The 57,671-nt window shown below is 70.0% G+C and carries 45 protein-coding genes, 1 pseudogene and 1 riboswitch (2 of these 47 only partly in view); of the genes and pseudogenes, 19 read left to right on the forward strand and 27 right to left on the reverse strand.

The genetic code is table 11. The features are described 5' to 3' along the window. The 4 genes from ABZ552_RS11835 to ABZ552_RS11850 form a co-directional block, all read right to left on the reverse strand. Positions 1–196: the 5' portion of a copper chaperone PCu(A)C gene (locus tag ABZ552_RS11835; RefSeq protein WP_281880686.1), read on the reverse strand. The gene continues 377 nt to the left of window position 1, outside the view; 196 of the gene's 573 nt are visible here — the first part of the coding sequence; it begins with the start codon at positions 194–196; its stop codon lies beyond the left edge, outside the window. 289 nt (positions 197–485) lie between these two features. After that, on the reverse strand, positions 486–1,013 hold the full coding sequence (locus tag ABZ552_RS11840; protein ID WP_281880685.1) for a hypothetical protein: 528 nt from the start codon (positions 1,011–1,013) through the stop codon (positions 486–488). A 283-nt stretch (positions 1,014–1,296) separates the two neighbouring features. Beyond that, positions 1,297–2,001: an endonuclease/exonuclease/phosphatase family protein gene (locus ABZ552_RS11845; RefSeq protein ID WP_357436875.1), complete on the reverse strand. Its 705-nt coding sequence runs from the start codon at positions 1,999–2,001 to the stop codon at positions 1,297–1,299. A gap of 73 nt (positions 2,002–2,074) precedes the next feature. Continuing rightward, positions 2,075–2,704, reverse strand: coding sequence for a TetR family transcriptional regulator (locus tag ABZ552_RS11850; protein ID WP_357436878.1), 630 nt, complete (start codon positions 2,702–2,704; stop codon positions 2,075–2,077). A gap of 114 nt (positions 2,705–2,818) precedes the next feature. Here ABZ552_RS11850 and ABZ552_RS11855 point away from each other — a divergent pair, with 114 nt between their 5' ends. Beyond that, positions 2,819–3,949 carry a lipase family protein gene (locus ABZ552_RS11855; RefSeq protein ID WP_357436881.1) on the forward strand — a complete coding sequence of 377 codons (1,131 nt, stop codon included), beginning with the start codon at positions 2,819–2,821 and terminating at the stop codon, positions 3,947–3,949. A 41-nt stretch (positions 3,950–3,990) separates the two neighbouring features. On the opposite strand, the gene ABZ552_RS11860 is transcribed toward ABZ552_RS11855, so the two are convergent. Beyond that, positions 3,991–5,430: an MFS transporter gene (locus tag ABZ552_RS11860; RefSeq protein ID WP_357436884.1), complete on the reverse strand. Its 1,440-nt coding sequence runs from the start codon at positions 5,428–5,430 to the stop codon at positions 3,991–3,993. 155 nt (positions 5,431–5,585) lie between these two features. Here ABZ552_RS11860 and ABZ552_RS11865 point away from each other — a divergent pair, with 155 nt between their 5' ends. The 6 genes from ABZ552_RS11865 to ABZ552_RS11890 all read left to right on the forward strand — a co-directional run bounded on the left by ABZ552_RS11865 (position 5,586) and on the right by ABZ552_RS11890 (position 10,244). Then, positions 5,586–6,035, forward strand: a complete 450-nt coding sequence (locus tag ABZ552_RS11865) for a MarR family winged helix-turn-helix transcriptional regulator (RefSeq protein ID WP_281880678.1) — start codon at positions 5,586–5,588, stop codon at positions 6,033–6,035. Positions 6,036–6,119: 84 nt separating this feature from the next. Continuing rightward, positions 6,120–6,812: a response regulator transcription factor gene (locus ABZ552_RS11870; protein WP_281880676.1), complete on the forward strand. Its 693-nt coding sequence runs from the start codon at positions 6,120–6,122 to the stop codon at positions 6,810–6,812. Beyond that, entirely contained in the window at positions 6,809–7,864 is a 1,056-nt protein-coding gene (locus ABZ552_RS11875; RefSeq protein WP_357436887.1) for an ATP-binding protein, read from the forward strand. The genes ABZ552_RS11870 and ABZ552_RS11875 overlap by 4 nt, the downstream gene beginning before the upstream one ends. A gap of 71 nt (positions 7,865–7,935) precedes the next feature. Next, a complete protein-coding gene (locus tag ABZ552_RS11880; RefSeq protein WP_357436890.1) occupies positions 7,936–9,615 on the forward strand; it encodes a DUF4153 domain-containing protein in 1,680 nt (559 codons plus the stop codon). 34 nt (positions 9,616–9,649) lie between these two features. Next, positions 9,650–9,928, forward strand: coding sequence for a hypothetical protein (locus ABZ552_RS11885; RefSeq protein WP_159846910.1), 279 nt, complete (start codon positions 9,650–9,652; stop codon positions 9,926–9,928). After that, the gene (locus ABZ552_RS11890) at positions 9,921–10,244 is read left to right on the forward strand and encodes a CopG family transcriptional regulator (RefSeq protein ID WP_063022683.1); all 324 of its coding nucleotides are present in this window, start codon (positions 9,921–9,923) and stop codon (positions 10,242–10,244) included. The genes ABZ552_RS11885 and ABZ552_RS11890 overlap by 8 nt, the downstream gene beginning before the upstream one ends. Positions 10,245–10,251: 7 nt before the next feature. Here the strand turns inward: ABZ552_RS11890 and ABZ552_RS11895 are convergent, their stop codons facing one another. The 6 genes and pseudogenes from ABZ552_RS11895 to ABZ552_RS11920 form a co-directional block, all read right to left on the reverse strand. Further along, complete coding sequence (locus ABZ552_RS11895; protein ID WP_357436894.1) at positions 10,252–11,082, reverse strand: alpha/beta hydrolase; 831 nt, start codon at positions 11,080–11,082, stop codon at positions 10,252–10,254. Between the two features lie 36 nt (positions 11,083–11,118). Next, a pseudogene (locus ABZ552_RS11900) lies at positions 11,119–11,268 on the reverse strand (TetR family transcriptional regulator); the annotation flags it as partial. 15 nt (positions 11,269–11,283) lie between these two features. Beyond that, a complete protein-coding gene (locus tag ABZ552_RS11905) occupies positions 11,284–11,781 on the reverse strand; it encodes an LOG family protein (protein WP_281880671.1) in 498 nt (165 codons plus the stop codon). Between the two features lie 10 nt (positions 11,782–11,791). Then, positions 11,792–12,625 carry a DUF72 domain-containing protein gene (locus ABZ552_RS11910; RefSeq protein ID WP_281880669.1) on the reverse strand — a complete coding sequence of 278 codons (834 nt, stop codon included), beginning with the start codon at positions 12,623–12,625 and terminating at the stop codon, positions 11,792–11,794. Between the two features lie 21 nt (positions 12,626–12,646). After that, on the reverse strand, positions 12,647–14,011 hold the full coding sequence (locus tag ABZ552_RS11915) for a cytosine permease (RefSeq protein ID WP_357436899.1): 1,365 nt from the start codon (positions 14,009–14,011) through the stop codon (positions 12,647–12,649). Then, positions 14,005–14,121, reverse strand: a riboswitch (TPP riboswitch). (Overlaps the previous gene by 7 nt.) A 236-nt stretch (positions 14,122–14,357) precedes the next feature. Continuing rightward, on the reverse strand, positions 14,358–14,753 hold the full coding sequence (locus ABZ552_RS11920; RefSeq protein ID WP_357436901.1) for a hypothetical protein: 396 nt from the start codon (positions 14,751–14,753) through the stop codon (positions 14,358–14,360). A 339-nt stretch (positions 14,754–15,092) separates the two neighbouring features. Between ABZ552_RS11920 and ABZ552_RS11925 the strand changes: the two genes are divergently transcribed. After that, positions 15,093–16,343, forward strand: a complete 1,251-nt coding sequence (locus tag ABZ552_RS11925; RefSeq protein WP_281918657.1) for a cytochrome P450 — start codon at positions 15,093–15,095, stop codon at positions 16,341–16,343. An 18-nt stretch (positions 16,344–16,361) separates the two neighbouring features. Here ABZ552_RS11925 and ABZ552_RS11930 read toward each other — a convergent pair whose 3' ends face one another. After that, positions 16,362–17,564, reverse strand: coding sequence for a styrene monooxygenase/indole monooxygenase family protein (locus ABZ552_RS11930; protein ID WP_357436904.1), 1,203 nt, complete (start codon positions 17,562–17,564; stop codon positions 16,362–16,364). Between the two features lie 124 nt (positions 17,565–17,688). Between ABZ552_RS11930 and ABZ552_RS11935 the strand changes: the two genes are divergently transcribed. Beyond that, a complete protein-coding gene (locus ABZ552_RS11935) occupies positions 17,689–20,232 on the forward strand; it encodes an AAA family ATPase (RefSeq protein WP_281880664.1) in 2,544 nt (847 codons plus the stop codon). 117 nt (positions 20,233–20,349) lie between these two features. On the opposite strand, the gene ABZ552_RS11940 is transcribed toward ABZ552_RS11935, so the two are convergent. The 7 genes from ABZ552_RS11940 to ABZ552_RS11970 form a co-directional block, all read right to left on the reverse strand. Next, positions 20,350–21,027, reverse strand: a complete 678-nt coding sequence (locus ABZ552_RS11940) for a class I SAM-dependent methyltransferase (protein ID WP_281880663.1) — start codon at positions 21,025–21,027, stop codon at positions 20,350–20,352. Positions 21,028–21,036: 9 nt separating this feature from the next. Then, the gene (locus tag ABZ552_RS11945; RefSeq protein ID WP_281880662.1) at positions 21,037–21,813 is read right to left on the reverse strand and encodes an ATP-binding protein; all 777 of its coding nucleotides are present in this window, start codon (positions 21,811–21,813) and stop codon (positions 21,037–21,039) included. 35 nt (positions 21,814–21,848) lie between these two features. Then, on the reverse strand, positions 21,849–22,811 hold the full coding sequence (locus ABZ552_RS11950; RefSeq protein ID WP_281880661.1) for an AvrD family protein: 963 nt from the start codon (positions 22,809–22,811) through the stop codon (positions 21,849–21,851). A gap of 11 nt (positions 22,812–22,822) precedes the next feature. After that, a complete protein-coding gene (locus ABZ552_RS11955; protein ID WP_357436910.1) occupies positions 22,823–29,101 on the reverse strand; it encodes an SDR family NAD(P)-dependent oxidoreductase in 6,279 nt (2,092 codons plus the stop codon). A 129-nt stretch (positions 29,102–29,230) separates the two neighbouring features. Beyond that, positions 29,231–30,376, reverse strand: a complete 1,146-nt coding sequence (locus tag ABZ552_RS11960) for an LLM class flavin-dependent oxidoreductase (RefSeq protein WP_357436913.1) — start codon at positions 30,374–30,376, stop codon at positions 29,231–29,233. A gap of 15 nt (positions 30,377–30,391) precedes the next feature. Continuing rightward, on the reverse strand, positions 30,392–32,599 hold the full coding sequence (locus ABZ552_RS11965) for an MMPL family transporter (protein ID WP_357436916.1): 2,208 nt from the start codon (positions 32,597–32,599) through the stop codon (positions 30,392–30,394). 51 nt (positions 32,600–32,650) lie between these two features. Beyond that, the gene (locus ABZ552_RS11970; protein ID WP_281880657.1) at positions 32,651–33,577 is read right to left on the reverse strand and encodes a ParB N-terminal domain-containing protein; all 927 of its coding nucleotides are present in this window, start codon (positions 33,575–33,577) and stop codon (positions 32,651–32,653) included. A gap of 158 nt (positions 33,578–33,735) precedes the next feature. Between ABZ552_RS11970 and ABZ552_RS11975 the strand changes: the two genes are divergently transcribed. Next, positions 33,736–34,323 carry a TetR/AcrR family transcriptional regulator gene (locus ABZ552_RS11975; protein ID WP_281880656.1) on the forward strand — a complete coding sequence of 196 codons (588 nt, stop codon included), beginning with the start codon at positions 33,736–33,738 and terminating at the stop codon, positions 34,321–34,323. Positions 34,324–34,348: 25 nt separating this feature from the next. Here ABZ552_RS11975 and ABZ552_RS11980 read toward each other — a convergent pair whose 3' ends face one another. The 6 genes from ABZ552_RS11980 to ABZ552_RS12005 form a co-directional block, all read right to left on the reverse strand. Next, the gene (locus ABZ552_RS11980) at positions 34,349–34,816 is read right to left on the reverse strand and encodes a CBS domain-containing protein (RefSeq protein ID WP_281880655.1); all 468 of its coding nucleotides are present in this window, start codon (positions 34,814–34,816) and stop codon (positions 34,349–34,351) included. Between the two features lie 119 nt (positions 34,817–34,935). Next, positions 34,936–36,183, reverse strand: a complete 1,248-nt coding sequence (locus ABZ552_RS11985) for a cytochrome P450 (RefSeq protein WP_281880654.1) — start codon at positions 36,181–36,183, stop codon at positions 34,936–34,938. Positions 36,184–36,413: 230 nt separating this feature from the next. Next, positions 36,414–37,586 (reverse strand): aminoglycoside phosphotransferase family protein, encoded by a 1,173-nt coding sequence (locus ABZ552_RS11990; protein ID WP_281880653.1) that lies wholly within the window; start codon positions 37,584–37,586, stop codon positions 36,414–36,416. Positions 37,587–37,741: 155 nt separating this feature from the next. After that, entirely contained in the window at positions 37,742–38,413 is a 672-nt protein-coding gene (locus tag ABZ552_RS11995; RefSeq protein WP_281880652.1) for a response regulator transcription factor, read from the reverse strand. Next, complete coding sequence (locus tag ABZ552_RS12000) at positions 38,410–39,516, reverse strand: sensor histidine kinase (RefSeq protein WP_357436924.1); 1,107 nt, start codon at positions 39,514–39,516, stop codon at positions 38,410–38,412. The genes ABZ552_RS11995 and ABZ552_RS12000 overlap by 4 nt, the downstream gene beginning before the upstream one ends. 51 nt (positions 39,517–39,567) lie before the next feature. After that, a complete protein-coding gene (locus tag ABZ552_RS12005; protein ID WP_357436927.1) occupies positions 39,568–39,744 on the reverse strand; it encodes a hypothetical protein in 177 nt (58 codons plus the stop codon). On the opposite strand from ABZ552_RS12005, the gene ABZ552_RS12010 reads away from it, so the two are divergent. The 3 genes from ABZ552_RS12010 to ABZ552_RS12020 all read left to right on the forward strand — a co-directional run bounded on the left by ABZ552_RS12010 (position 39,733) and on the right by ABZ552_RS12020 (position 42,575). Beyond that, a complete protein-coding gene (locus ABZ552_RS12010; protein WP_357436930.1) occupies positions 39,733–40,140 on the forward strand; it encodes a DUF6223 family protein in 408 nt (135 codons plus the stop codon). The two genes, ABZ552_RS12005 and ABZ552_RS12010, sit on opposite strands and share 12 nt — an antisense overlap. A gap of 93 nt (positions 40,141–40,233) precedes the next feature. Continuing rightward, positions 40,234–41,721, forward strand: a complete 1,488-nt coding sequence (locus ABZ552_RS12015) for a glyceraldehyde-3-phosphate dehydrogenase (protein ID WP_281880648.1) — start codon at positions 40,234–40,236, stop codon at positions 41,719–41,721. A gap of 92 nt (positions 41,722–41,813) precedes the next feature. After that, positions 41,814–42,575: a dienelactone hydrolase family protein gene (locus ABZ552_RS12020; protein ID WP_281880647.1), complete on the forward strand. Its 762-nt coding sequence runs from the start codon at positions 41,814–41,816 to the stop codon at positions 42,573–42,575. Between the two features lie 111 nt (positions 42,576–42,686). Here ABZ552_RS12020 and ABZ552_RS12025 read toward each other — a convergent pair whose 3' ends face one another. Continuing rightward, on the reverse strand, positions 42,687–48,152 hold the full coding sequence (locus ABZ552_RS12025; protein WP_281880646.1) for a carboxyl transferase domain-containing protein: 5,466 nt from the start codon (positions 48,150–48,152) through the stop codon (positions 42,687–42,689). Positions 48,153–48,499: 347 nt separating this feature from the next. On the opposite strand from ABZ552_RS12025, the gene ABZ552_RS12030 reads away from it, so the two are divergent. Next, on the forward strand, positions 48,500–48,805 hold the full coding sequence (locus ABZ552_RS12030; RefSeq protein ID WP_281880645.1) for a hypothetical protein: 306 nt from the start codon (positions 48,500–48,502) through the stop codon (positions 48,803–48,805). Positions 48,806–48,915: 110 nt separating this feature from the next. Here ABZ552_RS12030 and ABZ552_RS12035 read toward each other — a convergent pair whose 3' ends face one another. Next, the gene (locus ABZ552_RS12035) at positions 48,916–49,998 is read right to left on the reverse strand and encodes an acyl-CoA desaturase (RefSeq protein ID WP_281880644.1); all 1,083 of its coding nucleotides are present in this window, start codon (positions 49,996–49,998) and stop codon (positions 48,916–48,918) included. A 230-nt stretch (positions 49,999–50,228) separates the two neighbouring features. Between ABZ552_RS12035 and ABZ552_RS12040 the strand changes: the two genes are divergently transcribed. The 5 genes from ABZ552_RS12040 to ABZ552_RS12060 form a co-directional block, all read left to right on the forward strand. After that, positions 50,229–50,684 (forward strand): hypothetical protein, encoded by a 456-nt coding sequence (locus ABZ552_RS12040; RefSeq protein ID WP_281880643.1) that lies wholly within the window; start codon positions 50,229–50,231, stop codon positions 50,682–50,684. Further along, positions 50,684–53,134 carry a M48 family metalloprotease gene (locus ABZ552_RS12045; protein WP_281880641.1) on the forward strand — a complete coding sequence of 817 codons (2,451 nt, stop codon included), beginning with the start codon at positions 50,684–50,686 and terminating at the stop codon, positions 53,132–53,134. Before ABZ552_RS12040 ends, ABZ552_RS12045 begins: the two co-directional genes overlap by 1 nt. Positions 53,135–53,725: 591 nt before the next feature. Beyond that, positions 53,726–54,895, forward strand: coding sequence for a lytic murein transglycosylase (locus ABZ552_RS12050; protein WP_350356449.1), 1,170 nt, complete (start codon positions 53,726–53,728; stop codon positions 54,893–54,895). Positions 54,896–55,645: 750 nt separating this feature from the next. Beyond that, positions 55,646–56,917, forward strand: a complete 1,272-nt coding sequence (locus tag ABZ552_RS12055) for a hypothetical protein (protein WP_281880638.1) — start codon at positions 55,646–55,648, stop codon at positions 56,915–56,917. A 488-nt stretch (positions 56,918–57,405) separates the two neighbouring features. Further along, a protein-coding gene (locus tag ABZ552_RS12060; RefSeq protein ID WP_281880637.1) for a serine/threonine-protein kinase crosses the window boundary here: on the forward strand, positions 57,406–57,671 show its start. 1,210 nt of this gene lie beyond the right edge of the window; 266 of the gene's 1,476 nt are visible here — the first part of the coding sequence; it begins with the start codon at positions 57,406–57,408; the stop codon falls past the right edge of the window.

Here is a 57,671-nt window from a genome sequence, read left to right on the forward strand (position 1 = left end):
CGCCGAACGCGGCCGACATCCCGCCGTCGGCGGCCTTGACCCACTGGTCGGCGATGGTCACGGCAGCGGCCGAGGTGGCGGCTTCCTTCTTGTCGGCCGACGAGCACGCGGTGAGCAGCAGGGGCACCGCCGCGGCGGCGATCGCACCGCGCAGGATGCGAGCGGCGCGCGGCGGAGTGAAAGTAATGGCAGGCATGGAAACTCCAGACGTTCGTATGGTTCGGGGTGGTCCCCGGCGACGAGGGCGTGGGGCAGCTCTCGGCGTCGACCGATCCACGGGTGTACCGGTGTCGGTCTGGCATCGAGCGCTGTCGAGCGGCGCAGCGACAGGCCCGACGCGACGCAGCGGTGGATCGAAGCGGCGTCGCCGAATGAACCGCCGCTACGCCGACTCCGAGCCGCAGGGGTCTGTGGCGACCGGAGCACGAGCTGTGGCCGTCGGATCGTCGAGCGCGAAAGGCGATGCTCGTCGCGCGCGGAAAGCGTCAGTGTGGCAGCGGTGGGCCGCGCAGGCCGGAGCCGGAACCGAGCAGGAGGCGCCGAGGCTGGTGGAGGGCATGACCGAAAGCGGGGGTGCTGATCCGGACCGGCGCGCCAGGCCCGTCGGCGAGTACTCGCACCGTATGGCGGACGTCGGAAACCGCGCGCAGCACAGCTTGTTCGGCGGCGCGGATGAGCACCGCGCCGAGCGGAACGGCCGCCAGATGCGTGCCGAGCATCGCCGGGGTCGTGCCCGCATCGTGGTGATGCGCGGCCGACAGAGAGGAGGCGACGTGCGTCACGGCTTGCCCGACCGCCAGCGCGGCCATGATCCGGCCGAGCCCGTGCCGGTGCGGTCGCGTGCCGACCAGTACGCCCACCGCCGCGCACGAGGCGAGCAAGAGGGCGACCGGGGCGGCGCCGGGAGACAGCGCACCGCCGCCGAGCGCGTGCGCGGCGATGCTCACCGCACCGGCGGCGGATCCGACGAACGCGCCGCGCACCCGCGCCGCCATTACCGTCGGATTACGCACCGGCTCATACTACCGACTGTCGTAGCGGCGACGAGCACCGGTTCGAACGCATCGGTGGCCCTTGCGCCAACCGCGACTCGAACTGCTCGGCCACGGGTAGGCGGCCGAATCGGCGCGCTCTGAAGCAGTTTCGCCATCGACGGCGGCATTCCCGGGCCGCGGGTCCCGGAACCCGACGTCGACGATCCCGAACGCCGGATGGCTCTGAGGAAATCACTGCGGATGAGGGGTACGCGCACCGGTTGCGGTGGACGCGGGGTGGGGAACCTGTTCGGCGCGACGCTCACATCGTGACGCCCGCGTGCACGAGATTGTGGTCGGAGACGCCGCCGACGTCGTCGACCGATGCCGTCGTGACGGTCGCGCCGTGCACGACCACATGATCGATGTGCTGCGACTTCGTGCCCGAGACCCGGGGGCGGGTCGGCAGTGCGTCGGCGACGCATTCGGCGACCACGAAGTCGTCGCCCAGTCCGGTGGCGACGGAGGCGCGGTCGGTGTTGAAATCGCCCAGCAGGACGGTGGCGTTCGCCGGTGCGCCGGTGGCGAGTTCGGCCAGGCGGGCGAGTTGGTCGGCGCGCCGCCGATCGCCGGTCACGTGGGTGGCGATCACGGTCAGTCCGCCCGCGTCGACGACGAGCGCGCCTTTGCCGCGATCCTGGGTGAAGGATTCGGCGGTGACTTCCCGGCTCGGTTCGGCGGTGAGCACGACGAGGTACTCGCCGCCGTCGAGCAGGGAGCTGGGCATGCGCCGTGGGGTCGGCAGCCGCTGGTACCGCATCGCGTGGAATGTCCGGTCCGGCAGTGCCATCCGCAGGCTGGCCAATTGATCGCCGCTGACCTCCTGTAACGCGATGATCCGCTCGGTGCGTTCGGCCACCCGCGCGGTGACCGCGGCGATCCGCGCGCCCTCGTCCGGCCAGCGGGTGGCGACGTCCTCGTACCAGTTCTCGGCGTGGACGCGATGCAGAACGTTCCAAGTGGCCACCGTGATCACCTTCGCGATGGTATGCGACCGGGTGAAACAGGTTGCGGCGCGGGCTGTGCCGATCTCGGTGTGCTCAGCTCGCGCGCGGGATGTCGATGCCCTGCTGGAGCGAGGCCACCGCGCGATCGAGGATGCGGTGCAAGGCGGCGATCGAATGGTCCGCGCCCAGCATCCAGTGGTCGAGGCCGACGCCGAACGCCGCGAAACAGGCCGCGGCGGTGAGCTGCGGCCGCAGATCATCGGCGGGCAGTCCGGCGCGGGCGGCGAAGTTCAGCGCCATCGCGCGCTGGCGGCCCAGTGCCCCGATGAAGTTCTCCCGGCGCAATTCCGGGTTGCCGACCAGCAGTTGCCTGGCTCTGCGCGCCGTGTCCGCCTGGCGTTCGCGGGACGGGGCGTCCTGTTCGTCGAGCAAGAAGTCGCGCAGGGCCGCACGCAGCGCGGTCAGCACCGATTCGCTCGGCGGGCGCCGGTCGAGGGCGGCGAGCAGCTGGGCCATCAGATCTTCCTCGTGGCTGAAGACCACCGCGAGCTTCGACGGAAAGTGGCGGTGGAAGGTGCGCCGGGAGACCCGCACGGCGTCGGCGATCTGCTGCACGGTGGTCTGCTCGAACCCATGTGATTCGAACAGCCGCAGGGCCGCGTCGACCAATTCCCGCCGCACCCGCGCCTTTTCGCGTTCGCGCGGACCGTTCACGCCCGTCATGCCCACCGTTTCTCTGCGCGATATCCCTGATGATGTCTCAAAGTGACACTTCAACCGAAGTCCGGTTACAGTGTCTCATCGAGACACCGAGCCTGGAATCGAGAGGTGGCGCCCATGTCGGTGCGACGTGCAGCAATAACCGTGACCATGGCGGCACTGCTTTTCGCTGGGCCGTCGATGGGTTCGGTGGTGGCCGACCCCGGTGCGGGAGCGCCGGGCACGGTCGTCACCGACGAGGCGCTGCCCGAACACCTCTGGATCGAGGGCGCCGGCACGGCCCGCCGCCTCACGTATTGGTCCAGGACCTCCGACGACCGGCCTGCGCTGGCCGGCGGCGCGGTCTTCGTGCCCGCGGGCACGCCGCCGAGCGGTGGCTGGCCCGTGCTGTCGTGGGAGCACGGCACGGTCGGCCTCGCCGACGACTGCGCACCCTCGACCGCAGGCCGCAGCAAACGCGATCTGGACTACCTGGCGACCTGGCTGCGCCAGGGCTACGCGGTCGTCGCGACCGACTACATCGGTCTGGGCACGCCCGGCCTGCACGCCTATCTGGACGGGCGTGCCGAGGCGCACGCCGCGATCGACATGGTGCGCGCGGCCCGCGCGGTCGATGATTCGCTGTCGTCGGAATGGGTGGCGATCGGGCAGTCACAGGGCGGTGGCGCGGCGGTGTTCACCGCGTCACTGGCCACGCGGTACGCACCCGAGCTCGACTATCGCGGCGCGGTCGCCACCGGCCCGGCCTCCAATATCGTGGAGGCCGCCTCGTTGCTCGGGCCCGCAGTGCCGCCGATCGGCAACGCGCACCTCACCGCCTATATCGCGTATGTGATGAACGGGTTGAAGGCGGCTCGGCCCGCCTTCGATCTCGACGGCTACCTCAGCCCCGTCGGCAAGCAATTGGCGACCGCCGCGGAGTCGTTGTGCTTCCAAGCGCTGGCCGATCGCGCGCGAGGCATCTCGGTCGGCCAGTTGTTCTCCCGTCCGCTCGCCGACGGTGAGTTCGTCGCCACCGCCCGGCCGGTCATGGATGTCCCGCTCGCGGGGTACGACCGGCCGCTGTTCATCGGGCAGGGCACCAACGACACCGACGTCCCCGCCCCGCTGACCGCGAAGCTCGTCGCCGATCTCGAATCGCGCGGCGTCCGGCCGGACGTGCACGTGTATCCGGGCAAGGACCACAGCGCCACCATGGCCGCCTCACTGTCCGACAGCATGCCGTTCGTCGCCCGCCTGTTCTCCTGACCCGACGCCGGGCCGGGTTGCCGCCCGGCCCGGCAGGGTGCTCAAGCGCGCGCGACCGCGGGCTCCGGTTCGGCGGTGCCGACCGGCGGAACGGCGGGCTTGCGGACCGGAATGGCCAGCGCGACCAGCGCGGCGAGTACCGAGACGCCGCACCCGATCAGCAATCCGGTGCGGAAACCTGCCTCGGTGGGGATGGTGTGCCCGCCGAGGCTCGTGCTCATCTGCGCCAGGACGACGCCGACGACCGCGGCCGAGACCGTGGTCCCGATCGAGCGCATCAGGGTGTTGAAGCTGTTGGCCGACGCGGTCTCCGACAGCGGGACCGCGCTCATGATGAGGGCGGGCATCGAGCCGTAGGCGAGGCCGACGCCACCGCTGCATACGGAGGTCACGATGAGCAGACCCCAGGTCGACCCCATCAGCAGGATCGATGATCCGTAGCCGAGGGCGATCACCAAGCTGCCCACGATGAGCGTCACCTTCGGGCCGCGCGCGGCCGAAAGCCGGGCGCCGAGGGGGGAGACCGCCATCATCACCAGCCCGGCGGGCGCCATCCACAATCCCATCGCCAGCATGGACTGTCCGAGGCCGTATCCGGTGACCACCGGCAGTTGCAGCAATTGCGGCACGATCAACGACTGCGCGTACATGGCGAACCCGACCACGATCGAGGCGGCGTTGGTCAGCAGCACCTGCTTGCGCGCGGTCACCCGCAGGTCGACCAGCGGATCCGCGGTGCGCAGTTCCCACCAGCCCCAGGCCGGCAGCACCAGGACCGCGATCGCGAACAGGCCGAGGACGGTTCCGCTCGTCCAGCCCCAGTCGGCGCCCTTGGAGACCGCGAGCAACAGGCACACCAGCGCCGTACCGAGACCGAGGGCGCCGAGCACGTCGAAGCCACCCCCGCCGCGCGCCGGGATGGCGGGCACCAGCAGCCAGATCAGCGTGGCCACGCCCGCGCTCAGCACGGCCGAGCCCCAGAACAGCACCCGCCAGCTGGCGTTCTCGGCGACCGCCGCGGCCAACGGAAGCCCCAGCGCGCCACCGATTCCCATCGAGGCGCTCATCACCGCGATGGACGTGCCGAGCCGTTCGGTGGGCAGGACGTCCCGCAACGCGCTGATGCCGAGCGGGACGACGCCCATGCCGATGCCCTGCAGGCCGCGGCCCGCGATCATCGGCACGACCGAGCTCGCGAGCGCGCAGACCAGCGATCCGCCGATGAGCGGAACGGTGCAGGCGAGCAGCATCCGCCGCTTGCCGTAGAGATCGCCGAGGCGGCCGGTGATCGGCGTGGCCACCGCACCGGCGAGCAGTGTCGCCGTGATCACCCAGGAGGCGTTGGACGCGGTGGTGTCCAGGAGCCGGGGCAGGTCCCCGATCAGCGGCACCACCAGGGTTTGCATCAGGGCGGCGACGATGCCCGCCGCCGCGAGTACGCCGACGATGCCCTCGGACCGAGCTGCCGATGGTGCTGTCACGCGGATCTCCCTCTCTGTTCAATCGATGTGCACAGTACATATGAATTGCACTATGCACAAGAATTGCACTATGCAAATGAGCAGGTCGGGCCGTATGGGTGTGATATAGGTGCGGAGATGAGCCCGTAGCTGGCGAATATCGGCAGGAGCGTTGTGTGGACAAGCCCGTATCTTCGGTGGAGTTCGAGACCATGCTGCTGGGGCGGCACAGCCTCAGCGCCAAGGCCCGCCGGGGCAGCGGCCACCTCGACCGCAGCGCCTACACGGTGCTGAGCAGGCTGCGGGTGCAGGGGCCGATGTCCGTGGGCGAACTCAGCGACGCCTTCGGGCTGGATACCTCCACGCTGCACCGCCAGACGACCGCCATGCGGGCGGCCGGCCTGATCGAACGCATCCCGGACCCGGACGGGGGCATGGCGCGCAAGTTCCGCCTCACCGCGGAGGGCGGGCGTCAGCTCGACGCCGAACGCGCCTACAACGTCCGGGCCCTGGAAAGCGTGCTGGCGCAGTGGTCCTCCGAGGACGTCGCCGCGTTCGCCGGATTCCTGAAGCGGTTCAACACCGACATCGAGCGCATCGACAAGCGTCCGTGGCCCCGGCCGTGAACGTCCGCCCGCCCGCGCGGATGCACACGGAATCTCCACAATCGACGCCGGATTCCTCCACAACCGGTGGCTAGGGTTCGGTGCATGGAACACAGCGCACCGCAGGCGGCACGGCGGATCCTGGTGGTGGACGACGAGATGACCATCGCCGAGTCAGTCGCGGCGCGCCTGCGGGCGGAGGGATTCACCGTCGACCTGGCGCACGACGGCCCGTCGGCCGTCATCGCCGCCGAGGCCGTCGACCCCGACTTGGTGGTGCTCGACGTCATGCTGCCCGGGTTCGACGGGTTGGAGGTGTGCCGCCGGATTCAGGCCCGCAGGCCGGTGCCCGTGCTCATGCTCACCGCGCGCGCCGACGAAACCGACCAGCTCGTCGGCTTGGGCGTCGGCGCGGACGACTATCTCACCAAACCGTTTTCGCTGCGCGTGCTCACCGCCCGGGTGCACGCGCTGCTGCGCCGGATGGAGCGGGCGGCCGACCGCGACGGCGCGACGATCCTGGTCGGCGACCTGCGCATCGACGTCGACCAGCGCCGGGTCTGGCGTGCGGACGTCGAGGCGCTGCTCACACCACTGGAATTCGATCTGCTGGCCCGGCTGGCCCGTCGCCCGCGCACGGTACTGGCCCGCGAGCGGTTGCTCGAAGACGTCTGGGACTGGTCCGACGCGGCGGGCACCCGCGCGGTGGACAGTCACATCAAGGCGCTGCGCCGCAAACTCGGCGCCGACCTGATCCGCACCGTTCGCGGCGTCGGATACGCCCTGGAGGCGCGATGAGCGCCGGTCCCGACCCCGCCGGGTGGCCTCGGTTGCGGCGGGTGAGCGACCGGGTCGCCGAGCTGTTGCCGCGGCCACTGGACCCGGTGAAGTCGATCAAGCTGAAGCTCGCCGTCCTCATGTTGTGTTCCGGCGGTGTCGCGTTCGGATTCTTCCGATTCAAGATCGGCTGGCTGCCGCCGCGCACCACGATCACCGCGGTGGTGATCGCGTTGGTCACCTCGCAGTTCCTCGCCCACGGCATCACCAGGCCGCTGCGTGAGATGACCGCGGCGGCGAAGCGGATGGCCCACGGCGACTACACCCTGCGGGTGCGCGCGAGCTCGCGCGACGAAGTCGGGCAACTGGCCGAGGCGTTCAACCAGATGGCCGCCGACCTGGCGGCGGCCGATCAGCAACGCCGTGACCTCATCGCCAACGTCTCGCACGAATTGCGCACGCCCATCACCGCTTTGAACGCGGTGCTGGAGAACCTGGTCGACGGCGTCTCCGAACCGGACCCGGCCACCCTGCGCACCGCGCTGGCCCAGACCGAGCGGCTCGCCCTGCTGGTCTCCGAACTGCTCGACCTGTCCAGCATCGAAGCGGGCGCCTTGCGGCTCGATCGCGAGGAGTTGCCGATCGCGCCGTTGCTGGTCGACGTCGTCGCCGAAGCGGAAGTGATGACCGCCGCGCTCGGACGTGGTGTGCGCTTCCGCACCGACGTGCTGCCCGGCACCGCCCGCGTGTTCGCCGACCGCGCGCGCCTGCACCAAGTGCTGCTCAATCTGCTCGACAACGCCGCTCGCCACGGGCCCGCCGGCGGAGAAGTCCGCCTGGCGGTGCGGGCGTCGCAGGGCGAAGTCGTGATCGACGTCGAGGACGACGGCCCCGGCATTCCCCTCGCCGAACGCGCCCGGGTATTCGACCGGTTCACCAGAGGCGGTCGCACGGCGGGCGGTGGCACCGGGCTCGGCCTCGCCATCTCCCGCTGGGTGGTCGACCTGCACGGCGGCACCATCGCCGTCGCCGATCCGGGCTCCCGCATCCGGGTGGTTCTGCCCGGCCGCTGACCTGTCACACAACCCACCGGACCGTCAGAGCGGAGCCGGGTGATTCCGCACGCCTATCGAAGGAGTGAACCATGTCTCCAGAACCCGAATCCGCCTCGACGGCCGACCCGGTGTCAACCCGGGCGGCCGAGGGAAGGGGCCGTCCCCCGCGGGGTGAATCCGCCACCGATTCCAGCGAGGCGGCAGCTCGGGCATCGGTACGCGCGCTACTCGGACAGTTCGGGACGGCGGTGGCCGACGCGCAGACCGCCGTTGCGCCGGTGGCCGGGCCGGTGTTCGTGCCCCGTCCGCCGAAATGGCGCCGGGTGGCCCGCCCGCCGGGCGTGGCGCTCGCCGCGCTCGTCTCCGGCCTGGCCGCCGCCGTCCTGATCCACTGGGACCGGCCGGGCATCGGCTGGCTCCTGGCGGCCTGCGTCGCGGCGACGTCGGTCTTCCTCGTCGACCGCAATGCCCGCAAGCGTGTGGCGGCCACGACGAAAGATGTTGGGGGCCAGAAGAAATCGATGCCAGAGCAGCAGGCGGACACCAATTCCCCGCGCTGGAAGCGATACGGGGGACGGCCGTGGTGGGCAGCGCTGACACTGGCTTTGCTCGCGGTAGGGGCCGTTCGCGCGGCGGGGTGGCTGTTCGCCCTGTGCGTGGTCGCGGCCTGCGTAGCCGCTTCGCTGGCGGTCGTCGGACGCCGCACGGTCAACGGCATCCTCTACGACACCCTCGCGGTCTGGCTGGAGACGGCCGCGGCCGTGCCGTGGGCGTACGCGGGCATCGCCCGGCCGCGCGGCGGGAACGCGACACAGGCGTGGCGGCTCGGATTGTCGGTGGCGGTGACCGTCGCGCTGCTCGCGGTGTTCGTGCCGCTGCTCGGCAGTGCCGACGCGATGTTCGCCGCGTTGCTCGAGACCGTGACCCCGGCTGTGGACGTGCCGACGGTGCTGCGCTGGGCCGCACTGTTCGCGGTGGGCTGTCTCGGCGCGCTCGGCGCGCTGTTCGTGCTCGCGGGCCCGCCGCCGCCCGCCACCGCGGCGGCGGGCGGACGGACGTTGCGCCGGACGGAATGGGCGCTGCCGGTCGGTGCGCTCGCGATCCTGTTCGCGGCGTTCGTCGCGACCCAGTTCGTGGTGCTCTTCGGCGGTGACGACTACGTCCAGGAGACATCGGGCCTGACCTACGCCGAGTACGCGCGCAGCGGGTTCTGGCAGCTGTCGGCCGTCACCGTGCTGACCCTCGCGGTGCTGATGGTGGTGCTGCGCTGGGCGGCTCAGGACACCGTCGCCGACCGGTGGTGGTTGCGCGGTCTGCTCACGGCGGTGAGCGGGCTGGCGCTGGTCATCGTCGCCTCCGCGCTCGGCCGGATGTGGACCTACCAGCAGGCCTACGGCTTCACGGTGCTGCGCCTGCTCGTGGAAGCCTGCGAGCTGTGGCTCGGCTCGGTCTACCTGCTGGTCTTGGTGGCCGTCCTGCGGCTGCGCCGGGCGTGGCTGCCCCGCGCCGTGCTGGGCACCGCCATGGTGACGCTGCTGGCGCTGGCCGTTCTCGATCCGGAGCGGCTGATCGCGCAGCAGAACATCGATCGCTGGCAGCGCGGTAAGGCGCTGGACATCGACTACCTGGGCACCCTCTCGCCGGATGTTCTGCCCGCGACCGATCGGCTTCCCGAGCCGCTGCGGTCGGACCTGCGGAGCCGGCTGCGCGCCGACCTCGACGAGGACACCTGGCAGAGCTGGAATCTGTCCCGCGCCGCAGCACGGTGAGCGTCCACGCAATACACTTGTATTATCGCTGATCGTGGGTTATAACTGGCCTGAGTGGGCACTGTTGTCGCTGGCGGGGATCGACCCGCGGGAAGTGCTGCAGGTGCTCATGGGCGCCCGCCGATGGCCTCGGCAGGCGCGCGGCCGGAACGAGCTCGCGGTCCTGACGGTGTGGGGCCGGACCGAGGCGGGCCGGCCGCTCATCGTCGCTGTCCGCCGCGCCGAAGGCTGGCAGTGGGACATTCTGGGCGCGGTCGAGATGACCGAGGCCCAGGTGGCCGAACTCGAGCGTTGGGAGCACGCCGATGACTGACTATCCGACGAACCCGGAGGCCGTCCGGGACTTCCTGTCCGGTTTGGAGTACACCGACGCACCCGTCGCCCCGGCCGAGCTGCCCCCGCCGCTGCGGGCCGAGGACACGGTCACCGTCACCACGTCGCTGCGCATCCCGCTGGAGTTGCACCAGCGGGTCAAGAAGGCCGCCGAGCAGCGGGGCGTCACCATGTCGGCGCTCATTCGCGACTGGATCGAACTGGAGCTGGCCGCCTTGGAGAACGACCAGCCCATTTCGCGCGCCGACGCCCTGCGGGCGCTGGCCGCCCTGCATCCTTTGCGGCAGTCGGCTTAGCCTGCCGTCAGCTGTCGTCGCGGGTGAGTATGTCGTCGAGCCGGGCGACGAACTCGTCGGGTGCGCTGAGGTAGCCGACGTGGTCACCCGGGAACTCGACGAGGTCGAGGCCGAGTTCCTTCGCGAGCACGGTGTTCGGGAGGGCGGGGAAGGTGTCACGCGATTCGCGACCGATGCCGAGCACGAGCCGGTCCGACGACGCACGCAATGCGGCGAGGTCCGGCGCGTATCGCGGATACTGACGCAACTCGTGCTCCATCCAGAAGACCAGGTTCTGCTGGATCCTGCCCACCATGGCGACGGCTTCCGGCGGCAGCTGCTCGGCCGGCGGCGCCGCGACCCGCAGGCCGATGCCCGCGGCGAATTCCCCCATGGCCGCGGACGTGCCTTCGGTCTTGCTCCGTTCGTGGACGCCGTCCAGGAAGGCAAGCCACTTCTCACCCTCGGGCAACAGGGTGGCCAGCGGCGGTTCGTGCGCGACGAGCGTGCGCACCAGTTCGGGCCGGGTGCGAAGCAGTTCCAGGGCGACGATCGCGCCCGAACTGCTGCCCAGCACGTGGGCGGGCTGATCGGTGAGGTGCGTGAGCAGCGCCGCGGCGTCCAGTCCGTCGGTGACCACGCGATCGTGCGGTGGCTCGTCGAGGGGGCTGCGGGAGAAGCCGCGCCGGTCGTAGGAGACCACGGTGTAACGGTCGGCGAGACGTTCGGCGATGGCGTCGAAGGTTCCGGCGTCGCCGTTGCCGCCGGGAATCAGCAACAGCAGTGGACCGGCACCGCGCAACTCGTAGTAGAGGGTGGCGCCGGGGACGGCGAGGGTCTGCTGAGTGGGTACGTCCATCGGGAATGCTCCTGGGAGAAGGGACAATTGCCGCAGCGCCTCGCGGATGACCGGTAGCGCGGGAACGGGGGGATCGGCGTCGACCCATCCGTCGATGGCCACGGACAGTGCCGCTGCGACGGCCCCCGCCATGATCCGGGGGAACATGTCCGTGTCGAGGTCGTGGCCGGTGCGCTCGGCGACCAGAGCCGACCGGCGACGTCAGATCGGCTCCGCCTCAGCGACCCCGTCCAGCGCCCGCCGCACCGCGTCGGCCGGGTCGGCCGCGACGTCCGTCGCGGTCACCGATCGACCGTTCACGTCGCGAACTTCCCAGCCGCCCAAGGAGATCACCGGGATCCCGCCGCGCCGCCGCGCGAGCGCGACCTCCGACAGCGTGCCCCACGAGCCGCCGACGACGATCACCGCGTCCGCCGACTCGACGAGGATCGCGTTGCGCGCCTCACCCATATTCGTGAACAGCACCGCCGACAACCCGGGACACACCGCGCCGCGGTCGGTGTCCGGACGCACGCCGATCACGAGCCCACCGGCCTCGGCGGTCCCGGCGGCGACCGCGGCCATCACCCCGGAACCGCCGCCGCAGAGCACGGTCACTCCAGCTCGCGCCAAGAGTCCGCCGATCGCGCGCGCCCATTCCGCTTCCTGCCGCGTGCACTCCCTCGGCCCGCAGACCGCGACCTGCCGCACTGTCGCCACCTTTCTGTCCTCATTTCGCGGGCCGCGGTGTCACGACCGGCGCCAGGCGTTCCCGCAACGCCATCGCATCGCGCGGCGCCCGCACCTTCGCGTCGTTGTCGAAATAGGTGTAGACGTCGCAGGACCCGGCCCACGAGCGGATCTTCTCCGCCCACATGTCCAGGCCCTCGTCGGTGTATCCGCTGACGTAGAGCTCGTCGTGGCCGTGCAAACGGATATAGACGAAATCCGCGGTGACCTCTTCCAGCAGGGGATACTTGCCCGCGGCGTCGGCGACGACGAGTGCCACGCCGTGGCGGGCGAGCAGGTCGGTGAACGCCGGGGTCACGAAGCTGTCGTGCCGGATCTCCAGCGCATGCCGCATCGGCCGGTCGGCGTCGGTGCTCGTGTGCGCGGGGTCGACGCGGTGATCGTGCCGCCGCGCGATCTCGGCGGCCTGCTCGGTGCTGCGGGGCAGCCGGGACAAGAAGGCGTCCAGGACGTCGGCGTCGAAGCGGAAGGTCGGCGGCAGCTGCCAGAGAATCGGCCCGAGCTTGGGCCCGAGCGCCAGCGGGCCGGACGCCAAGAAGTTGGCCAGCAGGTCGTCACCGTCACGCAGCCGCTTCATGTGGGTGATGAAGCGGCTGCCTTTCACCGCGAACAGGAAATCGTCCGGCGTCTGCTCCGCCCACCGCTGGTAGCTGGACGGGCGCTGCAACGAATAGAAGGAGCCGTTGATCTCGACGCTGTCGAGTCGCTCCGACAGATAGGCCAGCTCGCGCTTGTGCGCCAAGCCCTGCGGGTAGAACGTCCCGCGCCAGGGCGGGTATACCCAACCCGATGTCCCGATCCTTATCCGGCCCATCCCTCCATGGTGGCAAACCCGCTACGCGGAGGGGGGCTTCGCCGCCACCTTCCCGATCAGCCACGCCACCGCCAGCGCCGCCGAGAACGACAGCAGCGACGCGCTCATCCACGCCTGCGGGGTGAAGCGCAGAGCCCGCCGCGCGTGCTCCCAGAACTCCGTCCACACCCCGGCGTCGCCCGGGTTGATCAGTTGATACACAGCGAATCCGGTCAGCCACGCAACCACCATTCCCCATCGCGCGGGTGCGTCGGGTGCGGTGTTCCACTCCCGGTGGGCACGCAGAAAGAAATCGGCGACCAGCACGCCGAGCAAGGGGACGAACACCGAACCGATCAGCCCGAGGAAGCCGAAGTAGTTCGCCATGTCCAACCGCAGCGCCAGAATCGTGATCAGGGCGCCGAGGCCGATCGAGAGCACCCGGCGGTCGACGCGCGGCGCGAGATTCTGGATCGACACGGCGGTGGAGTACACATTCGCGAACGATTGGTCCGCCTCCCGCAGCACGAAGACGAAGAAGAACAACGCCCCGAGGCTCACCTGCAAAAACGGTGCGTACGGTCCGCCGTCGCCTGCCGCGAGCGCCAGCGCGAACAGACCGAGGACGTAGGCGACGATCTGGGTGAGCGCGTAGGCGCCCGCCGCCGCGCCGAACGCCGAGCGGCCGGTGCGGGCATGCCGGGTGTAGTCTGCGGCGACCGGCACCCATGAGATGGAGACCGCCAAGGCGGCATCGGTGGCGATCCAGAAGAGGTTCCAGTCGACGCCGAAAGGCCCGTTTCCCTCAGGTCCCGGGTTCGTTCGCAGATCGGGCAGACCGGCGCGGAAGAACTGCGCATAGAACCAGACCAGCGCGAGCACTACGCCGGCGGTCACGAACCTGCGCAGCAACCGGACCGAACCGAGCGGCCAGATCGTGAGCACCGTCGTGAGCGCGCCCGCCACCACCACGTAGAGCCACTGCGGGCCGCCGCCGAACAGTTCCTCGGCCGCGTCGCCGATGACGATCAGCTCGAACGTTCCCCAACCGATCAACTGGGCGATGTTCAGCACGGTGGGCAGGTAACTGAGCTTCGCGCCGAACAACCCGCGCAGCAGGACCATCGCGGGTTGTCCGGTGCGCGCGCCGGTCAGCGCGGCGGCGCCCAGCATCAGTCCGCCCACCAGCGTGCCGAGGACGGTCGCTAGGATTCCGGCCGCGATCGAGATCTGCGCGGCGCCCTGGGCGTTCGGCGCGAGCACCGTGTACGCGCCGGAGAACGCGATGAGGCTGACGCCGAGATTGGCCCAGAACGCGCTCTGGTCCCAGAACGAGAGCACCTTCGGCGCCGGCTGGTCGAGGGTCAGCGGCGCTTCCTGCGGCGCGCTCGCGCGGGTCGACGACATGACGGAAACGCTCCCTACGCCGGCATTACCCGGACAGGTTCATGCGGTCGGCGACGCGTATGGTTTCGCCCTCTCAGCCCGGCCGTGCCCGAGCTCCCGCGGTGGTGTGATCCCGGCGAACAGTACACCCGCGCCAGTTTCCCGTGACAGGGACCGATCTGTTGCTCGGCACCGGAGATCTCGCGGTCGATCCGGCGCGCCGCCCCCGGACGCTTCGAGGACTGGACCGATGAACGGATGCGCGCCACCGCCCTGGCCCACTATCAGGGCATCTACGACGCGCACCGACCTCGCCGAGCGCGGTTCCGGAACCTGTTCGACCACAGTCGTTCCGGCACTGCCCGGCTCAACCCATGAGGAACGAGGCGGTGAACCAGGCCAGCAGAACCAGCACCGCACCGACGAGCGCTCCCGGGAACAACGCGCGCCCCTGCCGGGCCGCCATACCCGAAAGCAGCACGCCCACAGCGAATCCGGCGATCCCGCCACCGACCATGATCCAGACGCCCGCGCTGGTGTCCACCCGGCACTCCGGCTTGGACGCGCAGATGCCGCCCGCCATCAGGAACCACGGCGCGAGAACGGTCGACATCGCGGCCAGCGTCGCGGGCAGGAACCACAACAGCGCGCTGACGAGGAGATCCGCGGTGCGGGGCGGCTCGACCGCGCGGGTTTCGGGCTCGCGCGTGGGATAGCCGGAGGGGGTCGTGCCTTGGGACACCTGATTCAGGTAACCGTGCATCGTGTCTCGCTATCGCTTGTCGGTGGAGGTCGACCGGGCCGATGGAAGTTATACACCAGGCGTCTGCACCTGGAAGTGCTTGTGCCTCCAGGGATGCGAGCGCGCCGTCGGCTCCGTCGTCGTGCATCGGACCTGCCCGCCCGGCCTGATGCCGATAGCGAATGCCCAGCATCACAGCGGGGTTCGGGAGCGCGCACGTCGCCGCATCACCGCAGGCGGGTCGCTACTACCGATGTCCGCACTCTACCTACACGACCATCCTGTGTGTCGATCCGGTGCGCGGTCGAGCCGACGCGGCGCAGCGCTCGCTGAATACGCTTCTACTGTGGGAGTCACGCGTTGACCACGCCCCGAAACCTCGACCAGACCACGAACCAGCCCGGCGCTCACCATGGTTCGCCCATCGAACACCGGGGCGAGCGCGTATCGCTGTACTCCCCGCAATTCGCCGCCGATCCGCATCGCGCCTACCGGGACATGCGCGCGCGCTACGGCTCGATGGCGCCGGTCGAACTGGCCCCGGGCGTGTCCGCGACGTTGGTGCTGGACTATCACACCGCCGTGCGCATCATGCACGACCCGGAGCACTTTCCCGCAGACCCGCGCACCTGGCAGGCGAACGTCCCCGCCGACTGCCCCGTGCTGCCGGTGCTGGAGTGGCGTCCCAACGCCATGCGCGCCACGGGCGAGGCGCATGCCCGCTACCGCCAGGCCAACACCGCGAGCATCAATGCCGTCGACCTGCACGCCCTGCACGAGACGGTGGAGCGGACCGCGGCGGAGCTGATCAACACCTTCTGTGCGGCAGGCAGCGCGGATCTGGTGTCGCAGTACGCCCTTCCACTGGCGTTCGAGGTGGTCAACGCCCTGCTGGGCTGCCCGCCGGAGATCGGCCGGGAGGTCGCCGCCGCGACCGCCGCCGTGTTCGACGGGGTGAACGCCGAGGAGGGCAACCGCATGCTCGGCGCCGCGCTGCTGCGTCTGATCGAACTGAAGCGCGCCGAGCCCGGCCGGGACATCACCACACGACTGCTGCGGCATCCGGCGGGCCTGGACGACGCCGAGGTGATTCACCAGCTCGTCGTGCTCTACGGCGCGGGCATCGAACCGCTGCAGAACCTGATCGTCAACACCCTGCTGCTGATCCTCACCGACGACCGGTTCGGCGGCGACGTCCTCGGCGGAAGCCTGTCCACCCGCGACGCGCTGGACGAAGTGTTGTTCACCGACCCGCCGATGGCCAATTTCTCGGTCACCTATCCGCGCCAGCCGATTCTGATCGGCGACGTGTGGCTGCCCGCTCACCAACCGGTGGTCATCAGTTTCGCCGCCTGTAACAACGATCCGGCGATCAGCGGCGACAACCACAGCGGCAATCGGTCGCATCTGGCCTGGGGCGCCGGACCGCACGCCTGCCCTGCCCGCGACCCGGCCTACCTCATCGCGCAGGACGCGGTCGACCAGTTGCTGGACGCGCTGCCGGAACTGCGGCCCGCCGCGCCGGTGCACGAGTTGACATGGCGGCCAGGGCCTTTCCACCGCGCCCTGGCCGCGCTGCCGGTCGTATTCCCCGCGACTGCGCCCTGGTAGCCCTGAGCCGGGAACCGGTCAGGACGCCGCTTTCGCCGTGAGCCGGGCCAGGTTCGCCGGTCGCGCGAAGGTATCGGCGAAAGCGTCGGCCAGCGCCGGGTCGTGCTGGGCCGCCAGCATCATCTCCTGCATGGCGGGCGGCGGATCGAGCACCGTCGCCGTCCACCGCGCGGCCGGGTGGGCGACGGCCGTCAGCCACGGCGCGGCCGCCCACTCCATCCACGCGCGGTCATAGGTGCCGTCCGGGTCGTGCAGGATCGCCTCGCCGTAGCGGATCGCGCAGTGCACGGCGTTGTTGGCGCCCTGTGCGCCGCCCGGGTCCATCCGGCAGACGACGTCGCCTCCGCCCAGCACCGGCCTGCCCGACGGCAGCGCGCCGACCGGACGGCGCATGACCGGCGTCACCGCGCCCACCAGCGTCGCCCCGGCATCCGTCGGCTGGGCGCGCCGGTAGCGCTCGGCGAGTTCGGCGGGCAGGTGCGCCTCCAGCAGCCGCTCGGCCTGTGCCCAGCGCTGCGCGGGCGTGCTGTGCTGGTCGAACACGTCCAGTGCGCCGCCGGGCCGCGCCTCGAAAAGCAGCATCTCGCAGCGACGTTCTTGCCCGGGCCGCCCGGTCAGGCCCGGGTAGGAGATCACTTCACCATGCCCGGGCAGCGTGGTGTAGGAGCCGAGGCCCTCCGGGTCCGGCTCGACACCGTCCAGGTACAGCACGGCAAGCCGGCGCAGCGGCACGGCGGGCGTCGGCCACGCCGGGTCGGCCTCGAAGCAGCCGGCGAGGTCACGACCGGCGCGGGTCACGACGGTGAGGTCGTAGTCGGCGGCGCTGTGCTCGATATCCGCGACGGAGGGCTCGGCGATGCGCAGGTCGCCGCCTTCGGCCAGGTACTCGCCGAGCCAGCGCGCGAACACCGTCCGCTGATCCACGCTCTGCGCGGGGCGGCTGAGCCGTCCGGCCCAGGTGACCACGGTCGTGCGGTCGACGGCCATGGTGAACCGGATGCCTTCGATATTCGGCGCGATCGAGCGCCAGTAACCCAGGCCCAGATCCGCTTCGAGGTCCTGCGTCGGCGAGAATTTGACCTGAGTGCTGGTCACGGTGCCGGCGAGGACCGCCTCGGCGTCCCGGTCGGTCACCAGGGTGACCGACCGCCCGCCGCGCAGCAGTCGATGGGCGAGGGGTAATCCGCATTCGCCCGCCCCGAGTACGAGTATCTGTCCCACCGTCGTGTCCTTCCGGCCGTGCCATCGACTACCGCGCCAGCGCAATGCTCCGCGTATAGGTGGGTGCCGCACATCGGTAGAGACTTGCGAATCTTCGCGGGCGACCCGACTACGCTGCCCTGTTGTGTCGGTAGGACGTGCGTCGAGTCCGGGATTCCCACCCGCGACCGCCAATGATTTCGTGGGGCGCGAGCGTGAGCTGGAGAAGATCGGGATGGCGCTGCTGGGCGGAACCCGCCTGGTCACCCTGATCGGCGCGGGCGGCATCGGCAAGACCCGGCTGGCGACCGAAGCCGTGCACCGGTTCCACAAGGCCCGGCGCGTTCCGGTGCACTGGGTGCGCCTGGCAGTGCTGTCGCGCGGCGCCGACGCGGCGGCGGTCGAGGAGCAGGTGGCGCGGTCGCTGATCGACGTCGATTTCTCCGGACGCTCGGCGTGGGAGGCGGTGCTGGACACGCTGCGCCGCCGCGACGCCGTCGGGCGCACGCTGCAGACGATCCTGGTGATGGACAACTGCGAACACGTCCTGGACGGCGCGGGGCGGGTGATCGCCGATCTGCTGGAAGCGGCGCCGGGTCTGACCGTGCTGGCCACCAGCCGGGAGGCGATCGGCTGGGTCGACGAGCAATTGGTGCCGGTGCCCGCGCTGTCGCGGGACCAGGCGCTGGCCCTGTTTCGCGCCCGCGCCGATCTGACCGGGCACACCGTCGCCGACGACGAGGCCGAGCTGGCGGTGGCGGTCTGCCGCCACGTGCACAACCATCCGCTCTACATCCGGCTGGCCGCCGCGCGGCTGCTGCGTCAGCCGCTGCCGATGATCCTGCGGGATCTCAGCGGTGAGGCGAGCGACCGGCGGTTGCGCTGGTCGCACGGTCCCCGGGTCGGCGCGGACGCGCGGCACCAGGGCATCCGCGACGTCATCGCCTGGTCCTATGACCTGTGCCGGGACAAGGAGCGGCTGCTGTTCGACCGGCTGTCGGTGTTCGCGGCAGGCTACGACGTCGATCACGAGAACGCGGACCCGGCGGCGGCGGACGTCGGCGCGGAGCTGGAGGCGATCGAAGCGGTCTGCGCCGACGACGAGCCGGGCGGTGTGGCCCGCGCCGAGATCGAGGGCCTGCTCGAGCGCCTGGCGGATCAATCGCTGGTCTCGGTGCACCTGACCGCGACCACGGTGCGGTATTCGCTGCTGGAGAGCGTCCGCCTGTTCGCCCAGCAGCGGCTGGCCGAACACGACGGCGAATGGGACCGGTTGGTGCGCAGGCACCGCCGCTACTACCGCGACAAGGTCGTCGCGGCCCGAGCCGAATGGTTCGGCCCCGGCGAACAGGATCTGCTGGATTGGGCGCGCGCGGCCTGGGACAACCTGCTGTGCGCCATGGCGGGCAGCCTCGCCACGCCGGAGGAGGCCGCCGTCGGGCTGGAGATCGCCGCCGGGCTGATCGCGTTGCGCAGCCCGTTTCTCACCGGCTCGCTGCGCGAACCGCGCCGTTGGGCCGAGCGCACGCTGGCCGTCAGCCGCGCCCTCGATCCGCAGCCGGTGTCGCTGCAGGTCACGGCGATGTCGCTGATCGCATGGATCAGCCTGTGCCAGGGCCTGCACCACGACGCGGATCGCATGCTCGACGAGTGCGTCGCGCTGTGCGTGCCCGACCCCGCCGCCCGGACGGGCTGGCGGGAGCACGACCGCGATCTCGATCTGCCCGCCCCGGTCGAATTCGCCAGAGGCGCCGAGCTGATGCTGGTGCGCCGCGATGTGCGCGCGCTGGCGGTGCTGGCCCGCGCACGCGAGAAGTTCTCCGCCGCAGGGGATCGTGGCGGGGCCGCGATGAGCGAACTCTTCGAAGCGCTGACCGCCGCGTTGCTCGGCGAATCCGCGCAGGCCTTGGAGATCTCCCGGCGGCATCTGGAGCACGCCGAGCGCTCCGGCGCGCGATGGGCGGCATCCTGGGTCGGACTGGCTCGGGCGATGGCGCTGACCAAACACGGCGACCCGCGGCAAGCGCTCGCCGTGGCGCAGGCGGCGCTGACCACCCAGCTGGAGATCCGCGATCAATGGGGCGTGGTCTGGGCCGTTCATGTTCGCGCGTGGGCGGTAGCGCGCATGATCCGCGACACCGACGGCGAACGTTCCGGCGGGGTGACGGAGCAGGCGCGCGAAGTCGCGCGCCTGCTCGGTGGCGGCGCGACGCTGCGGGAGCGCATCGGTGTCGACATCGCCAATCTCGGCCCGTTCGCCGTCGAGACCGACATCGCCGCCGCCACCGCCCGCGCGGTCCTGGGCGAAACCGTCTTCGCGGAGGCGGAGCGGGAGGGCGCGCTGCTGCGTCCCGAACTCGGCGAGGTGGCGCAGCTGGCGCTGGGCAACCTGTCGCTGGACCGGCTGCCCGTCGAGCATCCGGTCCGGCGCCACCGGCCCTCGCACTGGGAGGACTTGTCGGCGGCCGAACAGGACGTGGCTGTGCTGGCGGCGGCGGGCTGGACCAACACCGCCATCGCCGCCCGGCGGGGCAGCTCCTACAAGACCGTCGACGCCCAGATGGCCTCGATCCTGCAGAAACTGATGATCGGCTCGCGCGAGGACATCCGCGCCCTCGTGCCCGCCGACCGGCAGGACCAGGTGCTCGAGGAGGCCGCGCGCAAACCGCTGCGCCCGCGGCGCTCGTGAGCGCCCACCCCGCCGGTGCTCATCCGTTCGTCCTGGCTGCCGAGCCGGGCCGGGCGGCGTCTCGGCCGTGCCACCGCCCGGCCGGCTACCGGCCGGATTCGCCGAGGCGGCCGGTGCTCACTCGTCTCGTTTGCGCGCGGTGATCTGAATCCCCGGCTCGCCGGGGATGCGGCGCACCGTCGCGTCGGTGACCGGGAGATCGGCCACCAGGTCGCGGCCGTCCTCCAGATCGAGGCCGTAGCCGGCGATGTAGGTGCGGAAGAACGGCAGGCAGGCCCGCGCCATCGGCTGCGGCAGCTTCCAGCGGTCGACGAAGGCGCGCGCGTCCTCGAAGGTGCAGCCGCGATCGGCTTCGATCACCAGCAACAGGCCGCCGGGCCGCAAGACGCGGAGCATCTCCGCGAGCCCCTTGCGCTGGTTCGGCCAGTGCTTGATCGAACCTGAGCTGATCACCGCGTCGTAGGCGCCGTCCGGGAACGGCAGGTCCATCGCGGATCCTTCCCGGAACTGGATGCGGCTGCCCAGCGCCGCGCCGCGCTTGCGCGCCCTGCGCACCTGTTGCGGGGAGAGGTCGATACCGGTCAGCCGAAGCGCGGTCCCCGTGGTGGCCAGGCCGACCGCGAGTTGCCCGCCGCCGCAACCGACGTCGAGCACCTGCGCACCGTCGTCGAGCTGGGCGACGATGTCGTCGAACAGGGTCGGGGTCATCTCCCGCACCGCCTCGGAGATGAAGTTGTCGTAGAACCACGAGTCGATCGGGTTGTAGCGCTTGGTCTTGTCCAGCAGGACGGTCATGGCGTGCTCCTAAACGCGAGTGGCGAATTTGATCTTGCGGCCGAGAGTGGGCGGTTGTTGCTGGGCGACGATCGTTTCCTGGACGCGCTCACGGCTGCTGCGCACGATCTCCATCGCCTCCTTCACCGCGACATCGATGTCCATGACGGTGGGGATGTCGAGCATCGAGACGATGGATTCCAGGCGCTGTTCCGGGGTGCCGCGCACCGTCACCACGGGCTGCCCGAGTTCGCTGATCGCGTGCAGCAGCTGCCGATCGGAGATGGCGCGATAGCGCTCGTCGACCGGCCGGTGGCCGTCGGGGTCCATCGGCACCTCCACCGGAAGATGGAAGAAGATGTCGTAGTTCTGCCGGGCCCGCTGCCGGGCCATGTCGCCGTAGGCGTTGAGATAGCGGCGGTAGAACGGCCGGCCGGGCAGCGTGAGGGTGTTCTTGACGGCTTTGTGCCAGCGGGCGGAGCCGGGGTTGGGGCCGGTGATGAGCCGCGTGGTGCCGTAGACCCACTCGTTGAGCACCGAGCCGTCGGCGATGAATCCGCCTTGGGCATCGAGGATCGCCTCGGCCTGGATGCGCAACTCCAGCCTGCGGAAGCCGAGCGCCATCAGTTCGGTGGTGCTCAGATCCTGGAACCGCATGCCCGGATAGAGCTCGGTGACCACCTCGCGAGCGGACGAGGCGTCCACCCGGGGAATGCCGGTGAGCAGGGACAGCGCCGTGGAGGTCGTTGTCTTCCCGGTCGAATAGGTGCCGGAGATGACGATGCGTCGATAGTTGTTTCCCGACATGGAAGTGCCTTTCTCGGTGTTCGGGGATGCGCGGGTCAGGCCGGCAGACGGTGCGCGAGGTCGTAGCGGATCTCGCAACCCGCGAAGTCCGAGGCCCAGCTGGAGATGCGCCAGTCGCCGCCGCCGAAGGCGAGGACCATCGAGCGGGCCATGCGCGTGGTCGCGGTGCCGGAGGTGGACGGCGGCGGGGGAGCGGACGCGCGCGCGGTCATCCGGCGCATCCACAAGGTCTCGCTGTCCTTGCGGGCGATGTTGTCCAGCTCGTACAGCACGACCTGGGACAGCTGCGCCAGGATCACCGTCGCGTCGACCAGCGTGACGGAAGGCTGGTAGGCGTCGGCGACACCATGCCAGGGGCCCGCCGGATCCGCCTCCACGAGAGCGAAATCGGCTTGTGCGCGGCTGCCGCCGTCGGAGACGACGACGTTGCGCAGATACTGCCCGCGGGCGTACACCCCGCCGTGGAAATATCCCCGCCCGGTCTCGTGCACCGTGCGGCTCGCCGTCTGCGGCGGGCGCGGTGGCGCCGGGAGCGCCACGGTGGCTTCCAGGCTCATGCCGCCGCCCAGCGCGCCGGTGATGCTGATCGTGTTGCCCTCCACCGCGACGACCGTCGCGCTGATCGCGAATTCCGCCAGCGACTCCGTCGCGATGGTTCCGCTGCTGAACTGGACGAAAGGCACCCAGCACGACCGGATCTCGCTGTCGGTGAGCCCGAAGCACTCGCGCAGGATCACCTCGAGCAGCCGGTAGCCGAAGATCGAGCAGTCGATGCTGCTGACATGGGGGACCAGCACCCGGGTGCTCTTGCGCGACCAGTCGAGCGGATAGTGCACCCCCGCCGTCGCGGTCAGCCGCGGACGGTCCTCCGCGTCGCGGTCGACGGTGATGTCGAAGATGCGGTGGGTGATCCGCTTGTACCCCTCGCCGAAGAACCGCCCGTCCCGGTGGCCCAGCACGGTGTCGATGTCGGCGTAGGCGATCAACTCGGTGGACATGTCGCTTCCTTTCATGCCGCGGCCTGCGCGTCGGCGGGCTCGGCGAACTGGGTGACCACCTTGGCGCCGATGCCGCGCAGCGACAGGCCCCTGCTGAGTTCGAGCGCGGAGATCTTGACGTCGAGCTCCTTCTCGGTGCGGGCCCCGAATTCCATCGCCATGAGCGAGTCCATGCCGAGGTCGGTGACCGGCTCGTCGATGTTGATGGCGTCGGTGTCCACGCCGAGCACCACCGCGAGCTGGTCGGCGAGGCGCTGGGCGACGAAGTCGGCGCGCTGTTCGGTGGGCAGTGCGAGGATCTCCGCGCGCAGCGTGCCGCCGGCCTCACCGGTCACCCCGATATCGGCGAGCAACTGGCGGAAGCGCCGGGTGTCGGTGGACGGCCGTGCCACCCGCGACCACACCGTCCAGTCGATGTCGGCCACCGCGACCTGGGCGCTGTCGAGGGTCAGGCATTCGCGCAGCAGGGCGGTGGCGCGGTCCATGTCGATGGGCAGGAACCCGATCGACTTGACGTAGTCCACCAGCGCCTCGGTCTTGTCGGCCATGCCGCCGCCGCTCATGAAGCCCCAGTTCACCGCCAGTGCCGCGGCGCCGCGTGCCCGCCGCTGGGCCGCGAGCGCGTCCAGCGCGGCGTTGGCGGCGGCATAGCCGACCTGCGGGGTGATGCAGCCCAGCGCGCTGATCGAGGAGTACAGCACGAACATGTCCAGCTCGATGCCCGCGGCCTCGACCGCCCGGTCCAGATGCTGCGCTCCGCGGACTTTCGCGAACAACTCGTCGAGCGACTCCCGGGTGATCTGCGGGACGGGCAGGTTGTTCACCACCCCTGCGGCGTGGAAGATGCCCCGCAGCGGCCCCACGGACCGGATGCGGTCCACCAGCGCGACGGTCGCGGCGTAGTCGGCGACGTCCACCCGCTCCTCGATCACCGTCACCCCCGCCGCGGTGAACGCCGCGACCTGCTCGCGGGCCTGCGGTGTGGCGGCTCCGCTGCGGCCGACGAGCACCAGTTTCCGGGCGCCCTCGGCGACCAGCCAGCGGGCGGTGGCCGAGCCGAACCCGCCGAAACCGCCGGTCACCAGGTAGCAGCCGTCCGGGTCGATGCGCGGATGGGCGATCGCGGGGCGCACCATCGGGCGTTCCTCGCGCAGGTCGAGCACCACTCGGCCGATCTGGTCGGATCGGGCGACCGACTCGAATGCCGCGGCCAGCTCCGACACCGGATAGGCCGTGTACGGCAGGTACTGGTACCGTCCCGCGCGCAGTGCCGCGTGGCTGGCCCGCATCGGCGCGCGGAGCAGTTCCGGGTCGTGGGCCAGCGCACGGTCCATGTCGACGGAGAAGAACGTCAGGTTGCGGTCGAAGGGCTCCAGATCGATGACCCCGCCGGTGTAGATGTCGGCCTTGCCGATGTCGACCACGCGGCCGAATTCCGCGGCCACCCGGAAGTTCTGGCGCAGGATCTCGCCGGGCGCCGAACTGTAGACGACGTCGACGCCGCGTCCGCCGGTCAGCTCGGCGATCTCGTCGACGAAGTCGGCCGAGCGCGAGTTCAGCACGTGCTGCGCGCCGAGCCCGCGCACCTGCGCCCGCCGCTCGGGCGTGCCCGCGGTCGCGATCACCGTGGCGCCGATGTCCAGCGCGACCTGCACCGCGGCCATGCCCATGCCGCCCGCCGCGCCGTGCACGAGCACGGTCTCGCCGGGCCGCAGGCGAGCCAGCGTGCGCAGGCCGAATTCGGCGGTGAGGAACGGCAAGCCGGACCCGCAGGTCAGCGGATCGTAGTCCGCTCCGGGCAGCAGGTCGTGCGGCATGGTGGCCCCCGCGTCAACGGGCATCGTCACGTACTTGCGGAGGATGTCGCGAGCGCACACCATCATCCGGTCGCCGACCGCGACGCCGGTGACGCCGGGCCCGACGCGCTCCACCACACCGGAGCCCTCCATGCCGACCGTCGTGCCGAAATAGGTGCCCGCGAGCTCCTTTTCGGTGAGCACGCCGATGACCTTCATCGCGTCCTTGTAGTTGAGCCCGGCCGTCTCCATCCGGACCTCGATCTCGCCGGGACCGGGTGCGATGCGCTCGGTTTCGCGCAAGGCCAGGTCGGACATCAGCCGCGACTTGGGGATCTCCACCGTGAACGAGGCTTCCGGGTCCGGCAGCGGGGTGGCCCGGTTGCGCTGCTCGAGGTGCGTGCCGAAATTGCGGTCCAGCCGCACCGCCCAATGGTCGGCTCCGCGCACGCCGATCTCGTCGAGCACGTCGTCGGCGAGAACGAGGTCGGCGAGCGTCGTGGCCCGCGGGTCCGCGTCGACCAGCCGCCAGCCCGCGGCGGGCTGCTCGTTCAGCAGGGCGCGCCGCGCACCCACCAGTGCGCCGTGTGACACCTGGGCGGTGCTGTCGGCGGGCGTGCACAGCGCGTTCTCGGTGACCACGACGCCGTGCACGTGGACGTGCGGCGCGTCGGCGAGCAGATGCTCGATCGCGTTCGCCACGCGCGCGAGCCAGTAGACGTTGCGCGCGGCGTCGAACGCCGCGCCGAACACGCTGACCACGCGGATGCGTTCGGCGATCGGCTCGCCGTCGGGGGAGCGCAACGCCAGCCGCAGGCGCTCGTCGTTGTCGTCGGCGTCGGGGTCGCCGAGCACGACGGTGCGGTCGGCGCGGTCGCCCAGCAGCGCGGTCGCCCGGTCGGCCGCGTCGGCGCCGACGCACACGGCGACCACGATCTCCGCCTCGGCCGGACGCGCGCCGGACGGCGCCTCGACGAGCTCCCAGATGGGCTGGTAGAACACGCGTTCCAGCTGATGGATGGCATCGACAGTCGCGCTGACCGGGCGGAATTCGACGCCCAGCAGTCGCATGGCCACCTCGCCGTCCTCCCCGACGACGGCGATGTCGGCGCGCAGCGGGTCCATCCCGCGCCGGGTCACCACGACCCGCGGGCGTTCGGGCAGCGGGCCCAGCCGCCGCACCCGGGCGATGGCGGCGGGCACGATCGCCACGCCGGTGTCGGTATCCGCGGCCAGCGCGGCGACGCATTGCAGCGCGGCGTCGACCAGGGCCGGATGGGCCAGGTGCCGGACCGGCGAGGCTTCCTCGACCGGTGCGAGCGAGGCGACCACCGCGTCCGCGCCGACGACGGCCGACACGATGCGCTGGAAGGCAGGCCCGTAGTCCAGGCCGCGAGCCGCCAAGCCGCGATAGAGATCCGGTCCCGCGACGGTGGCGGCGTGCTCCGGGGCCTCGACCTCCACGACGGCGGCGGCGAAGTCGGCTTCGATGAGCCTGCCGTGGGCGTTGAGCGTCCAGGTGGCGGCGGTGGCCGAGCGCGAGCGGATCTGGAAGCGCTTGGTCGACTCCTCGACGCTCACCCGCAGCACCGGGACGTCGTGCTCGTCGATCACCAGGGGCGCGACGAACTCCACCGACTCCAGGCCGACGCTCGTGCGCCCGGTGCGCTCGACGGCGGCGCTGAGCGCGGCGTCGAGATAGGCCGCCCCGGGCAGCACCACATGCCCGTCCACGACGTGGTCGCGCAGCCACGGCAACCGCGAGACCGACAGCTGCACCTCCCATTCCGGGTTCGCCGCGGCGGTGCGGTCGCCCAGCAGCGCGTAGCCGTCCGGCGTGCCGAGGCGATCGAGCAAAGTGACCGGTTCGTCGTGCCAGACCCGTTTGCGCTGCCACGGGTACGCGGGCAGGTCCAGGTGCTCGACGACCGAGTCCGGCCGGCCCGGCACGGTCGAACCGTCCAGCGAGCCGGCGACATACAGATCCGCGACGGCGCGCAGCACGTTGTTGCGGTCGCGCAGATCGCGCGAGAGCGTGGTGACCGCGGCGCCGATCACGCCGCGATGGATCAGCATCTCGCGGATGTTGCCGCTGAGCACCGGGTGCGGGCCCACCTCGAGGAAGACCCGGTGGCCCGCGTCGACCAGCGCGCCGATGGCGTCGGCGAACCGGACCGGTTCCCGGACGTTGCGGCACCAGTAGTCCGCGTCCCATTCCGCGCCCGCGATCTCGGCGGCGGTCACCGTGGAGTACGTGGTGAGTTTCGCGTCCCGCGGCGCGAGCTGGCTCAGCGCCGCGCGCAGATCGTCGAGGATCGGGTCCATCAAATGGCTGTGGTAGGGCACCTCGACCCGGAGGCTGCGCGCGAATGTGCCGGTGGCCGACAAGGTGTCGCGCAGCAACTCGAGGTCCCCGCTGTCGCCGGCGAGGGTGACCGCGCCGGGGCTGTTGACCGCGGCGATCGAGATGCTGTCGGTGCGGGCGAGCAGCTCCCGCGCTTCGTTCTCGGACATGCCGAGGGCCAGCATCCCGCCGGTGCCCGCGGTGGTCGCCTGCAGCCGGGCGCGGTGGTAGCTGACGGTGAGCGCGTCCCGCAGCGACAGCGCGCCGGACACGTACGCGGCGGTGACTTCGCCGACACTGTGCCCGAGCACCACCGCCGGATACACGCCGTACTCGGCCAATTCGGCGGTCAGCGCGGCCTGCAGCACGAAGTTGGCCGGCTGGGCGTAGGCGGTGCGCATGATCCGCGAGCCGGCCTCGTCGGCGAGCATCTCGTCCAGGATCGACCAGCCCGCGATGGAGACGAACTCGCGGTCGATCTCTCTGGCGACCTTCGCGAACGTGCTGTCGGTGGTGAGCAGTTCGCGGCCCATGCCCCACCACTGCGGGCCCATACCGCTGAAGACGAAGACCGGCTCGACCTCACCGTCGCCGATCACCCGGGACGGAACCCGGCCCTCGCCCGCGGCGAAGGCGCGCAACTGTGTGCGCAGATCGTCGGCGTCGTCGTAGGCGAAGCCGACCCGCAGGGGGTGATGGGCGCGCCGGGTCCACGCGGCCGCGGTGACCGCGTCGGCGGGATGACGGTCGAGCGCGTGCGCGAGTTCGTCGGCGAGCGCCCGGACCGCGGTCTCGTGGCGGCCGGAGATCGGCAGCACCTTCGGCACCGGGCGCTCGTCCTCGGCCCGCGCGGCCCTCGGTGGTGCTTCGACCAGGATGACGTGGGCGTTGGTGCCGCCGTACCCGAAGCCGTTGACCGCGACCACGCCTTTGCCCGGCGCCGCCGGTAGCGGTTCGGGCTGGAGCGGAACCCGTAGTCGAAGCTCGTCGAACTTGATCTCGGGATTCGGTGTGCGGAGCTCGAATTGGGGCGCGACCGTGCGGTGGTGCAGTGTGAGCGCCGCTTTGATCAGGCTCGCGACTCCGGCCGCGGCCTCGGTGTGCCCGAAGTTGTTCTTGACCGAGCCGACCGGCACCGGTTCGCCGCGGCCGTCCACCGCGCCGTACACCGCGCCCAGCGCGGACAGTTCGATCGGGTCGCCGACCGCGGTGCCGGTGCCGTGCGCCTCGAGATAGCTCACCTCGTGCGCCGCCACGCCCGCGTCGTCGCGCACCTGGCGGGCCAGCTGTTCCTGCGCGACGGGATTCGGCACCGGGATGGCCATGGTGCGGCCGTCCTGGTTGACGCCCGTCGCGCGGATGACGGCGTAGACGCGGTCGTTGTCGCGCTGCGCCAGATCCAGCGGCTTGAGCAGCACCGCGCCCGCGCCCTCGGCGCGGCCGTACCCGTCGGCGGCGGCGTCGAAGGTCTTGCAGCGGCCGTCGGCCGACAGGAACCGGCCCTTGCACATCGAGATGAACGTCTCCGGCTGCAGCATCGCGTTCGCCCCGCCGGCCAGCGCGATCTCGCATTCGCCGTTGGCGATCGCCTGCACCGCGAGATGCGTGGCCACCAGCGACGACGAGCACGCGGTGTCGACGGTCAGGCTGGGGCCGTGCAGGTCGAGCAGATAGGAGATCCGGTTGGACAGCAAGGTGTGCGAGGCGCTCATCGCGGTGTGGCTGGTGATCGCCGAGCGGACCAGCGGCCCGCTGCGCCCGAGCACGTTGTCGAGGATGAAGCCGCCGACGTAGACGCCGACGCGGTGACCGGAGACCCGGCCCGCCATGCCTGCGTCGTCGAGCGCCTCCCAGGTCACCTCCAGCAGCAGCCGCTGCTGCGGGTCGAGGATGGCGGCCTCCTTCTGGGCGATGCCGAAGAAATCGGCGTCGAAATCCCACAGCGGCTGGGTGAGAAATCCGCCGCGCCGGGTGTACATACGCCCCGGCGCATCCGGATCCGGGTCGTAGTACTTTTCGACGCTCCATCGGTCCGGCGGTATATCGACGATACCGTCGCCTTTGCCGAGCAGGAAATTCCAGTAACTATGCGGGTCGAATACGCCGCCTGGAAAACGGCAGCCGATACCCACTATTGCAATGTCGACCATTGTTTCTCCTGGCCTGAAATGCGGGACCTTGCTGAGCCCCCCGACCGCAGCAGCAAAAATATCTGACGAGCTTCTTCGCTCGAATGGTCATGTTATTGCGCATGCCACTCGGGCGTCAATTGCGTTGCACTACAGTTTCTTCAATTTGCGTAATGTCGCCACCAGGGGCGCGTTCGAAATCATCCCGTGCGTGATGTTCGGATGAATTGCGCTGAGATTCATGAGCACGGCGTAGCGCAGACCGTGGTCGCGCCAGTCCGCCACCTGCTCGACGATCTCCTCCGGCGTCCCGGTGAGGCAGAATTCGCGCACCAGCGACGGCGGGACCTTCTCGACGTAGTCCAGCACCGTGCGCTCGTCCAACGTCTGCGGCAGGTAGTCCTGCAGGCCGGTGAAATCCTCGCCCAGGGGATGGGTCGCGCCGTGCCTGGTCCACATCTCACCCGGGGCGCACAGGGTCAGCGCCCGTGCGCCGACGCTCTCGACCAGGGCGTCCACCTCCGCGGGGCGGGTCGCGGTGAGCACGCTGAACACGGCGGCGGGCGCGACCGACAACGGGTCGCGGCCCGCGTCGGAGGCCGCCGCGCGGACCAGCTCCAGGCGATGCCGGTACTCGTGCGGGCGCTGCGCGAAGCCGGGGAACCATACGTCGGCGTAACGCCCGGCGGCCCGCAGCATCCGCGGGCCCCCTGCGGCGACCCAGATCTCCGGGCGGGTGCCGCGGTACGGCGGCACGTCGAAGACCGCGTCACGCAACGGGAAGTGCGGCGAGTCCCTGTTCACCAGGCTGCCGTGGGAGTCCCACAGCGCCCGGATGGTGGCCAGCGCCTCTTCGAACCGCCCGACCGGAGCGGTCCAGTCCACGCCGTAGGGCTCGTTGTTGTCCCGGATGCCGGTGCCGATGCCCAGAATCGCCCTGCCCCGGCTCAAGTGATGCAGGGTGGCCGCGGCCTGCGCGGTCACCGCGGGATTGCGCCGGCCGGCGTCGGTGACGCCGACCCCGAGCCGCAGGCGCGCCAAGCGGTTCTGCGCGGCGAGGTAGCCCAGCGCCGTCCACGGTTCGTAGATGCCGTCGGCGTGCGGCGCGAGCCGGGTGATGCCGACGTGCCGCGGTTTCCAGATCGAGGCGGGCAGGATCGAGGGCAGATGGTCGGTCACCCAGAGCGAGTCCGCCCCGCCCGCCATCGCCACCGAGCGGCTGCCGCGAAATTGCAGATCGGGCGCGAACCGGGTGTAGACACCGGAATCCATCACACCTGTGCGGAATTTCGCCATGTTCGTCCTATCGCACTACTTGGGTACTGGTTCGAGAACGGCGCTGGTCTCGGGGATTTCGATACGGTCGTGCAGGCGGCCGAGCCGGCGCGGCGCCCACCAGTTGGCCGCGCCGAGCATGCGCATCAAGGCGGGCGCGAGCACGCCGCGGATCAACGTGGCGTCGCTCAGCACCGCCAGGGTCAGGCCGAGACCGAACAGCTGGATGAACGACACGTGCGAGGTCACCATCCCCGCGAAAGCGATCGCCATCAGGCAGGCGGCCGCGGTGAAGATGCGCGCGGTGCGGGCGACGCCGGTCGCCACCGCACGCGTGTTGTCGCCGGAGGCCAGCCACTCTTCCCGGATCCGGGACAGCAGGAACACCTCGTAGTCCATCGAGACGCCGAAGGCGATGCAGAACATCAGAATCGGCATGGTCGGCACGAGATATCCGGTCGGGGTGAAACCGAGCAGATCCGACAGATGCCCCTGCTGGAAGACCCAGACCATGGCGCCGAAGGTCGCCGCCAGCGAAAGCGTGTTGAGCAGAAGCGCTTTGATCGGCAGCAGCACACTGCCGGTGAAGAAGAACAGCACCACCACCGTCGACAGCGCGATCACGAAGATCGCCAGGGGAACCTTCGCCGCGAGCGCGTCGAGCGCGTCGACGCTTTCGGCCGCCGCGCCACCGAGCAGCGCCCGGCCCGGAGCGGGGACCGCGCGCACCTGGTGGAGCTGCTCGATCGCGGCGGGGGAGTACGGGTCGAGCCGGGTGCCCACGCGCAGATACGTGCCCGCGTCGCCGCGCATACCGGGCGGCGCCGAGGCCACTTTCAGCCCGCCGGTGTAGACGCCCGCCGCGGACAGCACCGACGTGACGTCCTGCACGCGCGACAAACGCTCGGCGTAGGCGGCGATCTCGGCGTCACCGCCCCGGAATGCGGGCACGGCCACGAGCACTCCGGCCATGGCGTTCTCCCGGAAGCCGGTGCGCAGCGCGTCGCCGACCTCGTGGCTGGACGCCCCGGCGATGACCCGGTCGTCGGCGGCGCCGAACCGGACGGACAGGAACGGCGACCCCAGCACCAGCAGCAGCGCGACGACCGCCACCGCGGACACCACCGGGCGGCGCATCACCAGCAGCACCGCGCGATACCAGCGGGTTTCGGCGACTTCCACCGGAGCGGGACGCGACCGGCGGCGCAGCAATGCTCGCACGTCGAGTGCGTCGACGCGGGGCCCGAGCAGCGCCAGCGCGGCGGGGACCAGCAGCAGTGTGGTGAACACGGCCGCCCCGAGCACGGCCAGCCCCGCGTAGGCCAGCGATCGGAGGAAATACAGCGGGAAGACCAGCAACGTCGACAGCGACAGCGCGATCACCACCCCGGAGAACAGGACGGTACGACCCGCCGTCCGCGCCGTGCGCGCGACCGCGGAACCGGTGTCGTGTCCGGCGGCGAGTTCCTCGCGGAACCGGCTGACCATGAACAGGCTGGAGTCGATCGCGACCGCGAAACCGAGGGCGCTCATCATGTTCAGCGCGAAGATCGATACGTCGCCGACCTCGGTGAGCAGCCGCAGGATCGGCAGGGTCGCGAAGATGTTGAACACGCCCACCGCCAGCGGGATCAGCGCCGCGGTCAGGCTGCCGAAGACCAGGATCAACGCCAGACCCGTCAGCGGTATCGCGATCGCCTCGGTGATCAGCAGGTCGGTGACGATCTGATGGCTCATCTCGTCGAAGGCCACCGCCTGGCCGCCCGCCCGCACGGTGACGCCGTCGAAATCGCCGCTCACCTGATCGGCGATGGCGCCGGCCCGTGTGGGCGCGTCGGTGTCGTCGCCGGTGACGTGGGCCAGGACCAGGCCCTCGCGGCCGTCGTTGCCGCGCAGGCCCTGCCGCAGATCCGGCGGAAGTTCCCAGTAGGACTGGACCGCGTCGACCTCGCTGCGGCCACGCAGGTCCCCGGCCAGACGTTCGCCGACCGTGCGCGCCGCCGGGCCGTCGAGTCCTTCCGGAGCGGTGACCAGCAGCACGAGATTCGGTGCGGCGCCGGGGAACTCGCGGCTGAGGAACGTCGCGACCTCGGCGGATTCGGTGTCGGACGGGAGGTAGCCGCCGGATTTCAGGTGGGCGGGCGCCGACCAGCCCAGCCCGACGCAGACGATCCCGATGAGCAGCGCGCCATAGAGGATGGATCGCGGTCGCCCGACTGCCAGGCGTGCGAGACCAGCAAGCATGATGAATGACCTCTTCTCGGATTCCGGCCGTGCGTCGCGGCTGTGGCGGTGCTATTCGGTGGCGCCGGAATCGATGTAGCTGGCCAGCGCCCGCCATTCCTTGGCGTTGCGGCTGGCGAGTTCGGCGACGGCCGGGATGCAATGCGGAGGGACGGTGGCCACCAACGCGGTCCACACCTCGCGCTGCATCGAGTGGGTGTGCAACCAGCGCAGCAGGTCGCGGCCTTGCTGACTGTGCCGCATGGCCGGGTCGCGAGTGAGCTGCTGCAGCAGCAGCGCGCTGCCCTCGGGCTGGTCGGCGGCGTTGTCGTGCTCGGGGGACCCCGTCTCGCGCAGACGTTTCCGGATCGCGTGCGCCGTGCTGATGGACACCTCCGCCGCGGCGGCCAGCGCGCGCAACGGCATGTCCGGCGAGGTGGCCAGCAGCTCGGCGACGCGGCGTCTGCGCTGGGCGCGGTCCAACGGCCTGCGCCTGCCGTCGGCGCCGACGCGGATGTTCGACTGCGGAATTTCCGCAGTCGAACGTTGTCGAATCGTGGCCACCGTTCGCGCCGACAACCCCGTGGTGGACGCGATGGCGCGGTCGGACAATTCCGGCAGAGTCTCGATGATCCGCTCGGCCGCCGCTTTCCGATCCGCGAGCGTCAACGGCAGCCCGTGCGTCGTATTCAGTTCGACGCCACGGAGAAAAGCCTCGGCCTGTGTTCCGTCGAAGAACACGACCTCGATGTGCTCGCGTCCGAGCCATTGCGCGGCGCGCAACCGATGCATTCCGTCGATGACGCGCATCGTGCTGCGGTGCACCAGAATCGGCGGCAATTCGGTGTCGCTCTCGGCCAGCCGCGCGATATGCCGGCGATCCTCTCCGTTCGACCGCGGCGAGTCCGCGGGCAGCAGGTCGTCGATCGATACGCGATACCGCGCGTTCGACGTCAGTGGCACCACATCGCCGCTCGCCAATTTAAACTCAGCGGACATTTCGAACCCCCAGGGTCGCCCTGAATCAGATCGGTCCTCGATGACCCGATGGACCATCCCGAACCCGGTTAGGCTTCGACCGACCGATCGGTCACAGCGTAGGTGCGGCCGGTGCCCGACACTAGCCTTTTCAGAAAGAGTGGGGAGAATTCGGAAACATGACAGTCATTGCCGACCCCGGTCGCACGGCACTGCTCATCGCGGGCACCGTGGTAGCGGAACGCGAAGGGCTGCACCGTCTTTCGATCAACGCGGTGGTCGAGGAGGCCGGGATGGCCAAGGGCACCTTCTACCACCACTTCGTCAACCGCCGCAGCTACGTCATCGCGCTGCACCGCCGCTTCTTCGACGCGCTGTCACAGTCGGTGGCCGCGGCGCTGGCCGGGATACCGCCGGGCATCGAACGGATCGCACCCAGCCTGGACGCGTTCCTGGATGCCTGCCTCGATGCCCGTGGCACCGAGGCGTTCATGGTCCAGGCGCGCACCGATCCGGATCTGCGCGAGGAGATCCGCCGCCGTCACGAGCTGTTCATCGCGGTGGGGCGGCCGGACATGGTCGCCGCCGGGTGGCCCGACCCGGACGCCGCCTCGCGGATGAAGGTCGCCATGGTCGGTGAGATCTGCTTGGCCGAGCTGACGTCCCGGCGTGCGCGTCCGGATCTGCGCACGGCGGCCGTGCGGATGCTGACCGCCAACCGCACCGGGCCGCTCGGGCCGGAGCCGTGCGAGGACAACGAGCCCTAGGCTCTGCTGTGCCCGCAGCAGCGGATCAGCGGGTAGCCTCGCTGCCCGATGCGTTCCCGGTCGCCGGCAGGTTGGCGGCGCAGACCGCCTCGACGAACTCACCGACGGTGGCTCCGGTCAGATGGCGGGCCAGATCGGCCTCGGTGATGATGCCGACCAGCACGCCGTGGTCGGTGACCGGGAGCCGGCGGACCCGGTGCTGCTCCATGAGCACCAGCGCGTCGTTCATCTCGGTGTCGATCTCGACGGTGTGCAGTCGATCGGCGCCCTGCGCCAATTCTCCGGCGGTGGTGGTCTTCGGATTCGCGCCGACGCCGACGACCTTCACAACGATGTCGCGATCGGTGACGATGCCGACGGGACGGCCTTCGCCGTCGCAGATCGGCAGCGCGCCGATATCGAGCAGCCGCATCCGCTGGGCGGCTGCCTCCATGGTGTCTCGCACACTGATGTGTTGCACGTCGGCCCGCATGATCGTCCGCGCGGTGGTCATGATGTGTCTCCTTCCACTCCGGCGGCGTGCTCGCTACGTCGATCATCATTCGACGGCGACGGGGGCACCGACAGAGCAGAAGGTCATCAGGCTGGTCGGACCGGTTGCGGGCCGGACCGTCAGATGTTCAGCGGAGCGGTCGGCGGGAAGGTGACCGGCAGTTCGGTCAGTGCCCTGTGGAAGGGCCCAGGTCGCCAGCTGGGTGTCCCGTTGGGCAGGTTCGGTCGGATCTCCGGCAGCGCGTCGAGAAGCTGGTCGATGGCCTCTTGCGCGATCAGGTAGGCCAGGGACCGCGCCGGGCAGGCATGCGGGCCGAGGCCCCACGCCAGGTGGGAGCGGTTGCCGGTCAGGTCGCCTGCGCGGATCGCGGGATCGTTGTTGCAGGCGGCCATGCTGATGACGACGGGCTGGTGTGCGGGCAGCCAGACGCCGTCGATGAGGATCGGATGGCGTGGGTAGGTGATCAGCAGGTTCGCCAGCGGCGGGTCGTCGAACAAGACCGCATCGATGGCGTCGCGGGACGACAGGTTGCCGCCGAGAATGCTGTCGCCGTAGCGCTCGTCGGTGAGGATCAGCAGCAGGGTGTTGACGATCAGGTTCAGCTGGAATTCGATCCCGGTGCCGTAGACCTGTGACACGTGGTGCGAGGCCTCTACGTCGTTCAGCCGGGCGGGATGCTGCAGCAGGACCGAGGTGATGTCGCGGTCGGGTTCGGCGCGTTTGAGCGTCACGAGGCTCATCAGAGCCTCCCCGAGCATCTGGTTGCCCTTCTCGGCGTCGACACCCTCGAGGAGGGCAGCCGTGCCGGCGGCCACTTGCCCGCCGATCTCCGGGGGGCAGCCGAGCAGATAGTTCACCACCTCGAACACCAGCGGGAACACGTACTGGCGGATCAGGTCGGCGGACCCGTCCTGGCAGAAGGAGTTGATCAGCGGGATGGCGACGCCCTCCACGACGGCGTGCAGGGCATACAGGTCGACCTCGTCGATGGCCGCGGTGATCGCGCCGCGGTAGCGAGTGAAGTCGGTCCCGGTGCTGCGACTGGCCATGGGCCGCCACTCCAGCAGGGGCAGGATGGGGCAGTCGGCGGGAATGTTCTGCTGCCAGGCGCGTGGATCGGCGGGGAAGTGCTCGGGGTCGTTGAGGATCCGCACCGCGGTGCTGTAGCCGATCACCAGCGTGGCCGGTACGCCCGGCGCCAACTCCACCGGCGCCAATGACCCGTAGCGACTGCGCATTTCGCGATAGACATGGTGGGGATCAGCCGCGAACTCGGCCGAGTACAGGGGCACCCGTGGGTCGTCGGAATCGACGGGCGAGCCGTGGACGACCGGGCACGACTGCGCCGGAGCCTGAGATCCCAGCATACTCAAGAGCAAACTCCAAACTGGTTCGTATGCACTAGCTGACTGCTGAAGCACCGCTCCCTGCCCGGACACTGCACCGGAGCGAGTTTCCGGGTCTGCGCCGGAACCGGTAGATGGTATAGCGCGCACGGATCCGATCCATCACCGCGCGAGGGAATACGCCTCGCGGCACGCTGTCCGGGACGCGCGGCCGGACTGTTGCCCGGCCGCGCCGCCACGAGAATCCGGCGTCAGACGCCGAGGGCGTCCAACGAATCGTGGTCGTCGATAGCCGTGGTGATCCGCTTCAACAGCGTCAAGCACGTCTCCACGGGCTGCATCTTCGGTTGGTACGCCGCCCTGCCGATCGTGAACGCCCAAGCCGCGTAGGCGAACATCGACTGTTGCCGGTAGGCCAGCCATGCGTCGTCGAAGGAGGGCGCGTGACCGTCGAGGCTGCCGAGCTCGTCCAGGTAGGCCGCCAGCAGATCGCGGTCCCAGGCGCGTCGGTCCTCGGGCTCGCACCCCGAGTTGACGGTATAGGCGAAATCGTGCGCCCACCCGCCCCGCATGACCACCTGCCAGTCGACGAATCCCATTCGCCCGGAGCCGGTTCGGTAGGTCTGGCCGATGTGCGGGTCACCGTGCAGCAGGGTCTGGGGCAGTTCGCTCGTCGCTTTGTCGATCGCGCGCTCCACACCGGCCCACAGCCGCTCGGCCTGTCCGTGGAGGGTCGCGGGCACCACGTCCGCGGCGCGGCGCAGACCGACTTCGCAACGTTTTTTCATGTCGATGGCGGCAAGGTATGCCTGCAGCGCCTCGGTGGTCGTCTTGAGGTCGGCGATCGACGGATGGTTCCAGAAGGTGCGGTGCAGCCGGGCGAGGTTGCGGACCAGATCTTCGATCTGATCGCGGGCGATCGGGGCGTTCGGCTCGATGAACTGCGCACCGCGGGTCGCGGCGATGTCCTCCATGAGGGCGATCGATCGCCAGGACGCCGGGTCGGCGGCGCCCCAGTAGCCGAACGGAGCCTCGATGTCGGCCTGCGGGCGGAAGTCTCTGAAGAAGCGGGTTTCGCCGTCGATCATCTTCCCGCCACCCAGCAGAATGCGCTGCGAGAAGGCGGTCGTGGTCTTCGCGAACAGTTCGGTGGGCAAGCCCGCCTGCGTGCCGGCGTCGTTGTAGCCGACGCGAATCGCGACGCGAGTGGACGTTCCGCGGCTGCCGTTCGAGGTCTCGAACGAGACGACTTCGGCTCCGGGGACGTCGCGGCACAGGACGGCCGTCAGCCACCGCGGTGTGACGGTTTCACCGGACACCGGAACGTCCTCGACGTCCCGGGCTTTCGGCCGGATCAGCTTCTCGCCCAGGATGTGAGCGCCAACTGTGACCGACCGGCCGAGCAACCATAGCTTGTGGTTCATGAGCCTGCCTCGATTCCGGAGTACGACATGACCACCCGCGCAGCGGGATCACCGGTGCACGGGTCCGCAGGACAGTACCGCATGCCCTCGAAGCGGTTGGACCGCAAGAGGATTCCCGATGCGCGGCGACAACGAGCAGGTAGCCGATGCCGCGGTCAGAGCGGTCCGGAGCCGCGCGGGGTCACCAGGCCGGATTCGTAGGCGAAAACGACGAGTTGGGCGCGGTCGCGGGCGTGCAGCTTCGTCATGGCGCGATTGACGTGGGTTTTGGCGGTGAGCGGGCTGATCGTCATGCGGCCGGCGATCTGGTCGTTGGACAGACCCTGGGCGACCAGCACGACCGCTTCACGCTCGCGGTCGGTGAGTTCTCTCGATCCGGCGACGGCGCTGGTCTGCGGCGGCTGGGTGACGTAGCGGTCGATCAGCCTGCGGGTGATCGACGGTGCGAGCAGGGCGTCCCCGCGTGCGGCGACGCGTACGGCGTGCAGGAAGTCCTCCGGCTGGATGTCCTTGACGAGGAATCCAGCGGCCCCGGCTCGCAGCGCGTGGAAGACGTGTTCGTCCGAGCCGTAGTTGGTCAGGATGACGACGTGCACCCCGGCGAGCGCAGGGTCCGCGGCGATGCGCCGTGTCGCTTCGATACCGTCGGCGACCGGCATCCGGACATCGATGAGCGCGACGTCGGGCAGATGCTGTGCGGCCAGCGCCACCCCCTCGCGGCCGTCCGCGGCCTCGGCCACCACCTCGATGTCGTCCTCGGCGTCCAGCAGCGCACGGAATCCGCTGCGGATGAGCGGCTGGTCGTCGACGAGCAGCACACGAATCATGACGGTCGGTCCACGGGAAGTTCGGCGTGGACGGTGAACCCGCCCGCGCTGCGCGGCGACGCCCGCAGTCGCCCGCCGAGGGCGGTGACTCGTTCGTGCATGCCGAGCAGCCCGACGCCCGGCACCGCAGCGGCGCCGGGCGTGGCTTTCCCGTCGTCGTCGACCTGGATGACCAGCGCGTCGGGGCGGTAGCCGATCCGGACCGACGCCGTCGCCGCGCCCGCGTGCCGGGCGATGTTGGTCAGCGACTCCTGAACGATCCGGTAGGCCGTCCGGTCGACCGCCGTAGGCAGGGCCGGCCGTTGTCCCTCGACCGTCAGCGTGGCGTCCAATCCGGTCAGCCGGGAACGGTCCACCAGGTCCGGGACGTCATCGAGTCCGTGCCCGCGGGTTTCACCGTCGTCGCGCAGCGCCCGCAGCGTCGCCCGGAGTTCTCGCGCCGCCTCGCGACCGGCCTCGCGGATCGCGAGCAGGGCCTCCGGCGCCGGTTCCCCCCGCTTGTGCGCCAGATGAACGGCGACCTCCGCCTGCAGCTTGATCACCGAGATCTGATGGGTGAGCGAATCGTGCAGTTCCCGTGCGATGTGCAGTCGCTCTTCGCCGGCGCGCCGCCGCGCGGTCTCCTCGCGGGTGCGCTCGGCTTCGTCGGCCCGCCGTTCGGCTTGCCGCAGCGCTTCCCCCGCCGCACCGGCCGCGATCAGCCAGGCCAGTTCGAGGGCTCCTCTGGCTTGCGCGAACGCCGCGTCCACGTCGTGCAGGGAGGCCAGCGCCGCGAGCGGCAGACCGGCCAGCAGGATCACCGCCGACCCCGCCGCGATCATCCGATGTCCCGCCCGCACAGCGGCGTAGACGGCGAACAGATACGCGACCGCAGGCACGTCGAAACCGACAGCTTGGTAACCCAGCGCGCACGCCCCCGTGATGACCAGCACGGCGACCGGAGCCCATCGGCGCGCGGCCAGCGCCAGCCCGCCGCCGACCAGCGACGCGTAGCCCAGCGGGTCGAGATCCGTGGGTGAGTGCTGCCGGGACAGCCCGGTGGACAACAGGATCGCGGCCACGCCGACGGCAATCGCCCAGTCCGCGATCCGCTCCCTGCTCATGCGTGCACCCTAGCGGGATCCGCACGCCGAGGACTCCTACGCACGCATGATCTATCGCCTACCGCGTTCGCAGTACTCCGGCAGGCCGCCACGACGTCCGAGGTAGTCGGATACGACATCGGGGGCAGTACGAAATGTCTCCTTGCGCTGGACGACCCGGGCGGCTCCGACGGACATGATCGAGGCGAAGTCGGTATTCACGAAAAGGAGCACCTCGTGTCCGTTCATCGTCCTCTCTCCGCCCCAGCCCTGCTCGCAGCGTTCGCACTCGTCAGCCCGGCGACCGCGCACGCATCGGCACAGTCGGCTGCCGCCGCGGTCACAACACTGAGCGCCGGTCGTCTCGCAGGCAGTGCAGCGGCATTGATCGCCGTGCTGGGGGTGGTGGTCGGTGCGCTGGCCGTGGCCCGCGTCGGTCGGTTCGGCACCCGGGCGAGTGACGCCGCCATCGCCGCCGTCGCCGGTCTGACCGGCATTGTCGTCGGCGGGTTCGTCGTGCTCACCGCCGACGGTGGTCTCGGCACCGGCAACGGTCTCGGCGGGGGCGTCGTGGCCATGACGGTCGGGCTGGTCGGTATGGTCCTCGGCGGCACGGCCCTGATCCGGTTCCGCCGCCCCAACTGACGCGACCTCACCGGTGGGTATCCGGCCTCGGTGATATCACGGCCCTCACTAGCATCGATTCGCGAGCAAATCGAGAAAATGCGAGGACGTGCGTTGGCTACCGAACACCTTGACCGCTGGAACGCCCAGGAAGCCGCCGCTGAGGCGATGATTCCCATCATCGGCACGTTGTATCGAAGGAAGGGCGTCACGATCCTGCTGCACAGCCGGTCGCTGGTGAACAAATCGGTGATCAGCATCCTGCGGACGCATCGTTTCGCGCGGCAGATCGAGGGCGAAGAGTTGTCGGTCGACGAGACCCTGCCCTTCCTGCAAGTGCTCAGCGAACTGGATCTCGGACCGTGCAAGATCGATCTCGGTCAGTTGGTCATGTCCTATCGCGCCGACGATCGCGGCCTCTCGATCCGCGAGTTCACCGCGGCCGTGCTGGCCGACGTGACCGACGGCAACAAAGCGCAGTCACCGGGCCCGAGAGACGTCGTGCTCTACGGCTTCGGCCGCATCGGTCGGCTGGTCACGCGCCTGCTCATCGAGAAGGCCGGGTCCGGCAACGGGCTGAACCTGCGTGCGGTCGTCGTGCGCAGGGGAGGGCCCGACGATCTGGCCAAGCGCGCGTCGCTGCTTCGCAGGGATTCGGTGCACGGCCACTTCAACGGCACGATCAAGGTCGACACCGGCAACGACACGATCACCGCGAACGGCAACGTGATCAAATTCATCTACAGCGACGATCCGACGACGATCGACTACACCGCGTACGGGATAACCGACGCGATCCTGATCGACAACACTGGTAAGTGGCGTGACCGTGAGGGGCTCGCGCAGCATCTGCGCCCCGGTATCGCGAAGGTGGTGCTCACCGCGCCCGGTAAGGGCGATGTCCCGAACATCGTGCACGGCGTCAACCACCGCGGCCTGGACCTGTCGCAGCGGATCTTCTCGTGCGCCTCGTGCACGACCAACGCGATCGTCCCGCCACTCAAGGCCATGGACGACGAATACGGCATCATCCGGGGCCACGTGGAGACGGTGCACTCGTTCACCAACGACCAGAACCTGCTGGACAACTATCACAAGGCGGACCGTCGCGGCCGTTCCGCGCCGTTCAATCTCGTGCTGACCGAGACCGGCGCCGCCTCCGCGGTGGCGAAGGCTCTGCCGGATCTGAAGGCCAAGATCACCGGCAACTCGATTCGCGTGCCCACCCCGGACGTATCGGTCGCGATCCTGAACCTGCAGCTCGAGCGCAAGACGACGAAGAGCGACGTGCTCGAGTACCTGCGTCGCGTTTCGCTCGCCGGGCCGTTGAGCCGAAACCTCGATTACACCGCCGCCACCGACGTGGTCTCCAGCGATTTCATCGGCTCGCGCGCGGCGTCGATCATCGATGCCAACGCCACGATCGTCGAGGACGACACCGCGATTCTGTATGTCTGGTACGACAACGAATTCGGTTACTCGTGCCAGGTGGTGCGGACGGTGCAGTACATCTCGGGCATCGAGTATCCGACCTACCCGCAGGTCGCGCGACTGGACGACGCGGCCGACTCCCGCGTGCTGACCGGGACCGACGCACGCTGATTCGCGCATCGTCCGTGCCCACCGGTGCGTGGGATCGGCCGACGCCGCATGCGGTAGGTTCGAAAAGCTCGACCCGACAGGAGGATTCATCGATGACCGCAGTGCACGGCATGTCGGTCGACGTCCCGACGCCCGATGGTGTCGCCGACGCGTATGTCGCCTACCCCGACGATGGCGCCGCCCATCCGGGAGTGCTGGTGATTCAGGACGGTTTCGGACTGCGACCCAGCCTGCGGTCGCTGGCCGATCGTATCGCCGCCCACGGCTACACCGTCCTGTTGCCGAATGCGTATTACCGGCACGGGCGTGCGCCGGTGATCGAGCTGCCGGACTTCATCGACCCGGCGGAGCGGCCGGAGATCTTCCAGCAGGTCTTCCCGATGATCCGCGAGCTCACACCGGAACTCCTGCGTTCGGATGCCGGCGCGTACCTCGACTGGCTGGCAGCGTCACCGCAGGTCACCGAGGGCAAAGTCGGCCTCACCGGCTACTGCATGGGGGCGCGGCTGGCGGTGCTGATCGCGGCCATGTTCCCCGGCCGAGTTGCGGCGGTGGCCGGATTCCATGGCGGGCCGCTGGTCACCGACACTCCGGACAGTCCGCACCTGACCGTCGGAAACATCACGGCGGAGCTGTATTTCGCCCATGCGGGCGAGGACCACCACATGACCGCGGAACACATCGCCCAGTTCGACAAGGCACTCGAGGCCGCGGGCGTCCGCCACCGCACCGAGGTCTACGAGGGGGCTCAGCACGGCTACACCCAGGCCGATACCTCCGCCCACGACCCCGAGGCCGCCGAACGGCATTACCGCGAACTGCTGGCCCTGTTCGACCGCAATCTGCACCAGTAGCCGGGCGGCCCGCTACGTGGGCTGACAACGCTCATCGCCGACCGTGCGTCCGGCGAGTCCCCACGCAGAAGGTGGGGACTCGCCGGACGTGACGGACCGCGGCGGGGCCGATCACCCCGCCAGATGCGCCTCGATAGCCTCGATGATGCGCGGGCGCAGTTCGGAGGCGCGGATGACAGCGTCGACCGAACCGACCTCGACCGCCCGCCGGATATCGTGCACGCGGTCGAATTCCGCGGCCACATCGGCGAGCTTCTCCGTCCGGACCGAGGACCGGAGCTCGTCGAGTTCCGCGGTCAGGGACGCGCGCTCGGTGCCGGACGCGTTCGCGGCGCGCGCTTCCAGGTCCCGTACCCGCGGATCGGCCGCGGTGCGGGTGTCGACCTCACTGGCGAACACCACCGCGGCGGCCGGGGCGCCGCCGAGCACCGAGGCGAACGAGCCTTCCACCGCGAGCACCGTCATGTTCGGGTTCAGCGCCTTCGAGAACACCACGAACGCGCCGCCGTGGTACCGGGAGATCACGCAGAACACGATGGGTCCGCGGAAGTTGACGACCGCACGCCCGATCTCGGCGCCGTACTCGAGCTGCAGCTTCCGCATCGACTCGGGCGAGCCGTCGAAGCCGGACAGATTCGCCAGGACCACCAGCGGCCGATTGCCGCTGGCCGCGTTGATCGCCCGCGCGGCCTTCTTCGACGACCGCGGGAACAGCGTGCCCGCGGTGTAGGTGTCCGGGCCGTCGGTGGACGGGAAGCCGCGCCGCGGCACCCCCCGCGACTCGATGCCGAGCAGGCACACCGGGATGCCGCCGAGGTGCGCGTCCTGCACCACCGCGGTCTCGGCGTCGGCCATGCCCGCCCAGCGTTCCAGCACCGGGTGATCCTGGTCGGAGAGCGCCCGCATCACGGTCCGGATGTCGAACGGCTTCTTGCGATCCCGGTTCTTGGCGGCGGAGAAGATCTCGCCGACCGTCGTGAAGTCGCTGTCCGCCGCGACGTGCGGGAAGTCGGAGACGTCGCGATCGATCGGGTCGCTGGTCCGCGATCGCCGCGGCCCCTGCTCGCCGGGAGCGATGTAGGTGTGGTCGTAGTGCGACATCAGCACGTCCTGCGCGGCGGTCAGGTTCGGCGCCCAGTACTGCGCCTGGCCATTGGGACCCATCACCCGGTCGTAGCCACCGATGCCGAAGTTGTCCTCGGCCGACACGCCACCGGAGAAGTCGAGCGCCTGCTTGCCGGTGAGCACCATCGCGGAGTCCGGCGTCATCACCAGGATGCCCTTGGTGTGCATGAGCATCGTGGCCTCGGCGTTCCAGTACGGCTGCGCACCGACATTGATGCCCGCGACCACGATGTTGATCTCACCGCCGTCCTGGGTGAACTCGACGATGCGCTTGAGCGCCGCCGCCACCCAGTCCATGTTCTCCGTGCCGGACTTCATGGAGATGCGGGCACCGGACGAGAGCGCGTACCACTCCAGCGGCACCTGCATGCGTTCGGCGAGGTCCAGCGCGGCGATCACGCGGCGGCACTCGGGTTCCGACAGCGCGCCCAGCGACTTCGTCGGATCACCGAGCAGCACCACCCGGGTGACACCCTCCGGATGCCGCTCGGTCGGCGTGGTGACCACGCCCGCGACGATCGCCGCGGTGTTGCGCCCCTTGGGCCGGTCGACCGGCACCAGCGTGTGGTCGTCATCGAGGTCGTACTCGGCGAAATCACCGAGCCGCGCGGTCAATTCGTAGGGGTACACCGTGTTGCGGCTGCTGGCCCGCAGCACCTTCTGCCGGTACTCGTCCAGCGGCTCGACCGGCTCGTCGGACGGCTCGCCGACACTCACCTCGGGGGCGCCGGTGGCGCCGAAGGAGATGCGCACGGCGATCTTGGTCAGCTCGCCGGTCTGCGGGTCCCGCTGCCGCGCGATGAGCAGGATCTCCTCCAGCCCGGCGCCCGCGGCGGTCGGCAGCACGTGCCCGCCGAGCATCTCCAGCTCGGCGCGGGTGACGTCGATCGGCGGCCAGATGTACATCACGATGCGGTTGGTGTTGAAGCGTTTCGCCGACGGTCGCCGCGACTGTGCCCGGCGGATCGAGTCCACGCAGGTGGCGATGGTGCTTTCCGCCGTGGGCAGCGCGAGCAGCCTGCCGTCGTGCTCGCGCAAGGCCGCGAGGTCGCGCACCTGGGCGAACGCGATGAGGCGGTCGTCGGCGGGGTTCTCCTTCGCGACGCACCGGAACAGGTAGACCTCCTCGTCGTCCGAGGACGGCAGCCGGGTGAGGTCGAACTTGCGCAGTCGCTCCATCTGCATCCGCTGCGCGATGTAGGGGTGCAGGCCGCGGATCAGCCGCTCCTCGACCATGCCGGTGGCCGACGGGCGGAAGGTGAAGTGGTGGTGCATCACCGCGCCGCCGCTGCCCGCGACCGTGGCGGTGATGCGGTGCACCTGATTCGGCCACTGGCGGGTGCCGATGATCTCGTGCAGCTCCGCCGCCATCGCGTCGAAGTCGCCGGGCTGCTTCTCCCAGCTGAGATAGATGTCGGCGTCGATGGACACGGCGCCGGCGGCCAACTCGGCGAGCCCGCGCAGTGCGGTGTCGAGCGCGTCGAAGCGCACCGCGGTGGACACCAGGCTCGAGCCGCCCCGCTCGGCGATCACGAACGTGCAGCCGCCCTCCTCATGGGTGCGAACGTCGGTGAGGCCCTTGTTGCCGTAGTACCGGCGGGTGAGCACCTCCAGCATGACCGTGTGGTCCGGGTAGCCGCGTTCCAGGCGCTGGCCGAGCAGTCGCACCAGCGGTTCGGTGCTGCGCACCATGTCGGAGATGCGCTCGGCCCGATCCGGGGCACCCGGGTTCGCGTCCAGATGCCGCAGGTGCCTGCGGACGTTGGTGTAGACGCGGGCCCGATTGCGCCGCAGCAACGGCTGGCCGTACCAGGCGAACACCAGACCGCGGGTGAGATCGGCGATGACGGGGAAACGCACCTGCGTCGTGGCCACGAGCCGCTCCAGCACGAGACCGACGGGCTCGCGCAGCGCCCGGTCCGGCACCGGCTCCTGCAGCCACTCGCGCAGCAGTGTGGTGATGACCTCGACGGTGTCGGACGGGCGTTGCTGGGCGAGGAAGATCCGGAAGACCGCGGCTTCGAGGTCGGGGGTGCGCTCCAGATCGGTGACCCCGTAGTGCTCGAGCGCCTTTGCGAGTTTGGTCCGATACGACTCCGGCAGCCCGGCCCGCTCCACGTCGAGGCTCTGCAGGTAGGTGTGGAAGTATTCGCGGGCGCTGTGCACGTGGCCTTGGCCACCGTCCTCGTCCCACGACCAGTTGTGGGTCAGTTCGGCGAGGTCGGCGAACACCTGCACGAGCTCGAGTTCCTCGGCCAGCGGCCTGCGGTTGTCCGCGATGGCGGCCCGGCGCGCGGTGAGGTAATCGTCGAGCACCCGGCGCTCGTCGTGCGGGTCGACGTCGAAGCCGAGCAGCAGACTGCGCAAGTCCTGCTGACCGCGGGCGGTGCGCTCGTGCGGCTGGGTGTGCGCGGGCTCGCCGGGCAGGTCCAGCTCCACGGACTCGGTCACCGCGGTGTCCTCGGCCTCGTCGTCCTCGGCGAGCGGCTCCAGCCGCAGCAGCGGCGCACCGGTCTCCACCTGGGTGCCGACGGAGACACTGCACTCCTTCAACCGAGCGCGGAACGGCGCGCGCAGCACCGTCTCCATCTTCATGCTCTCCAGCACGAGCACCGGCGCACCCGCCTCGACTTCGGCGCCGACTTCCAGCGGTGTCGCGACGACCAGCGCGGGAGCGGGGGAGCGGACCACACCGCCCTCGTCGCGGCTGATCCGGTGGGTCACGCCGTCGACGTCGATCAGGTGGATCGGCCCGTGGGTGCCGGTGGTCAAGCGGTAGCGGGTGCCATTGACCACGATGTGCCCGGTGTGCCGATCGAAGCGCTCGAGATCGACGTCGGCGGTGCGGAGATCACCGCCCGCCTCGATCCCGATCCGGAACCGATGGGCGCCGATGCGCGCGACGCGCACGCGGTAGCCCGCGCCGCGCAGCTTCAAGTCGAGCGGCCTGCCGCTCTCGTGCTGCACCTGAGGACGTCCGCCGGAGGCCGTGGAAAGCAACCGGTGCCGCTGGACGCGCTCTTCCTCCTCGTAGGCATCGATGGCGGCGGCGGCCAGCGCGACGGCCGAGTGGCGGTGCGAGACCAGTCTGCCCTCGCCGCGGACGCGGTCGATCCAGCCGGTGTCGGCGCTGGCGTCGATCACCTCGGGCTGATTGAGCAGGTCGAGCACGAAACTCTTGTTCGTCGCGCCGCCCTCGATGACCACCCTGGTCTGTGCCACCGCCCGGCGCAGCCTGCCCAGCGCTTCGTCACGGTCACGGCCGTAGGCGATGATCTTGGCGATCATCGAGTCGAAGTCGGCGGGAATCGTGTCGCCCTCGCTGACGCCGGTGTCGACGCGGATGCCCGGGCCGGCCGGCAGGTCGAGGCGCGCGATGCGGCCCGGGGCGGGCGCGAAGTCGCGGTCGGGATCCTCGGCGTTGAGCCGGGCCTCGATGGCGTGCCCGCGCTCGGCCGGGGGTTCGCCCTCGAGCTTCCCTCCGGAAGCCACCAGCAACTGGGCGCGGACGAGGTCGAAACCGGTCGTGTACTCGGTGATCGGGTGCTCCACCTGCAGGCGGGTGTTGACCTCGAGAAACGCGAACAGCTCGTCACCGGGGTGGTAGAGGAACTCGACGGTCGCCGCCCCGCGATAGCCCACCGCGATCGCCAGCCGCTCGGCCGAGGCTTTGAGCTCGGCGGCCTGCTCCGGGCGCAGCACCGGCGACGCGGACTCCTCGATGATCTTCTGATTGCGCCGCTGCACCGAGCAGTCCCGGACGCCCAGCGCCCACGCGGTCCCCTGGCCGTCGGCGATGACCTGGACCTCGACGTGCCGGGCGCCGGTGACCAGCCGTTCCAGGAAGACCACGCCACTGCCGAAGGCCCGGGCGGCCTCCTGCCGGGTGCGCTCGTAGGCGTCGACGAGTTCGGCCTCGTTCGTGATCACCCGGATACCGCGCCCGCCGCCGCCCGCGGTGGCCTTGAGCATCAGCGGGTAGCCGATCTCGGCGGCCGACGCCAGCGCGGCGTCCACGGTCTCGACCGGGCCGCGGCTCCAGGGTGCGACCGGCACCCCGACCTCCTCGGCGATCAGCTTGGCGCCGATCTTGTCGCCGAGCTTGCGCATGGCCTCCGGGCTGGGACCGATGAAGGTGACGCCGATCTGTTCGCACAGCTCCGCGAACGCCGGGTCCTCCGCGACGAAGCCCCAGCCGACCCAGGCGGCATCCGCGCCGGTGGAGACCAGCGCGCGTTCGAGCGCCTTGAGGTCCAGGTACGGGCGCTCGGAGGCCGGTCCCAGGTCATAGGCGATATCGGCTTCCCGCACGAACGTCGCGCTGCGGTCCACATCGGTGTGCAGCGCGACGGTTTCGATCGGCAGCGCGGTCTCCGCAGCCAGATCTCGGACGGCGTGGATGAGGCGCATGGCGGCCTCTCCTCGGTTCACGATGGCTATGCGGCTGAACACTCGCCGGTTCCTTCCTCTCCTCAGCAGTGGCCCGATCGGGCGAGGCTTGTGAGCCCCGGTCTCGCGTAGTGTGCACCTTTATCCCAGATATCTACATAGCGTGCGGGTGTTACCCGCACGTAGAGTTCGAAAAGCGTCGCTCGAGGCGTCCATGGGCGGCCGCATATCCGGATGATCACAGCCGTCGGCATTCCGCGCCCGGCCCCGCGACCCCTGCGTATCGTTCCACTCGCAGTGTGCACGTTCTCTCCTGAGCAACCACGCAGTTTCTGCTCGCGACCGCTCGGACAGCCCGTCCGGGACGGTGACCGATTCAGACCGCACGGAACCAGGACAAGGAGATCGTCATGAATGCCACACGCCTCGTTCGTCTCGGCCTTCCCCCCTTCCTCGCCGCCGCGGCGGCGCTGTTGTTCTGCCCGCCGACCGTCTCCGCGCAGGAGATGTGGAGCTACAACTGTTCGTCCCATTCGCCGGTATGGGAGGGCAGGGTAAGCGCCATGGACTGCACGGCAGCCAATGGCGCGCCGATGAGCGGAGAGATCACGCAGCCGTTCGTGGTGAACGGCGGCGAGGTCGTGAGCTGCACGTCCGGATGGGCTCACCTGCCCGACTTGATGGCCAAGGAATGCGGACCGGTGCCGACGCAATAGCGGATCGAGCGGTCGGAAAATGGGCCTTGCCGACACCGGCAAGGCCCATTGTCGTCCGGCCGTCGGGATCACCGGGTGCCGCATGCTTCCCCCGGCTGCGGTAGCCAGGCTCAGCCGCCACGTCGCTGTTCAGCTGCCGCACTGCCGGCTACGGCAGCAGGCAGCGGGCGGGCGAGCCGGCCGACGGTGTCGAGGTGGTGCAGTGCTCGGCGGTAGGAGTCGAGGAGGCTGGTCTCGCAGTAGGGCAGCTCGAGCTCGACGCAGAACTGTTCGACCATCGGCTTGGCCCGGCGCAGGTTGGGTCGCGGCATGGACGGGAACAGGTGGTGCTCGATCTGGTAGTTCAACCCGCCGAGGGCGGCGTCGACGAGTCGGCCGCCGCGGACGTTGCGGGAGGTGAGCACTTGACGGCGGAGGAAGTCGACCGATGAGCCTTCGGCCAGCACTTCCATCCCCTTGTGGTTGGGTGCGAAGGTGCAGCCCATGTAGAACCCGAACAGGCCCTGCTGCACAGCGATGAAGACGACCGCTTTACCGGGCGGCAAGACCAGCAAGACCGCGGCGAGGTACCCGGCGGCGTGCGCGGCCAACAGCGCAGCCTCCCAGCCGCGGTGGGGGATCTTCCAGCGCAGCACCGCACGCACACTCGCGAAGTGCAGACTGCCGGCCTCGAGCAACAGCATCGGAAAGAACAGCCAGGCTTGATAGCGGAAGATCACCCGCCGGAAACCTCTGCCGGTCCGCGCTCGATCGCCGGAATGGGCCAGCACCCCCATCACGTCGGGGTCGGAACCCTCGGTGTTGGGGTGTGCGTGGTGGCGATTGTGATTGCTGACCCACCAGCCGATGCTCACCCCGATACCGAGATTGCCCGCGATCACACCGTACCAATAATTGGCCCGCCGACCGGCGAAGATCTGCCGGTGCCCGGCGTCATGCCCGAGGAAGGCGATCTGCGCGAACACCACCGCCAAGAACGCGGCGACGCCCAGTTGCCACCACGAGTTGCCGATGACGAGGAACGCCGCCCACCCGGCCACGTACGCCCCCACGGTGACCGCGCTCTTCCAGAGGTAATACCGCGACTGCCGATCCAGCAGCCCGGCATGGCGCACTCGGCGCAACAACACCGCGTACTCGCTGCCGCGCGCCGGTCGGTCGCCGCTGGTGCCCGCGGTCGCGGATCTCGCCACCATCCGGCCGGTAGAACTGTCGATTAGCACGAGTCGCCCACTCATCCTGTTGTCGCTGTTGGTCTTCGAGCTCGGACTGCCGTCCCCCACACCCCTCGTCGACGACGCAGGCTATCGGAAGTCGCCGCGTGGAGACTCTCCTGCCGCGAGAACAGCGTGCCACGAGGATCGGGTACTGCCGTCGTGCAGAATGGTTCTCGACCAACAGCCGACGCCGAGGGGGTAGTGCGTTGAGTATCGCGGATGCGGAACCGATCGACGTCGTGGCGGTGTCGCGGTCGGTCGTCGCCGAGCACGCGCCGGAGGAGTTGCCGTTGTTCGACGCCACCGCCGCGGCGTACGCGGCGCGCAGGCGTGGCCCGAGTCCCGACGAGTTGCTCGGCTTCGGGGTCGGTGCGGTGGAGGCGGTCGTGACGGTCGCGGTGCTGGCCGCCACCAAGGGCGCGGTGGACGCGCTGCTGGAATATTCCGGCAAACGCACCGCGCGCGGTCTGCGCAGCCGGCTGCCATGGCGGCGGCGTCGCGAAGCGGTGCCGTCGGAGCCCCTGACCGCCGAGCAGCTCAACACCACCCGGGACGCCGCGCGGCGCGCGATCCTCGCCTACGGGATGACCGATCAGCAGGCGAATCTGTTGGCGGGCGCGATCATCGGCGAGCTGGCCGCGCCGGAGGATCCGCCGCGCTGATGCGGCCCGCCCCGGAAGCGTTCGGTTCCGGTACGACCCTGCGTTTCGCGGTACTGGCTCTCGCCGCCGCGGCGACCATGTGGAACTGCTGGCAGGTGATCGCGGGCGCCGTGCTCGGCACGCCGTACCGGCTCGCGACCGAGCAGTGCGTCCGTGCGCTGGTCACCGCCCTCGGCGGGGCGGAGGCGGAGATCGATAGCGCCGTGCAGGCCGCCCCGGCCGACGGCGCCACCTTCGCCGCGACGGTCGGGTCCTGCTCCAGCCGGGTCGGCGCGACCGCGGCGCTGATCGCGATGCTCGCCGTCGTCGTGCTGGGAGTCTGCACGGCGCTGGCCTACTGGCTGTGGCCGTCACGGCATATCCGGTGGCGCAGGTTGATCGCGTTCCCCGTCGGCGAATTCCCCACGCTGGCCTCGAAACTGACCTCTCTGGCCGCGGACACCGACGTGCGGTTCCTGCTCGATCCGGTCGACTACCGCGTCGGTGGCCGGGCCTTCGGCCGGTACGGGCGGCGCTATATCGTCCTGAGCCGCGGTCTCGTGCGGCGATGGCAGCGCGGGGCCGACGACGGCGCGGTGGACGCGGTGGTCTCACACGAATTGGCCCACATCCGCAATCGCGATCTCGATCCCGCCTATGTCGCCGTCTGGACGTGGCGGCTGCTGGTGCTGCTCGGTGGCATCCCGTTCGGTTGCTGGATGCTGGTCGAACTCGTGACCGGAGATCGGGGTAGCGTCCTCGTCTACGGCTGGCGCATCGTCGCGTTGCTGGGATCGACGCTCGTGATACGCAACGGACTGCTGCGGGCGCGCGAGTACTACGCCGATCTGCGGGCCGGGCGGAAGTTCCCGGTCGAGCTCCGCAGACAGCTCGGTGATCCGCCAGAGTCGACCTGGTATTCCGGCCTGCGAGCCGGATTCGGCCTGCATCCGTCTGCCGCGAGCAGGCGGCGAATGCTGGACGAACCCGGCAGACTGCTCGCCCCGAGATCGCTTTCCCTGGTCGTCATCGGATCGAGCGCCATGCTCGCCTACGACCTGGTCGATGCGGTGACCGCGGTGGCCCGGCTGCGCACACCGATCGCCCCGCTGGTGGGGATGACACTGACCACACTGGTGGCGACCGCCGGTCTCGCGCAGGCGGCGCTGCGCACCGCGTTGTGGGTCCGTGTGCAACCCGACAACCTGGAAATGCGGAGGACCGGAACCCATATCTGGCTGGTAGCGATCGCCGACGGCCTGGCTCTGGCGGTGGGTTTGGCGCTGGGACGGGTGCTGGCATTGGACCCGGTAGCGCACGGCTCCATCGGCCATACGTGGTCCTCGACCACGGAATTTCTATCCCAGTGGGTTTACGTCACGGCCGTGTGCTGCGTCGCGGTGAGTGCCTGTCTCCACGTGGCGGCACGCAGCTGGTTGCCGGTCGTCGCGACGGTGGACCGGCCCCGGGTCGCCGTCGCCGCCCTCGCGGTAGGCGCGGCCGTGCTCATGCTGCCCTGGTTGCCGTCGTTGCTCTGGGCCTACTTCCTCTATGCGCGATTGCCGTTGGCGGACTCCGGCATACCGAGCTGGGTGACCGAGGAGCTGATGCGGCGGCACCAGCCTCCGCCGTGGTCGTTCGGCTGGGGACTGGTCGCGCTCGTCGCGCTCACGGTGCTGCTGGTGGCGCCGCGACTGCGGCGGGTGAACCGAAACCGGGAGACGCGGCCCTGGGCGGGATCGCCGGAAGAGAAGTGGCCACAGCCGCCGACGGGCCTTCGAGCCACTGTGGGAGCGGGCGCGTTCGCGGCCTTCTTGTTGGTGGACAGCTTGGGCCGGTACGGGTTCCATACCGCTGCTTGGCCGGGCGCCGACATCACGTCGATGGCACTGATGGCCTCGTCTCCGGCCGACCGCGCGATTGTGCCGAACAATGCGGATGTCCGCAATTGGCGGCTGTGCCATTCGTTCGGGACGCTGCGTTCCGGGGTCTGGTTCGACTGCCTGGTCTACGGCCCTGATCCGCATCACGAAGGCTGTCGCACGCAACTCTTCTCGTGCGCCCCGACCGTGCATGTCAGACCTGGTGACCTGGTGACTCGTGTGGTGCCGCCGGAGGGCTACCGGCCGAAGATCGGTGAGTCGGTGATGTTCGACGGCACCCGGGCGGGTTGGGCCGCTGTGGATTCGGAGTATCGAATCGCCCTGGTGATCGCGGTGGAAGGCGACCGCATCACCTGCGCGGGCGCCGGAGCACCGATCCTGGTCGACGGGAAGCCGCCCGTCGACGGCGGAGTCCTGTATCCGGCCCATCCGATCGGGCAGGAAGCTTTCGACCGAACCGTTCCCGAGGGCGGAATGTGGGTGCTCGGTCCTGGATTGCGGCCGCAGGACGGCTCCGACCGCCATCTCGACGAGGGCGGCGGCGTGGTTCCGGCCTCGTCGGTGCTGCTCTACTTCGCGAAGAAATAGCCCGCACGTCCGAAAGATGACGTGCGTCAAGGAAACCCGCAGGTCGTCATCGGAGACAGCGACGGGCGAAACGGGCACGGGCGGATGGCGGCGTGGGCCGGTACCCTGGATTCAGGGTTGTCGCGAGAAGTGTTAAGTTACTGCGAGTTTCCCTGATCTGACCCGCGATGTCCTCGGTATTGTGTACCGTATGTTATCGCAGGTTCGCTCCTGCCGGAGCGTGCAGGGGCCGAATGTGCGGCCCCGCAGAAGGACTCCGTTGTCCCGTGCGGATGCATCCGTCCCGAGACGCGGACGACGTCGAGGATTGGGTGTGGCCGAATGCGTGTATCTGCTCCGATAACGGTCTCGGCTTTGGTTGTTGCTGGTGCGGTGGTGAGTGGTTCGGGGGTGCAGGCGTCGGTGCCACCGTCGGCGTCACGGGCGCCAGAAGTACTGGCGGCGGCGAACAAAGGTGTGGAGAGCGAACAATCGCGGGTGGTGGGGTTGTTGCCGGTGGCGGCGGAGGGTCCGCGACGGTTGCGGGCGGTGACGCCGGGGGTGGCGCCGTTTGCGGGTGTGGTTCCTTTGCAAGAGGTTTCGCTACCTGGTGTGGGCGGTGCGTTGGGGATTCCCGAGGTGGTGTTGGCGGCGTATCGGAACGCGGAGTTGGCGTTGGCGTCCTCGACGCCGGGGTGTGGGTTGTCGTGGAGTTTGCTGGCGGGGATCGGGCGGATCGAGTCGGGGCACGCCCGTGGTGGGCGCACGGATGCGGCGGGGACGACGGTGGCGCCGATCTTCGGTCCGGCGTTGGATGGGAGTCTGCCGGGTAACGAGGTGATCAAGGCGGCGGACGGGGGGTATGTGCGGGCGTTGGGCCCGATGCAGTTCCTGCCCGGCACGTGGAGTGCCTACGGGGCGGATGGGAACGGGGACGGGGTGGCCGATCCGCACAATGTGTTCGATGCGGCGTTGGCGGCCGGGAAGTACCTGTGTTCGGGGGGTCTGGATCTGCGGGATGGGTCGCAGGAGTTGCGGGCGGTGTTGCGGTACAACAACTCGATGGCGTACGCGGCCAATGTGCTGAGTTGGTCGGCGGCGTATCGGACGGGTGGTTCGCCGACGCAGGTGCGGATCTCGCCGGATCTGGTGGCGCCGGGCACGCTCTCGCCGGTGGGTCCTGGTTCGGAGATGACGGCGGTGACCACGGCGGTGCCCGCGCCGGTCGAGTCACCGCGCGTGCCCGTGCCGCAGCAGCAAGCGCCGACGCAGGTGATGATCACGATCCCCGGCCTGCCACCGATTCCGTGCGGAATCTTCTGCCCGCCGCCACCGCCGGTGAATCCTTGTGTCGCGCAGCCCGTTCCCGCACCGATGCCGCAACCGGGGCAGCCCGGCATCGCGCGCATCCCGCTCGCGCCGGGGCAACCCTATGGCGCGGCGCCCGGGCAGCTACCGAACCCCGGCGCGAACAGCCCCGCCGGGTCCGGCGATCCAGGCAGCGGCGCTGGACCCGCCGACGCCCGCGTGGCCGAGTGCGCGCAACCCGAGACGGACGCCGCCACCGGCCCGGCAGCCGGCGCCCCGGAGCGGTACGCCGAACCGCGCAACCCCGAACCGCGCGACGCCGAACCGGCCGTCACCACGCCGCAAGCGCCGGAACCCGAGCCCGAACCAGTACCCGACGCCGTCCCCACGCCGACGCCTCAGCCCGGGATCACCCTGCCGTTCGGCATCGTCATCCCGCTCCCGGCCCCACCGCCACCGCCTCCCGCGGGCTGACCCATCGCGCCGGTAAACCGGGTCTCGCCTTCGGGCTGCTGTTTCGGCGTAGGGGCGGACCGAGGGTGGCGCATGTACAGGCTGGACTGCGGAGCCGCGACACCGACCACAGTCCCACCGGAGTCGCGGGCATAGTGGTGCAACTTTCCGGAAGGACCATCCGGGTGCAGTGTGGCCGCCCGGAGCCCCGGCACGGGGGTGGCCGGTCCGGTCCTCCAGGACCTACGATCCGGCCGACGAATGCACACCGCTCACCACCGCGCAGACCCGAAAGCGGCGGCACGGTCCCGGTGTCTGGGCCGCTCGCCGCCGCCCACACCGCGGCGTCGACCGGGTAACAGCAGCGGCATCCGATTCCGGGGCATTCGCGGCCGACCGCGGAAGGTCGCCGAGATTGTCGGAGCCGATGGCGCCGGGACCTTCGCCGGTCGTCGCACGGTGGCGATGAGTCCTTCGTCGAGATTGTTCCCGCATCCCGCCCGACGCGGCATCGAAGCCGTATCCGGACCGCGGGAACAGACGTATTCTGATCGTTAGCTAACACGTGGCATCTACCAGCGGCGCCGAGGAGGCCAGGTACCTCGGAGCACGCCCGCACCTACCGGTCAGGGCTTGCCCTCGTGGTCTTCGACAGCGTCATCTCGTGCGGCGGGCGTTCGGCGAGCGTGTGACCCGGATCCGAACCCGGGCCGATCGTCGGCGGCCGCGGTGACGAATCCCGTCCGAGACCGGTCGAGCAGAGGTGATCTCATGAGGGCCACAGTCGGAATATCAGCTGAACAGGCCGTGGTGCGTGGCGTGATGCTCACGTCGACGGCGCCACGGGGTACCCGGCCGGAAGTGCTGCGGGACATCGCGCAGCCGGTCGAGCGCTCGACCGCCGCCGCGGTGGCCGCCGCGCTCGACGCGTTGACGGACGAGGCCGGAACCGACGCCGAAATCGACGACGTAGCCGTGGCCTACCGAACGGTGGCCGAGCGGCGAGCTATCGTTTCGCAACTGTCATCGGTGTCGTGGCGATCATCGTCGCTCGTCTCGACGAAAACGGCACTGCTGGCGCTGCTGCAGGACTTCCCGGGCTTGGCGCGGTACGACACCCTGCTGGTCTTGGAGGTCGTCGGATACCACACGTCCTATCTCGTCACCGGCCCGGATCGCCACCAGATCCGCACCTCCGGCGCGTGGTCGTCCGGTGTCGTCGACGCCGATACCGCGGAGCTGGCGATCGGCCGGATCCGTCCCGCGCTGGCGGCGGCCGAGCTGTCGCCGGATGCTGTGGTTCTCTGTGGCTCCTCGGCGGGAAACCCGGACGTCGTGGCCGCGGTGCGGCGCGGGCTCGCCGTACCGGTCATCGTGGCGCCCGACCCTGCGGACGCTGCCGCCTACGGCGCGGCCTTGGTCGCCGCGGCTCCGTTCCGGAGCGCATCGGCGGCACCGGCGGCGTCGGATCGCCGACATCCGGGCCGCGTGATCCTGGCCGGGGCGGCCGCGGCCGCAGTGCTGGGCGGAGCCGCGATCGCGGTCGCGCAGGCACGGGAGGGTCGCCCGGCCGACGTCGAGGGCCGCGGCCCCGTGGAAGCGCCGATCTCCGCCGCGCAGCCCGTCGTCCCCAATCCGGCGGAGGCTCCGCCGGTCGCCGCGGGCGAGCAGGCTCCGATCGCCGTACTGCCCGGCCCGGCTGCCCTTCCCGAGCCGTATCCGGGACCGCCCGTGCCGCCTGCGCCTGCGCCGTACCCCGTCGACGACCAGGCTCGATCGCCGGCCGCGGAACCCCTGCCGCCGCCGCCTCCGGCCCCACCGCAGTTCGAGCCGCAACCACCACCGGAGCGGCACCGGCCGCCCACCACCACGTATTCGCCCGAACCGCCCGGCCCGTCCCCGACCACGGCCGCAGTTCCGGACGACACCTACCTCTTCCCGGGCGAAGCTCCGCCGCCGCCGTGGAACGCCGACCCCGCGGCCGTACAGGCGTGGTGGGACAACCACTGGAAACTGAAGGAGAGCTGGCTGCACGGCCGCTGACACCGGCTCGGCATCGCCCGCGGCGAGTCCGCATACCGGGTCCGGTACACCCGTGCCGCGCCCGTCCGTGCACCCCGCCTGCGTCGGCGAGCATATGAACGGCACTCCCACCACGGCGCCGTGCATGGCGTCGCCGTCGGCCACGCACCGGTGGCCCAGCCGGCGTGCATCGGAGCGCCGGCACGGACGGCGGGCGGATTCGTGCCAACCCGTTCGACCGCGACGGCGCACAGCTGTACCGATCCGGGGACGTGGGCCGGTGGCGGAGGTCGGCGAGCGGGCTGGAGTTGGTGGATGGCGGCGGTGCTGAGGCCGATGTCGCTGCACAGGGAAAGTCGCTCCGTCCGTCTTCGGCCGCTCGACGCGCGCTCGAGCTCGACGCGGTGATCCGTGGTCTGGCCTCGGCCGCGCGTGCGCGGTGGAAGTGGGCTCGCTGGGTACCTGGGCGATCGACCGGTATCCTCCTCGGTCAGGGAGGAGGACGGGCCGTGTCTGTGCAGCCGGGTGAGGTCTTCGCTGGTTATCGCATCGTGCGCCGGATCGGCGCGGGCGGTATGGGCGCGGTGTACCTGGCCGAGCATCCGCGGTTGCCGCGGCGCGACGCGCTGAAGATCCTCGATCCTGATCTGGGTGCGGACGTTGAGTTCCGGGCTCGCTTCGAGCGCGAGGCCGAACTGGCGGCCCGGCTGGAGCATCCGAATGTCGTGTCCATCTACGACCGGGGCGCCGAGGGCGAGGTGCTGTGGATCGCCAT

Origin of the sequence: Nocardia sp. NPDC019219 (assembly GCF_040632645.1) — a bacterium.
Taxonomy (GTDB): domain Bacteria; phylum Actinomycetota; class Actinomycetes; order Mycobacteriales; family Mycobacteriaceae; genus Nocardia; species Nocardia sputorum.

Coding starts and splice junctions, on each gene's coding strand:
- ABZ552_RS11990 (WP_281880653.1), bottom strand. CDS start 37,586: ATGAACCACAAGCTATGGTTGCTCGGCCGGTCGGTCACAGTTGGCGCT.
- ABZ552_RS11975 (WP_281880656.1), top strand. CDS start 33,736: ATGACAGTCATTGCCGACCCCGGTCGCACGGCACTGCTCATCGCGGGC.
- ABZ552_RS11915 (WP_357436899.1), bottom strand. CDS start 14,011: ATGTCGTCGACCCGCGCGAGCGCGCCGCAGGAAGCGCCGCTGACCCTC.
- ABZ552_RS11985 (WP_281880654.1), bottom strand. CDS start 36,183: ATGCTGGGATCTCAGGCTCCGGCGCAGTCGTGCCCGGTCGTCCACGGC.
- ABZ552_RS11965 (WP_357436916.1), bottom strand. CDS start 32,599: ATGCTTGCTGGTCTCGCACGCCTGGCAGTCGGGCGACCGCGATCCATC.
- ABZ552_RS11910 (WP_281880669.1), bottom strand. CDS start 12,625: ATGGGCCGGATAAGGATCGGGACATCGGGTTGGGTATACCCGCCCTGG.
- ABZ552_RS11970 (WP_281880657.1), bottom strand. CDS start 33,577: ATGTCCGCTGAGTTTAAATTGGCGAGCGGCGATGTGGTGCCACTGACG.
- ABZ552_RS11850 (WP_357436878.1), bottom strand. CDS start 2,704: ATGACGGGCGTGAACGGTCCGCGCGAACGCGAAAAGGCGCGGGTGCGG.
- ABZ552_RS11920 (WP_357436901.1), bottom strand. CDS start 14,753: ATGCACGGTTACCTGAATCAGGTGTCCCAAGGCACGACCCCCTCCGGC.
- ABZ552_RS12045 (WP_281880641.1), top strand. CDS start 50,684: ATGCGGCCCGCCCCGGAAGCGTTCGGTTCCGGTACGACCCTGCGTTTC.
- ABZ552_RS11955 (WP_357436910.1), bottom strand. CDS start 29,101: ATGGTCGACATTGCAATAGTGGGTATCGGCTGCCGTTTTCCAGGCGGC.
- ABZ552_RS11875 (WP_357436887.1), top strand. CDS start 6,809: ATGAGCGCCGGTCCCGACCCCGCCGGGTGGCCTCGGTTGCGGCGGGTG.
- ABZ552_RS11890 (WP_063022683.1), top strand. CDS start 9,921: ATGACTGACTATCCGACGAACCCGGAGGCCGTCCGGGACTTCCTGTCC.
- ABZ552_RS12030 (WP_281880645.1), top strand. CDS start 48,500: ATGAATGCCACACGCCTCGTTCGTCTCGGCCTTCCCCCCTTCCTCGCC.
- ABZ552_RS12020 (WP_281880647.1), top strand. CDS start 41,814: ATGACCGCAGTGCACGGCATGTCGGTCGACGTCCCGACGCCCGATGGT.
- ABZ552_RS11880 (WP_357436890.1), top strand. CDS start 7,936: ATGTCTCCAGAACCCGAATCCGCCTCGACGGCCGACCCGGTGTCAACC.
- ABZ552_RS11960 (WP_357436913.1), bottom strand. CDS start 30,376: ATGGCGAAATTCCGCACAGGTGTGATGGATTCCGGTGTCTACACCCGG.
- ABZ552_RS11855 (WP_357436881.1), top strand. CDS start 2,819: ATGTCGGTGCGACGTGCAGCAATAACCGTGACCATGGCGGCACTGCTT.
- ABZ552_RS11950 (WP_281880661.1), bottom strand. CDS start 22,811: ATGTCCACCGAGTTGATCGCCTACGCCGACATCGACACCGTGCTGGGC.
- ABZ552_RS11995 (WP_281880652.1), bottom strand. CDS start 38,413: ATGATTCGTGTGCTGCTCGTCGACGACCAGCCGCTCATCCGCAGCGGA.
- ABZ552_RS11940 (WP_281880663.1), bottom strand. CDS start 21,027: ATGACCGTCCTGCTGGACAAGACCAAGCGCTACAACCCGATCGACTCG.
- ABZ552_RS11980 (WP_281880655.1), bottom strand. CDS start 34,816: ATGACCACCGCGCGGACGATCATGCGGGCCGACGTGCAACACATCAGT.
- ABZ552_RS12000 (WP_357436924.1), bottom strand. CDS start 39,516: ATGAGCAGGGAGCGGATCGCGGACTGGGCGATTGCCGTCGGCGTGGCC.
- ABZ552_RS11945 (WP_281880662.1), bottom strand. CDS start 21,813: ATGTCGGGAAACAACTATCGACGCATCGTCATCTCCGGCACCTATTCG.
- ABZ552_RS11870 (WP_281880676.1), top strand. CDS start 6,120: ATGGAACACAGCGCACCGCAGGCGGCACGGCGGATCCTGGTGGTGGAC.
- ABZ552_RS12055 (WP_281880638.1), top strand. CDS start 55,646: ATGAGGGCCACAGTCGGAATATCAGCTGAACAGGCCGTGGTGCGTGGC.
- ABZ552_RS11895 (WP_357436894.1), bottom strand. CDS start 11,082: ATGGACGTACCCACTCAGCAGACCCTCGCCGTCCCCGGCGCCACCCTC.
- ABZ552_RS12005 (WP_357436927.1), bottom strand. CDS start 39,744: ATGAACGGACACGAGGTGCTCCTTTTCGTGAATACCGACTTCGCCTCG.